This is a genomic window from Pusillimonas sp. T2 (assembly GCF_002236805.1).
Classification (GTDB): domain Bacteria; phylum Pseudomonadota; class Gammaproteobacteria; order Burkholderiales; family Burkholderiaceae_B; genus Neopusillimonas.
In genome coordinates, this window is record NZ_NIQA01000003.1 from 455,694 (window position 1) to 513,364 (window position 57,671).

Annotated in this window: 55 protein-coding genes, 1 pseudogene and 1 riboswitch (2 of these 57 cut by a window edge); of the genes and pseudogenes, 21 read left to right on the top strand and 35 right to left on the bottom strand. The window is 54.2% G+C overall.

From position 1 onward, the window contains the following. The 6 genes in view from flgG to flgB are tightly spaced (at most 51 nt apart) and all read right to left on the bottom strand, a layout consistent with a single transcriptional unit that may run on beyond the window. Nucleotides 1–706 carry the 5' portion of a flagellar basal-body rod protein FlgG gene (flgG, locus tag PuT2_RS07945; protein ID WP_093970468.1) on the bottom strand. Its footprint begins 80 nt before the window's first position, so the window shows 706 of its 786 coding nt (coding positions 1–706); the start codon lies at nt 704–706; its stop codon lies off the left edge, out of view. A gap of 42 nt (nt 707–748) precedes the next feature. Then, nucleotides 749–1,507: a flagellar basal body rod protein FlgF gene (locus PuT2_RS07950; RefSeq protein ID WP_093970469.1), complete on the bottom strand. Its 759-nt coding sequence runs from the start codon at nt 1,505–1,507 to the stop codon at nt 749–751. 12 nt (nt 1,508–1,519) lie between these two features. Further along, on the bottom strand, nt 1,520–2,992 hold the full coding sequence (locus tag PuT2_RS07955; RefSeq protein ID WP_093970470.1) for a flagellar hook protein FlgE: 1,473 nt from the start codon (nt 2,990–2,992) through the stop codon (nt 1,520–1,522). A gap of 38 nt (nt 2,993–3,030) precedes the next feature. After that, nucleotides 3,031–3,729 carry a flagellar hook capping FlgD N-terminal domain-containing protein gene (locus PuT2_RS07960; RefSeq protein WP_093970471.1) on the bottom strand — a complete coding sequence of 233 codons (699 nt, stop codon included), beginning with the start codon at nt 3,727–3,729 and terminating at the stop codon, nt 3,031–3,033. A gap of 51 nt (nt 3,730–3,780) precedes the next feature. Next, complete coding sequence (gene flgC, locus PuT2_RS07965) at nt 3,781–4,203, bottom strand: flagellar basal body rod protein FlgC (protein ID WP_093970472.1); 423 nt, start codon at nt 4,201–4,203, stop codon at nt 3,781–3,783. Between the two features lie 16 nt (nt 4,204–4,219). Continuing rightward, nucleotides 4,220–4,630: a flagellar basal body rod protein FlgB gene (gene flgB / locus PuT2_RS07970; protein ID WP_093970473.1), complete on the bottom strand. Its 411-nt coding sequence runs from the start codon at nt 4,628–4,630 to the stop codon at nt 4,220–4,222. 215 nt (nt 4,631–4,845) lie between these two features. Between flgB and flgA the strand changes: the two genes are divergently transcribed. From flgA to PuT2_RS07985, 3 genes are all read left to right on the top strand, one after another. After that, nucleotides 4,846–5,562 carry a flagellar basal body P-ring formation chaperone FlgA gene (gene flgA / locus PuT2_RS07975; RefSeq protein WP_093970474.1) on the top strand — a complete coding sequence of 239 codons (717 nt, stop codon included), beginning with the start codon at nt 4,846–4,848 and terminating at the stop codon, nt 5,560–5,562. A gap of 90 nt (nt 5,563–5,652) precedes the next feature. Beyond that, nucleotides 5,653–5,934, top strand: a complete 282-nt coding sequence (flgM, locus tag PuT2_RS07980; protein ID WP_093970475.1) for a flagellar biosynthesis anti-sigma factor FlgM — start codon at nt 5,653–5,655, stop codon at nt 5,932–5,934. Nucleotides 5,935–5,943: 9 nt separating this feature from the next. Next, nucleotides 5,944–6,456: a flagella synthesis protein FlgN gene (locus PuT2_RS07985; RefSeq protein ID WP_093970476.1), complete on the top strand. Its 513-nt coding sequence runs from the start codon at nt 5,944–5,946 to the stop codon at nt 6,454–6,456. 114 nt (nt 6,457–6,570) lie between these two features. Here the strand turns inward: PuT2_RS07985 and flhF are convergent, their stop codons facing one another. The 13 genes from flhF to flhD form a co-directional block, all read right to left on the bottom strand. Further along, nucleotides 6,571–9,168 (bottom strand): flagellar biosynthesis protein FlhF, encoded by a 2,598-nt coding sequence (gene flhF, locus PuT2_RS07990; protein WP_093970477.1) that lies wholly within the window; start codon nt 9,166–9,168, stop codon nt 6,571–6,573. Then, on the bottom strand, nt 9,165–11,279 hold the full coding sequence (gene flhA / locus PuT2_RS07995; protein ID WP_093970478.1) for a flagellar biosynthesis protein FlhA: 2,115 nt from the start codon (nt 11,277–11,279) through the stop codon (nt 9,165–9,167). The genes flhF and flhA overlap by 4 nt, the downstream gene beginning before the upstream one ends. 17 nt (nt 11,280–11,296) lie before the next feature. Then, nucleotides 11,297–12,436 carry a flagellar biosynthesis protein FlhB gene (gene flhB, locus PuT2_RS08000; RefSeq protein WP_093970479.1) on the bottom strand — a complete coding sequence of 380 codons (1,140 nt, stop codon included), beginning with the start codon at nt 12,434–12,436 and terminating at the stop codon, nt 11,297–11,299. A gap of 114 nt (nt 12,437–12,550) precedes the next feature. Then, nucleotides 12,551–13,207: a protein phosphatase CheZ gene (cheZ, locus tag PuT2_RS08005; RefSeq protein ID WP_093970480.1), complete on the bottom strand. Its 657-nt coding sequence runs from the start codon at nt 13,205–13,207 to the stop codon at nt 12,551–12,553. 10 nt (nt 13,208–13,217) lie between these two features. Next, entirely contained in the window at nt 13,218–13,607 is a 390-nt protein-coding gene (gene cheY / locus PuT2_RS08010) for a chemotaxis response regulator CheY (protein ID WP_093970481.1), read from the bottom strand. Nucleotides 13,608–13,647: 40 nt separating this feature from the next. Next, entirely contained in the window at nt 13,648–14,703 is a 1,056-nt protein-coding gene (locus PuT2_RS08015) for a chemotaxis response regulator protein-glutamate methylesterase (protein ID WP_093970482.1), read from the bottom strand. 71 nt (nt 14,704–14,774) lie between these two features. Then, nucleotides 14,775–15,614 carry a CheR family methyltransferase gene (locus PuT2_RS08020; protein WP_254046970.1) on the bottom strand — a complete coding sequence of 280 codons (840 nt, stop codon included), beginning with the start codon at nt 15,612–15,614 and terminating at the stop codon, nt 14,775–14,777. Nucleotides 15,615–15,626: 12 nt separating this feature from the next. After that, nucleotides 15,627–16,127, bottom strand: coding sequence for a chemotaxis protein CheW (locus tag PuT2_RS08025; RefSeq protein ID WP_093970484.1), 501 nt, complete (start codon nt 16,125–16,127; stop codon nt 15,627–15,629). Next, nucleotides 16,120–18,309, bottom strand: coding sequence for a chemotaxis protein CheA (gene cheA / locus PuT2_RS08030; RefSeq protein WP_093970485.1), 2,190 nt, complete (start codon nt 18,307–18,309; stop codon nt 16,120–16,122). The genes PuT2_RS08025 and cheA overlap by 8 nt, the downstream gene beginning before the upstream one ends. Nucleotides 18,310–18,328: 19 nt before the next feature. Beyond that, a complete protein-coding gene (gene motB / locus PuT2_RS08035; protein WP_093970486.1) occupies nt 18,329–19,315 on the bottom strand; it encodes a flagellar motor protein MotB in 987 nt (328 codons plus the stop codon). 10 nt (nt 19,316–19,325) lie between these two features. Beyond that, complete coding sequence (gene motA / locus PuT2_RS08040) at nt 19,326–20,195, bottom strand: flagellar motor stator protein MotA (RefSeq protein WP_093970487.1); 870 nt, start codon at nt 20,193–20,195, stop codon at nt 19,326–19,328. Nucleotides 20,196–20,350: 155 nt separating this feature from the next. Continuing rightward, nucleotides 20,351–20,923, bottom strand: coding sequence for a flagellar transcriptional regulator FlhC (gene flhC / locus PuT2_RS08045; RefSeq protein WP_093970488.1), 573 nt, complete (start codon nt 20,921–20,923; stop codon nt 20,351–20,353). Nucleotides 20,924–20,943: 20 nt separating this feature from the next. Next, complete coding sequence (gene flhD, locus PuT2_RS08050; protein WP_093970489.1) at nt 20,944–21,267, bottom strand: flagellar transcriptional regulator FlhD; 324 nt, start codon at nt 21,265–21,267, stop codon at nt 20,944–20,946. A gap of 653 nt (nt 21,268–21,920) precedes the next feature. Between flhD and glpK the strand changes: the two genes are divergently transcribed. From glpK to PuT2_RS08075, 6 genes are all read left to right on the top strand, one after another. Beyond that, nucleotides 21,921–23,417, top strand: a complete 1,497-nt coding sequence (gene glpK / locus PuT2_RS08055) for a glycerol kinase GlpK (protein WP_093970490.1) — start codon at nt 21,921–21,923, stop codon at nt 23,415–23,417. A 19-nt stretch (nt 23,418–23,436) separates the two neighbouring features. Beyond that, nucleotides 23,437–24,516 carry a class I SAM-dependent methyltransferase gene (locus PuT2_RS08060; RefSeq protein ID WP_093970491.1) on the top strand — a complete coding sequence of 360 codons (1,080 nt, stop codon included), beginning with the start codon at nt 23,437–23,439 and terminating at the stop codon, nt 24,514–24,516. Nucleotides 24,517–24,599: 83 nt separating this feature from the next. After that, nucleotides 24,600–25,067 (top strand): TM2 domain-containing protein, encoded by a 468-nt coding sequence (locus PuT2_RS08065; protein WP_093970492.1) that lies wholly within the window; start codon nt 24,600–24,602, stop codon nt 25,065–25,067. An 87-nt stretch (nt 25,068–25,154) separates the two neighbouring features. Continuing rightward, nucleotides 25,155–25,313, top strand: a complete 159-nt coding sequence (locus tag PuT2_RS15905) for a DUF5993 family protein (RefSeq protein WP_173862522.1) — start codon at nt 25,155–25,157, stop codon at nt 25,311–25,313. Between the two features lie 9 nt (nt 25,314–25,322). Beyond that, a complete protein-coding gene (locus tag PuT2_RS08070; protein WP_093970493.1) occupies nt 25,323–25,886 on the top strand; it encodes a disulfide bond formation protein B in 564 nt (187 codons plus the stop codon). Nucleotides 25,887–25,909: 23 nt separating this feature from the next. Beyond that, nucleotides 25,910–26,098 carry a ribbon-helix-helix protein, CopG family gene (locus PuT2_RS08075; RefSeq protein ID WP_093970563.1) on the top strand — a complete coding sequence of 63 codons (189 nt, stop codon included), beginning with the start codon at nt 25,910–25,912 and terminating at the stop codon, nt 26,096–26,098. Here the strand turns inward: PuT2_RS08075 and PuT2_RS08080 are convergent. Continuing rightward, nucleotides 26,052–27,683: a SulP family inorganic anion transporter gene (locus PuT2_RS08080; RefSeq protein WP_093970494.1), complete on the bottom strand. Its 1,632-nt coding sequence runs from the start codon at nt 27,681–27,683 to the stop codon at nt 26,052–26,054. The two genes, PuT2_RS08075 and PuT2_RS08080, sit on opposite strands and share 47 nt — an antisense overlap. Before the next feature lie 201 nt (nt 27,684–27,884). On the opposite strand from PuT2_RS08080, the gene panD reads away from it, so the two are divergent. The 4 genes from panD to PuT2_RS08100 all read left to right on the top strand — a co-directional run bounded on the left by panD (nt 27,885) and on the right by PuT2_RS08100 (nt 31,421). Next, on the top strand, nt 27,885–28,298 hold the full coding sequence (gene panD / locus PuT2_RS08085) for an aspartate 1-decarboxylase (protein ID WP_093970495.1): 414 nt from the start codon (nt 27,885–27,887) through the stop codon (nt 28,296–28,298). A 33-nt stretch (nt 28,299–28,331) separates the two neighbouring features. Then, nucleotides 28,332–28,424: riboswitch (TPP riboswitch) on the top strand. A 63-nt stretch (nt 28,425–28,487) separates the two neighbouring features. After that, a complete protein-coding gene (locus PuT2_RS08090; protein ID WP_093970496.1) occupies nt 28,488–29,756 on the top strand; it encodes a cytosine permease in 1,269 nt (422 codons plus the stop codon). A 93-nt stretch (nt 29,757–29,849) separates the two neighbouring features. After that, nucleotides 29,850–30,638 carry a hypothetical protein gene (locus PuT2_RS08095; RefSeq protein WP_093970497.1) on the top strand — a complete coding sequence of 263 codons (789 nt, stop codon included), beginning with the start codon at nt 29,850–29,852 and terminating at the stop codon, nt 30,636–30,638. Between the two features lie 177 nt (nt 30,639–30,815). Further along, on the top strand, nt 30,816–31,421 hold the full coding sequence (locus PuT2_RS08100; RefSeq protein ID WP_093970498.1) for a hypothetical protein: 606 nt from the start codon (nt 30,816–30,818) through the stop codon (nt 31,419–31,421). A gap of 71 nt (nt 31,422–31,492) precedes the next feature. Here the strand turns inward: PuT2_RS08100 and PuT2_RS08105 are convergent, their stop codons facing one another. Then, nucleotides 31,493–31,957 (bottom strand): tautomerase family protein, encoded by a 465-nt coding sequence (locus PuT2_RS08105; RefSeq protein ID WP_254046971.1) that lies wholly within the window; start codon nt 31,955–31,957, stop codon nt 31,493–31,495. Between the two features lie 80 nt (nt 31,958–32,037). On the opposite strand from PuT2_RS08105, the gene PuT2_RS08110 reads away from it, so the two are divergent. Together PuT2_RS08110 and PuT2_RS08115 are read left to right on the top strand one after the other, a co-directional pair. Next, a complete protein-coding gene (locus PuT2_RS08110) occupies nt 32,038–33,954 on the top strand; it encodes an ABC transporter ATP-binding protein/permease (protein WP_093970499.1) in 1,917 nt (638 codons plus the stop codon). An 11-nt stretch (nt 33,955–33,965) separates the two neighbouring features. After that, a complete protein-coding gene (locus PuT2_RS08115; protein ID WP_371596564.1) occupies nt 33,966–34,349 on the top strand; it encodes a SirB2 family protein in 384 nt (127 codons plus the stop codon). 62 nt (nt 34,350–34,411) lie between these two features. Here the strand turns inward: PuT2_RS08115 and PuT2_RS08120 are convergent, their stop codons facing one another. The 3 genes from PuT2_RS08120 to pap are packed head-to-tail and all read right to left on the bottom strand — an operon-like array spanning nt 34,412 to nt 38,023. Further along, the gene (locus tag PuT2_RS08120; RefSeq protein WP_093970500.1) at nt 34,412–35,341 is read right to left on the bottom strand and encodes a DMT family transporter; all 930 of its coding nucleotides are present in this window, start codon (nt 35,339–35,341) and stop codon (nt 34,412–34,414) included. Nucleotides 35,342–35,379: 38 nt separating this feature from the next. Then, nucleotides 35,380–36,468 (bottom strand): hypothetical protein, encoded by a 1,089-nt coding sequence (locus PuT2_RS08125; RefSeq protein ID WP_093970501.1) that lies wholly within the window; start codon nt 36,466–36,468, stop codon nt 35,380–35,382. Beyond that, a complete protein-coding gene (gene pap, locus PuT2_RS08130) occupies nt 36,443–38,023 on the bottom strand; it encodes a polyphosphate:AMP phosphotransferase (RefSeq protein ID WP_093970502.1) in 1,581 nt (526 codons plus the stop codon). Before pap ends, PuT2_RS08125 begins: the two co-directional genes overlap by 26 nt. Nucleotides 38,024–38,201: 178 nt before the next feature. Here pap and PuT2_RS08135 point away from each other — a divergent pair, with 178 nt between their 5' ends. Further along, complete coding sequence (locus PuT2_RS08135; RefSeq protein WP_093970503.1) at nt 38,202–39,758, top strand: diguanylate cyclase domain-containing protein; 1,557 nt, start codon at nt 38,202–38,204, stop codon at nt 39,756–39,758. Here the strand turns inward: PuT2_RS08135 and PuT2_RS08140 are convergent, their stop codons facing one another. The 4 genes from PuT2_RS08140 to PuT2_RS08155 all read right to left on the bottom strand — a co-directional run bounded on the left by PuT2_RS08140 (nt 39,759) and on the right by PuT2_RS08155 (nt 45,294). Then, nucleotides 39,759–41,867, bottom strand: a complete 2,109-nt coding sequence (locus PuT2_RS08140) for a TIGR03768 family metallophosphoesterase (RefSeq protein WP_216820807.1) — start codon at nt 41,865–41,867, stop codon at nt 39,759–39,761. It lies immediately after the preceding gene. Nucleotides 41,868–41,873: 6 nt separating this feature from the next. After that, complete coding sequence (locus PuT2_RS08145; RefSeq protein WP_093970504.1) at nt 41,874–43,796, bottom strand: FUSC family protein; 1,923 nt, start codon at nt 43,794–43,796, stop codon at nt 41,874–41,876. Further along, on the bottom strand, nt 43,793–44,263 hold the full coding sequence (locus PuT2_RS08150; RefSeq protein ID WP_093970505.1) for a MarR family winged helix-turn-helix transcriptional regulator: 471 nt from the start codon (nt 44,261–44,263) through the stop codon (nt 43,793–43,795). The genes PuT2_RS08145 and PuT2_RS08150 overlap by 4 nt, the downstream gene beginning before the upstream one ends. A gap of 104 nt (nt 44,264–44,367) precedes the next feature. After that, entirely contained in the window at nt 44,368–45,294 is a 927-nt protein-coding gene (locus PuT2_RS08155) for a LysR family transcriptional regulator (protein WP_093970506.1), read from the bottom strand. A 138-nt stretch (nt 45,295–45,432) separates the two neighbouring features. On the opposite strand from PuT2_RS08155, the gene PuT2_RS08160 reads away from it, so the two are divergent. After that, nucleotides 45,433–46,071, top strand: coding sequence for an NAD(P)-dependent oxidoreductase (locus PuT2_RS08160; RefSeq protein WP_093970507.1), 639 nt, complete (start codon nt 45,433–45,435; stop codon nt 46,069–46,071). A 16-nt stretch (nt 46,072–46,087) separates the two neighbouring features. Beyond that, nucleotides 46,088–46,747: a DsbA family protein gene (locus PuT2_RS08165; RefSeq protein WP_158214025.1), complete on the top strand. Its 660-nt coding sequence runs from the start codon at nt 46,088–46,090 to the stop codon at nt 46,745–46,747. Between the two features lie 37 nt (nt 46,748–46,784). Here PuT2_RS08165 and PuT2_RS08170 read toward each other — a convergent pair whose 3' ends face one another. Further along, complete coding sequence (locus PuT2_RS08170) at nt 46,785–47,333, bottom strand: GNAT family N-acetyltransferase (RefSeq protein WP_093970509.1); 549 nt, start codon at nt 47,331–47,333, stop codon at nt 46,785–46,787. A gap of 96 nt (nt 47,334–47,429) precedes the next feature. On the opposite strand from PuT2_RS08170, the gene PuT2_RS15830 reads away from it, so the two are divergent. Beyond that, on the top strand, nt 47,430–47,570 hold the full coding sequence (locus PuT2_RS15830; protein WP_158214026.1) for a hypothetical protein: 141 nt from the start codon (nt 47,430–47,432) through the stop codon (nt 47,568–47,570). A gap of 388 nt (nt 47,571–47,958) precedes the next feature. Here PuT2_RS15830 and PuT2_RS08175 read toward each other — a convergent pair whose 3' ends face one another. Further along, on the bottom strand, nt 47,959–48,294 hold the full coding sequence (locus PuT2_RS08175; RefSeq protein WP_093970510.1) for a hypothetical protein: 336 nt from the start codon (nt 48,292–48,294) through the stop codon (nt 47,959–47,961). A gap of 495 nt (nt 48,295–48,789) precedes the next feature. On the opposite strand from PuT2_RS08175, the gene PuT2_RS08180 reads away from it, so the two are divergent. Further along, entirely contained in the window at nt 48,790–49,218 is a 429-nt protein-coding gene (locus tag PuT2_RS08180) for a DUF6693 family protein (RefSeq protein ID WP_254046972.1), read from the top strand. 934 nt (nt 49,219–50,152) lie between these two features. Further along, complete coding sequence (locus tag PuT2_RS08190) at nt 50,153–52,726, top strand: autotransporter outer membrane beta-barrel domain-containing protein (protein ID WP_158214027.1); 2,574 nt, start codon at nt 50,153–50,155, stop codon at nt 52,724–52,726. Between the two features lie 67 nt (nt 52,727–52,793). Here PuT2_RS08190 and PuT2_RS16210 read toward each other — a convergent pair whose 3' ends face one another. The 5 genes and pseudogenes from PuT2_RS16210 to PuT2_RS08210 form a co-directional block, all read right to left on the bottom strand. Beyond that, nucleotides 52,794–52,994: a hypothetical protein gene (locus PuT2_RS16210; RefSeq protein ID WP_371596570.1), complete on the bottom strand. Its 201-nt coding sequence runs from the start codon at nt 52,992–52,994 to the stop codon at nt 52,794–52,796. 80 nt (nt 52,995–53,074) lie between these two features. After that, nucleotides 53,075–53,731: pseudogene (locus PuT2_RS08195) on the bottom strand (DNA/RNA non-specific endonuclease); the annotation flags it as partial. 156 nt (nt 53,732–53,887) lie between these two features. Further along, the gene (locus tag PuT2_RS08200; protein WP_093970513.1) at nt 53,888–54,904 is read right to left on the bottom strand and encodes a hypothetical protein; all 1,017 of its coding nucleotides are present in this window, start codon (nt 54,902–54,904) and stop codon (nt 53,888–53,890) included. Nucleotides 54,905–55,410: 506 nt separating this feature from the next. Further along, complete coding sequence (locus tag PuT2_RS08205; RefSeq protein WP_371596572.1) at nt 55,411–56,787, bottom strand: oligosaccharide flippase family protein; 1,377 nt, start codon at nt 56,785–56,787, stop codon at nt 55,411–55,413. Nucleotides 56,788–56,799: 12 nt separating this feature from the next. Beyond that, nucleotides 56,800–57,671, bottom strand: partial view of a glycoside hydrolase family 44 protein gene (locus PuT2_RS08210; protein ID WP_254046974.1) — the 3' portion only. It continues 790 nt past the right edge of the window; 872 of the gene's 1,662 nt are visible here — the last part of the coding sequence; its start codon lies beyond the right edge, outside the window; it ends in the stop codon at nt 56,800–56,802.

Sequence of the window (57,671 nt, forward strand, 5' to 3'; positions counted from 1 at the left end):
TAATCATGTTCACGAGCTCTTCGGCTACGTTGACGTTCGACGTTTCAACATAGTTTTGCATCAGCAAACCCGCACCATCCAGGCCAGGCTGAGCGAAGTTGCCCGGGCCAGAGGCATCGGTTTCGGCGTAGAGGTTTTCGCCCAAGCTTTGCAAGCCAGTGGGGTTGATGAACGTCGTCAGCTGAATTTGACCGACTTCGACGCTGGCACCGACGGCACCAGGCTGCGTGATGGAAACGGTACCATCGCGGGCAATACTGACGCTCAGCGCATTGTCGGGAATGTTGATGGGCGGCTGCACCGGGTAGCCGCCCGCCGTCACTAACTGACCGTTCTGATCAACTTGCAAGCTACCGTCACGCGTGTAGGCAAATGTACCGTCAGGCATTTCGACCTGCAAAAAGCCACGACCCTGAATAGCCACATCGAGCTGGTTACCGGTTTCGCGCATATTGCCTTGCGAATGGATGCGCTCGGTGGCAACGGTACGCACACCGGTGCCCAACTGCATACCCGAAGGCAGCTGGTTGGCGGCACCCACCTGCGCGCCCGGCTGACGAATGGTTTGGTACATCAGGTCTTCGAACACCGCGCGGCTGCGCTTAAAACCAGAGGTGTTGACGTTGGCCAGGTTGTTTGAAATGACATCGAGATTGGTCTGTTGAGCTTCAAGACCTGTCTTGGCAATCCATAACGAACGAATCATTGTTTTTCCTTTGGGGCGAGATTTGCGTCGCCCTGCTTTACATTAACCGTTGCTCGACAAAATGCTGTTAGCGCGCTCGGCGTTACGATCAGCATCTTGAATAATCTGCATCTGCATCTCGAACATGCGGCCGTTACGAATCAGGCCGATCATGGTTTCGGCAGCGCTGACGTTGCTTTTCTCGACAAAGCCAGACACCATGCGCACCGCAGGGTCTGCCGGTGCAGCCGCGGGGCCATTGCCCTGGTCGAAGCGGAACAGGCCGTCGTCGCCGCGCTGCATAGCCTGCGCTGGTGGGTTGACCAACTTGAGCTGACCAATAACTTGAATGTCTGCGGGGTTGTCACCCGCACCCAGCGCGGTGATTGAGCCATCAGACGTAAACGTAATGCTGCCGCGCTCGGGCACCTCGATGGGCGCGCCGTCGTTAGACAACATCACATGACCGGCTTGGTTAACCAATTGGTTGTTTTGGTTGACCGCAAGATCACCGGCACGCGTGTAGGCCTCTTGACCATTAGGGCCCCGCACAGCAAACCAGCCGTCTCCCATAACCGCCACATCAAGCGCATGACCCGTTTCGGTCATGGCGCCTTGCCCAAAATTACTGCCCGGAGTTGACGCAATGGTCGCGACCCGGGTGGGCGAGGTGTTTTCGGCATTGATGGGAACAGCGCGGTAATTAACGAGCTGTTCACGAAAGCCGGAGGTAGCCACGTTGGCCATGTTGTTGCTGAGCACCGACTGCTGCTCAAGCACCTTGGCCGCCCCACCCGCTGCGATATACGCAATACGATCCATAACTTAAGCCGATTAGCGCATCGAGATCAGATTCTGGACGATCTGATCCTGGGTTTTGATGGTTTGTGCGTTAGCTTGATAGAAGCGCTGGGCAATAATCATGCGCACCAATTCCTGGCTGAGATCGACGTTGGAGTCTTCGACCGCCTGCCCTTTGATGCTTGCCAGACCATTAGTACCAGGACGGCCCACGATAGGCTGACCTGACGCGCCGGTTTCTACCCAGGCGTTGTCGCCCGAAGGTTTAAGACCATTCAAATTATTGAAGTTTGCCAGGGCCACGTAGCCAGTGGTGCGCATTTCACCGTTGGTGTAGCTGGCAATTACCGCGCCGTCTGTACCAATGGAGATGCCGGCATATTCGCCCGTAGGGTAACCACTGGGGGTAAACGTATAGGAGAACGCGCCGCTGAACGATGTGGATTTGTCGTAATCAAAGGCGAGTTCCAAATCGGCAGCAGGCGCTGTAAGCCCGCCAACATTGGTAATGTTGAGCGTGTTCTGCTGGCCAGACACCAACTGACCGCTTTCCGAGAAGCGCATCTGGTGCGGTGCGGTGGGGTTGATGACATTACCGTCCATGGCATAGTAGACGTCCCAGGCGGTTTGGCCCGCATCCGATTCGCGCTTGACGAAATACTGAATGAACTGGTGGGAATTACCCAGCGAGTCGTAAGCCGTTAACGGCAACGAGTGGGTATAGCTGTTGGCGTCGGTAGTGCTGAACGGACGGGCAACGATGCCGTCGGTTTCGCCGACCGATTTAATTGCTGCGGTGTCAGCAGGTGCAACTGCGTTACCAGCCACTGTGAACGGACCTACCGACCCTGTACCGGAGGCATCATTTGCAAAATTATAATTACCATCGGCAAGCGTCGCTGGCGAACCGTCCGCATTGCTCCATGACAAGATAGCGCCAGAGGCACTATCCATACGATAACGGTATTGATTCCAAGTCGTCCCCCCATCGCTACTGGCATACACCAGCCCGATGGTATCGCCTTGTTCGTACACAATGTTGGCGTTTGCGTTCAGGTTGGTCATCGTCGCAATATCGGTGGTTGCAGACGGAGGCAAGTTACCCAGGGGTACCTGAAGCGGCGCCATATCATCGCCAATCAGGCCAAAACCGGTAAGACGCTGGCCTTGTGCATTGACAATAAAGTTCTTTTCGTCGGCAAAGAACTGACCGTTACGGGTATACAGAATATTGCCGTTGGGGTCCTCGACACGGAACAAGCCCTTCATGCCGTCGATGGCCAGGTCGAGCTGGTTACCCGTGTTTGTGATGGAACCCACCGTAAAACGCTGGTTGACAGCGGCCAGCTTGACCCCCAGACCGACCTGCGAATTGGCGTAGACGTCGGAGAACACCACCGACGACGACTTGAAGCCGACTGTGCCCGCGTTGGCAATGTTGTTGCCAATGACGTCGAGCTCTTGTGCAGCAGCATTCAGACCGCTTAAACCTTGACCGAAACCCATGATTCTTCCTTGTCCTGACCGTTAACTTAACGAATGAATTACATAATTTTGCGAATGTCGAACAGCGAGCGTGACCCCACAAGACCGAGGTCGAGCCGCACGCCGTCGGAGGCATACGCAACACTTGAAACCTTGCCGTACGTGAGTGCTTCACTGCTGACCGCTACGCCTTCGGCGCCTGTGGCGGCAACCTGCACCGAATAGGCGCCATCGGCCACCGGCTGACCGGCGTCGTCCAGGCCGTCCCACTCCATGGAGAGCACGCCTGAGGGTGTGGCACCCAGTTCGATAGTGCGCACGGCACGGCCGCTGCCGTCTTGAATGGTGACAACAACCTTTTGAGCGGACGAAATAAGATCGACCCCGAACGGTGTCGCCACTTTGACCGTTTCGCCATCGACCTGCGAGCTGCCCAAGGAAATCTTATTGCCCGTGACCAGGACGCCCTTGCCAATCAGACTGGCAGCCTGCATGGACTGGGTCATGTCGAGCTGACCAGACAACGCCAGCAACGTATTGTTCAGCTGTGTAATGCCGTTTACCGTCTCGAGCTGCGCCAATTGCGAAGTGAACTGCGCATTGTCCATTGGGCTTAAAGGATCTTGGTTACGCAACTGCGTCACCAACAAGGTCATGAACTGATTCTTGGCGTCTTCGGCCCGCTTGTTTGCTGCCGCATTTGCTGCAAACATAGAGGCCGAATCAACGGCATTACTGGTAGGATTCACTGTAGCCACGGTTCAATCTCCGTATCGAGGCCAGGCATCACCGCCCGGCCATTAAAACTGTTACTGACCAATCGACAACGTACGATTCATCAGGCTTTTGGCCGTATTGATGACTTCGACGTTGGCCTGGTAAGAGCGCGACGCTGAAAGCATATTGACGGTTTCTGCAACGACATCAACATTAGGCAAAGTGACGTAACCGTCGGCGTTGGCCAATGGGTTTTTGGGGTCGTATTGCATGCGCGGGGGTGCGTTGCTTTCGATGACACGAGACACCTGCACACCACCCACCGCTGCCGCACGGCCGGCATTTTGGCCGCCCTGCGGCACCATTTCGAAGACAACCTGACGGGCCTTGTAGGGCTGGCCGTCGGGGCCAGCGACGCTGTCGGCGTTGGCCAAATTACTGGCCGAAACGTTCATGCGTTGCGACTGGGCGGTAAGCGCCGAGCCGGCAATTTGAAAAAGACTTAACGAAGACATGACTTAATAACCCTGATTACTGCTGCAACGCGGCCATCAGACCCTTGATGCGCTGGGAAATGATGGTGAGGTCGGTTTGATATTTGGTGGTGTTCTCGGCAAACTGCACGCGCTCGACATCCATATCGACGGTGTTGCCATCAAGACTGGGCTGCAAAGGCTGACGGTAAAGCAAATTGGCACCCGCGGGTGATTGCGCCAAACCTGGAATGTGCCGCGCCGATGTCGTTGCCAGCGCTGTGTCGGGCAAACGCTGGTGGCCATTGCCCATTGCTTCTTTCAGGGCACTGCCAAAATCAAAGTCGCGGGCCTTGTAATTAGGCGTGTCGGCATTGGCAATATTTGCAGCCAGCACTTCTTGACGCTGCTGACGCAGCCTGATGGCGTCCTGGAAAAACTTGAAATCTTCGCCGATACGATCAACCATGATCCAACCTGTACAATTCAAAACGCAAATTTTTGATTACCGGCCTAAAGGTTTTACCTATGCAGCCGTTAATTGTCAGGTTCTATAGTAGACGCCGGCCTCGCAAGACAAACTTCGAAATAAGGTGCAATTTGTCGGCCAATTCCCCAGTTGAATTGCAGTCATCGGGCGAACCGGCTATTGGCGACACTTTGAACGGGCCTTAAAATGGGGCCATGTCCACATTAAATGCCCTAGGGCTCAGCGTTCTGCTTTTCTTAGCCCCCACCTGGGCCGCAGCGCAATCAGCCCCCTCCTCTCCCGAATCCCCAGCCATCAACACCGATGCCTTGGTGTCCGATATCGAGGCATTTTTGCAAGATCTGGCCGCTTCGTGGCCTGGCGTACCCGTGATCTCGATCTCTGACCCCAACCTGCAAAGACAGCCGGCCTGCGCCGACTACGAAATTTTCTTGCCAGGCCGCCAAACGTTACGATCACGGCTTAACGTGGGCATACGATGCTTGGCACCGCAACCGTGGGTCGGCTACACCCAGGTCAATGTACGCATCGACGGCGTGTATTACGTTGCCGCACGCAGTGTTAATGCAGGCAGTGTGCTTAGCCTAGACGATATCTTGCCGCAAGAAGGCGACCTGCTTCGCCTACCCGCGGGGTCGTTGCTCGACCCGGGTCAACTCGTTGGCTACATTACCACCCAGCGCTTAGCCGCCAGGCGCCCAATCAAGGCATCTGCCTTACGCAGCCCCGACTCTATCGAACGGGGGCAACGCGTTAAAATAGAGGTTCGGGGCCTGGGGTTTGTCGCCAGCAGCGACGGCCAGGCCATGCAGGGCGGCGAACCGGGTACCCAAATCCAGGTCAAGACCGCATCAGGCCAAATCGTGACAGCCACCGTACTTAATGCCCAAACCGTCATCATCCCGATGTAAGAATCTTGTTTTAGCGGCTAAAGTTTTGTGTCGTGCGTCCGTTACCCTCTATACTTAGGGCTCAGACGCCCTGTTACACCGGAGCAACCCGTGAAAATCACACCGTCGCTGAACAAACCTGCCGTTAATCCAATTGCCCCTCAACGGGCGGGCGCAACCGCGACCCAAAATAACGCAGGCCCAACCGGCAAATCGGCTGTCGACCTCAGCAGCACAGCACGACACTTGTCCAGCCTCGAAAACAGCGACAACGACATCAACATGGAGCGCGTCCAGCAAATCCGCGATGCCATCGCTGCTGGCGAACTCAAAGTCAACCCCGAGCGCATCGCCGACTCGTTGTTGGCAAGTGCCCGCGAACTTCTCAAATAAGTAGCCATCATGTCAGACCAGCCCGAAGCACTTCAAGCCCTTATCAATTGTCTTGATACCGAAGTGCGTCTCGTCGGGCGGTTTATCGACACCCTGAAAAGCGAAGCTCAAATTCTCGAATCGGGCCGCCCCGACGAACTGGTTGCATCAAGCCAGAAAAAAGAACAACACGCCGAACAACTGGGGCAGGCGACGCAAGCCCGCGACCAAGCCCTCGAGGCCCTCGGTTTTTCTGCAGGCCATGCTGGTTTACAAGCAGCAGCAAAAGCACACCCCGAAGCCTCTACCCTAGCGGCACGGCTAACCGACCTCGCCCTGCAAGCACGCAGCCTGAACGAAACCAACGGCGCATCTATTGGCTTGCTGCAACGCCAAAACCGGCAGATGCTGGAAGTATTGCAACGCCTAGCCAATGTAGGTACAGGGGCTAGCGAAGTCTACGACGCCAGCGGAAAGTCGAAACACCTCGACACCCCCGGCGGTAGCACCCAACCACGGCTCAAGCCCGTTAAAGCCGGCTGATATCCGGCAGTCACAGGCGTATCACGTCTTGGGCAAGCTTAAACAAAGATAGGTGAAGCGGCACCCGCAGGCAGATTACGTTATACATGCCTGCGGTTACCTGGGCTTGTCAGCTCAGACGGTCATTTCTTTGAGCGTAAACAATTTCATCATGGCCGACACTGCTGCCACCTGAGTGGGTCTTGGGTTACCCGCCAGGCCCAAAAGCGCCTTACGCAACCCGACAGTCTCAACACCCGCAAGAGCATGCCACGTTGCAAGCCCTACCTGTATGGCGGTCAACGCGCGCTTTTGAGAGGCATCGGCCCATTGCCGTGGCGCAAGCATAGGCCACCAGCGCGCGGCCAGACGAAAAGCGGCTTTTTGCTCGGTGGCGACCAACAGCGCCATTGCCAGACGCTCGGGCGACGCATTGATGGTGGTGGCATGCGCAAGCCCATGCACTGTGCGCAATACAGTACCGCTGTCGCGATCGACTACGCGAGCAGCTACCAGAAGCACTGGCAGATGGCCGGCCTGCCGAGACACAAGCTCCACGGCCTGAACACCAGCCCAAACAACCAGCCGCCCACGATCTATGCTTTGAATTTCGGCCAGATCGAGCAGCTCGTTGAGCGCGCCGACGGGATGGTAGTCGACGGCCTTGGACAGCGCGCCTACCGTCGTGGCGCACCCCTGTTCGTACACTTTGGTTGTTGCGGGGCATGGCGACAGCCAAGCTGCACCCGACGCAGACACCGCATGCCAAAGCGCTTGCGTAGACTGGTCGAAAACATGCAACACAGGCACTTCGGCAAGCGACTGCGCCACCCAACTGATCTGATCCAGCAAGGCCTCGATATTGCCAGGTGCCTGAAGTGCGGAACTGCCGTCGGAGGCTCGCCAACCGTCGGCCAGCGTGAGCTGCTGATAAGGCGACGCCCAAGGTGTGCCGGATTGACTACATAATACTGTGGCGCGCAAGCGGCCTGCCGAACGGTTATCGGATTCTCGCAGCGCAATTTGATCGTGCAAGGCCAGCATGTACTGCCCCTGCTGGCCTACAAATTCGTTTTGTGCGGCCCGCAATAAATGCAAGCCCAATGCCTGGATGCCGTCGGTAATATCACCTTTAAAATAGCGGCGCCACAGCTCGTAGGTTTCAGAGGTCAGCAGGTCGTCGTCGATTTGCGCGCAAGCGCCCTCGATGTCGGCGAGCTCGACACCACTGCCCGCACTGCCGGCAACCGTCAACAAATTCGGCAATAACTGACGACGCTTTTTCTCGATATTCTGAGGTGTCTCTTCAGCCGGCTTGGCCATAGACATCAGGGCCGCAAAATCGGCCTCGGACGGCGCATACAAAGCCTGAGACTGTGGCTTGACCATGGCCCGGTCGACTAAATCAGACGCCGACAAATACGACAGGTTTTGCGGAACTTTCTGACCGTCGGATATATAGCAAACCGGCAACTGATAGCGAATGGCCGTGTCGAGTGCAGCGCCCAGGCGAGTTGCTTCGTCGACCTTGGTAATGATGCAACCGCGCAACCGGCTGCCACCATCATTGGTGTAGCTGCGGGCGACTTCATCAAGCGTATCACCGTGGCTGGAGGCATTCAGTACGAGCAAGCGCTGGATGTCGCGCCCGGCCTGGCCCAGCATGGTGGCCTGTTCAGCCACATGGCGATCGCGTTGGCTGATACCTACGTTGTCGATAAGCACGGTTTGATGCGCGCTCACACCGCCCAGGATACGGCGCAACTCAGCAGCATCTTGAACCACGTGAACCGGCACGCGCATCATTTGGCCATAAATGCGTAACTGTTCGTGGGCTCCAATACGGTAGGTGTCGGTCGTCAGCAACACCACATTTTCTGCACCCAAACGCTTGACGCAACGCGCGGCCAGCTTGGCCACCGTCGTCGTTTTACCCACACCGGTCGGCCCCACCAGCGCCACGACTGCACCAGGTTGCCAAAGCTCGTCTTCAGTTTCAAGCACGGGCAAGTGGCGCACCAATTCGTTGCGTGCCCACTGAAATGCCGCTTTGGCACCCATGTTTTCGGGCAAACGCTTAAGCATGGCCCGAAGCAGTGCCGTACTGAACCCAAAACCCAACAGGGTTTGAAAAAGTGAAATAGCCTGGGGCGCCCGACGCAGCTGGCTGCCCCATAAAAGTTCGTCGATACGGCTTTCAAGAACGCCTTGCAGAGCGCCAATGGCCCCGAGCACATCGCCGGACGATTCGGTCGGCCCGCCCATCGCTGCAGCCAAAGCTGCCGGCGCTGGGCGCAAACCTGTTGCCGGCGGCTGACGCAACCCTGAAGGAGGCAAACCGCCAGCGGACGGCATCGCACCGGTCGGACGTGATCCGCCCTCTGCAGAAGACATGTGTCCGGACAAAGCCCCGGCACGACGCGGATCACTGCCAGAGGCAGACGTGGGCGGTGTCCCAGGCATACCCGGATATGACACCGGACCCGAAGCCTGATCAGGACGTCGAAAAGCGGTACGCATTGTGACGGGCGCCTGCTTGGCTGCAGCCTCGGCTTCTTGAGCTGCAATCTGCTGCACGACATTATCGGGTAATGCGGTTTGATCGGTGGCCAGTATTTCGACGCCGCCATTAACACGGCGATTGGAAATAATCAGCGCATCAGGCCCAAGCGCCAGACGAACCTGACGCAGGGCTTCACGATTCGTCGCGCCGAAAAAACGACTAATGTTCAACTAGGACTCCCGCCAATTACTGAAGTGATACGCAGTATACGTTCTTCAGGAATTTCGAAGTTGGACAAGACACCCAGTTGCGGAAAATGATGTCGCAAGAATCGCGACAATGAAGATCGCAACACAGGCGGCACAACAAGCACGGCTGCATCACCACGCGCTTCTTGCGCATTGATGGCGCGCTGTGCGTCGTTGAGCAGAGTTTCAGCCAGACCAGGTTCGAGCGCACCACTTGTAGTGAGCGCCTGAGTCAGCACCCGCTCGAGTTTGGGATCGAGGCCAATAACGCGCAAGTCGCCATCGCCCGGAAACCACTGCTGAGTAATTGCCCTGCCCAATGCCATACGAACCTGCTGCAACAACTCGACTGGATCGGGCCCAGTACCATTGGCATTCATGGCCGAAAGTCGTGGTGCATGTTCGGCAAGGCATTCGATAATAGTGCGGACATCTCGAATGGGTACCTCTTCGTCGAGCAAGCCTCGCAATATTTTCTGCAAGGCGGTCAGGCTGATGGTCTTGGGCACCAGGTCTTCGACCAGCTTGGGCGACTCTTTTGCAATATGGTCAAGCAACTGCTGGACTTCTTGACGGCCCAGTAACTGGGCACCGTAGCGATGCATTAAATGATTTAAATGCGTCGCCACAACTGTACCCGCGTCCACCACGGTGTAGCCAGCAATCTGCGCCTGTTCACGCAACGACACATCAATCCATACAGCCGGCAAGCCAAACGCGGGGTCGGTCGTTGGAGTACCCGGCAACTTGGTTGCCACCTCGCCCGGGTCGATCGCCATCCATTGGTCAGGCATGGCCAGGCCGCGCCCGACTTCAACGCCCGACAGCAAAATACGGTATTCGTTGGGTTTGAGCTCGAGATTGTCACGAATATGCACCACGGGCGGCAAAAAGCCGACGTCTTGCGCAAACTTTTTACGTAGACTGCGAATCCGGTGCAACAACTCGCCATTTTGAGAGTGGTCGACCAAGGAAATCAACCGGTAGCCGACCTCAAGCCCCAGCGGGTCGACCAAGGCAACGTCATCCCAGGTCGCCTCGGCTGCGGCAGCTTCGGCTGCTGCCTGCTGCTGGACGGGATCCGGCGCCGCCTTCACGGCTTCTTCCTGCTGACGCTTGTAAAGCACCCAGCCCGTGCCGGCTAACGAAGCGGCCAACAACAAAAAGGCGAAATGCGGCATATTGGGAATGAGCCCCATGATGCCCAAAATAGCGGCCGTGATGAACATGACGGTGGGGTTAGCCAACAATTGCCCGACCATTTGCTGGCCGATATCTTCGTCGGTAGCCACACGCGACACCACTACACCCGCAGCAGTTGAAATAACGAGCGCCGGAATTTGCGCGACCAGACCGTCGCCAATCGCCAGAATAGTGTAGACCTCGGCGGCATCAGCGAAACTTAAGCCGTGCTGACCAACGCCCACGATCAGGCCACCAACAACGTTGATGACCATGATCAGCAAACCTGCGACGGCGTCGCCACGCACGAACTTGCTGGCGCCGTCCATCGAACCATAGAACTCCGCCTCCTGACTCACCTCGGAGCGGCGTCGGCGCGCCTCTTCTTCACCAATCAGCCCCGCATTCAGATCGGCATCAATAGCCATCTGCTTACCCGGCATGGCATCGAGCGTAAAGCGCGCGCCGACTTCGGCAATGCGCCCCGCACCCTTGGTAATGACCATGAAGTTGATGATGACCAAAATGATGAACACGATGATACCGACCGCAAAATTGCCGCCGATAAGAAAGTGACCGAAAGCTTCGATGACCTGGCCGGCTGCGTCGGGGCCTTGATGCCCGTTCATCAGCACCACGCGGGTCGAGGCGACGTTAAGCGCCAGCCTTAACAAGGTGGTAAACAGCAACACCGCCGGGAAAGCCGCAAAATCGAGCGGCTTTTTAGTAAACATGGCCACCAGCAGCACCATGATCGACATCGCGATGTTGAACGTAAAAAACAAGTCGAGGACGATGGGTGACAACGGCAAGATCATCATGGACAAAACCATGATGATCAAGACGGGACCGGCCAGCAATCGTGCGTGCTGCGAACCGTTGGCTTTAAACAGGGCGAGTAAGTTATTCATTAAATTCAGGTGCCTGGCTATTTAGCCGACAAGGGGTCGAGCTCGGGCGGTACCGGTAAATTGTCGGGCACAAGGGGTTCTGCTCCCGTGCCATTGTTCCAGCTTCGCAGCTGGAACACCCAGGCCAAGACCTCGGCCACCGCTTTATAGAGTTCGACAGGAATTTCGTGCCCCAGCTCGACATGCTCGTGCAAGGCACGAGCCAGTGGCGGCGCGCTGAACATGGGGACTTTATGTTCATCGGCAAGCATGCGTATGCGTGCGGCGGTCAGGCCGCTGCCTTTGGCCACCACGCGTGGCGCACCGGTGCCACCATCTTCGTACTTTAACGCTACCGCATAATGCGTAGGGTTGGTAACAACCACATCGGCCTTGGGAACTTCGGACATCATGCGACGCCGTGCCATGGCGCGTTGCTGCGCCCTGATGCGCCCTTTGACGTGTGGGTCGCCCTCGCTTTCTTTGTGTTCTTGCTTGACGTCCTGACGGCTCATTCGCAGCTTTTTATGATGACTGTACAACTGCCAAGGCGCATCGATGAACACAATAAGCAGCAATGCAGCAACTATAAGGGCGCTACACAAGGCCACCAGTCGCATGCCATTGACCAGCGCAGCGGTCGGCGACGCATAAGTCAGCGCCAGCATGTCGTCGCGGTAAGCCCAAATGACTGCGGCCGAGATGCCGCCGATAACCGTTGCTTTAAGCAAGGTTTTAATCAACTCGACCAAGGTTTGCGCGGAGAACATGCGCATGACACCTTTCAAGGGGTTCATGCGTTCAAACTTGGGCTCGAGTGCCTTCGTAGAAAACAACAACCCGCCAAGCGAAACCGACGAAAACACGGCCAATATGACCAATATGCCGAAAATCGGCAGCAGTACCAGCAGCGCGTTCCAGGCCGAGTTGGCCGCCTGTGCGGTCATGACTGCGGTATCTTTGGCAACCCGCAGGTCGAACCACATACCGGCACGTATCACGCCGGTCAGGGTGCGGTAGAGCTCTCCGCCCATAAACCATAAGCCGGCCACACCACCGGCCAGCAGCATGAAGGTATTGAGCTCGCGCGAACGCGCCACCTGCCCTTCTTCTCGCGCCTTTTCCAGGCGCCGGGGGGTGGCTGATTCGGTTTTTTCGAGGTCGCTATCCTCTGCCATGGGTCAAAATGCTGCCGGAAAAAATAAAAGGTAAAACCTACCTGCCCGGAGTATAAGGGCTGGCCGATTTTACCTAAGTGGCAAGCAACACCAATAAAAGCGCTTAATTCAGGCCTAAAAACCCAGGCTGGACAATAAGTCGTCGACCTGATCCTGGCTGGACACAACCTCTGGTTTGCCTTCGGGCTTAACCTGGGGGCCATTAAGCAAAGAATCCATTTCTTTTTGCTTAACCTGGCGCTGGTCTTCAGGCAAGTAGTTAATTAGTACTTGAACCAGCTCAGTCTCGATCGCGCTGATCACACCCAACATACGCATAATGACCTGACCGGTCAGGTCCTGGAAATCTTGGGCCATAATGATTTCCATGAGTTTGTCTTGCGACACCTGGGTTTTTGCCGGGATATCGCGCAACAACGCACGCGTATCGTCAACTAGCTGGCGCGCCTCGGTAAGTTCGGCAGGATGCTTGAACCACTCTTGCCAACGCGCATCGAGTCCTTCGGCTTGACGCTGCATTTCTTCTTGCAACGGACGCGCCTCTTCAGCCGCATTCAGCACCCGATTCGCAGCTTGCTCGGTCATTTGAGCAACGTAATCAAGCCGATCACGCGCATCGGGAATGGCTTCTGCGGCCTCGGTGATGGTCTGATCAAGACCCAGTTCTCGCATGCTTTCGCGCAGCATGCGTGTCACATGGGCAATGCGTTGGATAAGTTCGGGGTGCTGCTCGGGGCTGGCGTCAACCGCACCGGGGTCTTCGGTCGTCATGGCACACCCTTTACGCGTTGATCTTTTCGAAAATCTTGTTCAGCTTCTCTTCGAGAACCGCCGCAGTAAATGGCTTGACCACATAACCGCTGGCACCGGCCTTGGCGGCCGCAACAATGTTTTCTTTTTTGGCTTCAGCCGTCACCATCAGCACCGGCAAACTGGCCAGCGCCGCATCGGCACGAATATGCTGCAACATGGTCAGACCGTCCATATTGGGCATATTCCAGTCAGACACGATAAGGTCAAAATTGCCGTTACGAATTTTGTCCAAGCCCATCTGGCCGTCTTCCGCCTCATCGACATTATCAAAGCCCAAGTCTTTCAGCAGGTTTTTAATGATCCGACGCATTGTGGGAAAGTCGTCCACAACGAGGATCTTGATGTTTTTTTGAACCACTTTACTCTCCGATTGAGTTTATGACTGCCCGCGTGGCGGCTTAGACGCGATGACCGTACGCACCCGCGCTAGACAATAATTTTTCGCTAATATTTTGCAATGGAACAGCCTCATCGGCAGCGCCAATCAGTAATGCTTCGCGCGGCATGCCAAAGACCACGCAACTGGCTTCATCTTGCGCAAATGTAGCCGCGCCGGCCTGTTTCATGGCCAGCAAACCCTGGGCGCCGTCTTTTCCCATACCTGTAAGCAGTGCGCCAACCGCGTTCTTCCCGGCCACTTGTGCCACAGAATGAAACAGCACATCGACGGATGGCCGGTGACGATTAACAGGCTCGGTTTCTTCGAGGCGAACCACATAGTTTGCGCCAGAACGCGCCAGCTTCATGTGCGCTACACCACCTGGCGCCAAGTACACATGCCCAGGCAAGACGCGCTGACCGTCTTCAGCCTCGTGGACCCGAACCGCACAAAGATTGTCGAGTCGTTGCACAAATGACTTGGTAAACCCGGCCGGCATATGCTGCGTAATCATAATCGCCGGGCTGTTGGCTGGCAACGGTACCAGAACCTGCCGAATGGCTTCAGTACCGCCTGTAGAGGCCCCGATTGCAATGATTTTTTCGGTCGTTGAAAACACCGCATTCAGGCGTTGCGCCGGCGCACCAGGCACCGCTGCGGGGCGAGGCCGTGGGCGCGAGCTGGCGGCCGCACGGATTTTGTCGGCGATCAAGTCGCTATATTCCATCAGACCATCACGCAGGCCCAACTTGGGTTTGGTAACGAAATCGACAGCACCCAGCTCGAGCGCCCTAAGTGTGACTTCGGAATTGCGTTCGGTCAGTGACGACACCATCACCACAGGCATGGGCCGCAACCGCATCAGACGCTCAAGGAAATCGAGCCCGTCCATGCGCGGCATTTCAACATCCAGCGTCAGGACATCAGGATTGTGCTGCTTGATCAGCTCGCGGGCAACCAGAGGGTCGGGGGCAACAGCAACGACTTCCATGTCGGGCTGCTTATTGATGATCTCGGTCATCAATCCACGGACCAGAGCCGAGTCATCAACGCATAACACCCGGATTTTCTTCATGACTTTGGCCTTTTGTATATGTGCTACTAAAAATCTTTACCACCCGCCGGACTGGCAGCAGGCATTACTGCTTATCGGACAACTACGTAAACCGTTTGACCTTGCAGCTTGAAGGCCTTGGTCAGGTAGGTGAAGTTCTCTGAGTGACCGGCAAACAACAAGCCGTCGGGCTTGAGCATAGGGGCGAACCGGTCGAGGATTTTGGTTTGTGTTTCTTTATCGAAATAAATCATCGTGTTCCGGCAAAAAATTGCATCGAATTTTTTGTCGGTCGGCCACTTTGGCGCCAGCAAGTTCAATGGTTCGAACTTGATCATGTCTTGCAACAGGGGCTTGACCCGGACCAACCCTGACTTGGCGTCTTTGCCGCGCAAAAAATATTTACGCAACAAGGGTTCGGGCACCGTCTTAACGCGCTCAAGGGTGTAAACGCCTTTTTGAGCACGTGCAATGGCTTGGGTGTCGATATCGGTGGCCCAAATCGACGCCTGGCTGGAGGCGTTGGGCACGGACTCTTGCAAGGTCATGGCTATTGAGTAGGGCTCTTCACCAGTCGAAGAGGCGCAGCACCAGATATTTATGGGACCGCGCCGCCCTTTCACAAAATTTCGCAGCGTCTCGAAGTGGTGCTGCTCGCGAAAAAATGCCGTGTGGTTGATGGTGAATGCATTAACGAAGTCTTCCCATTCGGGGCCATCAGGGTTCTGCTGCAAAAACCCTAAATAATCGGACACCGTATTTGCGCCCAACTTGCGTGCACGCAAACTGAGGGTGCGCGTCGCCATCTCGCGCTTGTGCTCCCCTACAACAATTCCCGTGCGTTGATGCAGCAGACGCGTCGCCCGCTCAAACTCTTCGGGCGCCACGGGCAATACCGCTGGCGTCATCTGCGCAAAAACCGAGGTCGTCAATTGAATATCTTTTTAGACAATAGCTTGTTCGACCAAGGCCATTTCGCTGCTGGTCATCAGCTTTTCGATGTCGACCAAAATAAGCATGCGCTCGCCGACGGTGCCGATACCCGTGAGATATTCGGTAGAAAAAGCCGTACCGAACTGTGGTGCCGCACTGATCTGTGACGGACGCAACATCAGCACGTCGGAAACGCCATCGACCACCACGCCAACCACTCGAGTTTCGAGGTTGAGAATCACCACGACTGTCTGGCTGTTGTATTCAACATTTTCAAGGTTGAACTTCAGGCGCATGTCGACGATAGGCACGATCACGCCGCGCAGATTGGTTACACCCTTGATAAACGAAGGCACGTTGGCAATACGCGTTACGCTCTGGCTATCGTAACCACGGATTTCTTGCACTTTAAGGATATCGATACCGTACTCTTGGGCGGCCAGGGTAAAGACCAGAAACTCTTTACCGGCGTCGTCGACCTGTTGCGTCTTGTTATTTGTTTCGTTAAGCATTTTGTTCTCCGAGAACTTTCATAGCGGTAGTCTGGGTTCCTTTGCTGCATGTCATGCGCATCAGGGCAAAGACATCGACAATCAATGCAACGCTGCCATCGCCCAAAATGGTTGCTGCCGAAATACCCGGAATTTTCCGGTAGTTCGATTCGAGGTTCTTAACCACGACTTGCTGCTGACCCACGAGATGGTCGACGAGTAACGCAAAGCGGCTTTCTTCGGCCTGCAAAATAACGGCAATTGATTTTGAAATATCAGTTTGGGCGTTATCTACGCTGAAAACATCGTGCAATGCGACCAGCGGCAGATACTCGCCGCGCACATGCAATACCTGTTCGGTTTGCGAAATGCTGTGTACCTGCTCAAGCGAAGGCTGCAACGACTCGGTCACATGACTGAGCGGCAAGACGAATATTTCTTCGCCCACCTGCACCGACATACCATCCAGAATGGCCAGCGTCAGCGGCAGAAAAATACGGGTTGTCGTGCCCTGCCCCGACCGTGAAGACAACTGGATATGACCACCCATGTCTTGAATATTGCGGCGCACGACATCCATTCCAACACCACGGCCGGAAATTTCGGTCACTTTTTCGGCAGTTGAAAAGCCCGGCGCAAAAATCAGCTGCCACAACTCTTCGTCGGGCGTACTGTCGTTGACAGGGAAGCCTGAGCTAATCGCTTTTTTCAGAATGCGCTCGCGACTCAAGCCAGCACCGTCGTCGGAAACCTCGATGACAATCTGTCCACCCAGATGTTGCGCGGACAAGGTCAGCGTACCTTCGGGCTTTTTGCCTTTAGACACCCGAACTTCAGGGGTTTCGAGCCCGTGATCAATACTATTGCGCACCAGATGGGTGAGCGGGTCGATAATTCGCTCGATGAGGCTCTTGTCGAGTTCGGTTGCCTGCCCCTTTGTAATAAGGCGAATTTCTTTATTGAGCTTGAGGGCATTTTCACGCACCACCCGCGGGAAGCGGCTGAAAACGTAGTCCATTGGCATCATGCGAATTGACATGACCGCCTCTTGGAGGTCGCGGGCGTTGCGCTCCAGATGCTCGATACCATTAAGCAGGCGATCGTGCAGCACGGGATCGAGGGTGGATGCCGTTTGCACCAGCATGGCCTGCGTAATGACCAACTCGCCGACCAGGTTGATGATCTGGTCGACTTTTTCGACCCCTACGCGCAATGTGCCTGCCTCTTTGTTGGCAGCCTTGCCTGCATCGCGCTCTTTGGAAGACGACGGTGTCGAACCCGCGGCCGCAGACGGCTGCGCGGCAGCGGGGTCAGGCGTAATATTTTTTTGTTCGTTGGCTTGGGTTACCGGCGCGGCCTCTGAAACAACCCCTGATGTAGCAGGTATGGCATTGGCGACGGGTGCCGCAGCTTGCACTGCGGGTGCCGAAACATCGGCCTGAGCAGGTACAGCCTGCGCGACCACAGTAACCTGCTTGCTATCGACAACAAAACAACAGACGGCTTCAATATCGGCCGCCGATTCTGTTGTTTTGATCCAGAGATCGAGGGTTTGATCGCCCTTGACCTGATGCAGAATATCGCCCATGAGCATCATCTCTGCCTGTAAAACCTCGGCGTCTTTCTCGTTGAGGTTGATCAGGCTTACGTGCAAGGGCAAATCGCTCGCACCTTGGGCGGCAACTGGCGTTGATTCGGCCGCTACGGTCGGTTCAGGGCTTTCGACTGCCGAAGCGTTGGCAGCGGGCACCTGCGCGGCACTTGATGCCATACCCCCGGCAGGACTCGCCGGCACTTTACCGCCCTCTTGCAACGCCAACTGGCGCAATTGTTCACAAATTCGCTCGTAAGCTTCGGCATCGGGCTGCTCGCCATTGCGATAAGCAGCGACTTGATCGGAAAGCACGTCTTTAGTTTCCAGGAATAGGTCTACCATGTTTTTGCGCAGCGTCATTTCGCCCTGGCGCAAAGCATCGAGCAGGTTTTCGAGTAAGTGGGTGGTTTCGGCGAGCTGCCCGAAGCACCCGAACGTACCAGCCCCTCCTTTTATGGAGTGGGCGGCCCTGAAGATGGCATTCAACTGATCCATATCGGGCTGGCCAATATCCAGCTGGAGCAACGTCTGCTCCATATCGGCCAGCAGCTCGTCGGCTTCGTCGAAAAACATGTCATAAAACTGACTAAGGTCGACCCCTTCGCTCATTGCCTTTCCTTCTGGTTCTTTAGTTGTTATTGCCCTGCGCCGCTGCCGGCGGCGTAGTGCCGGGCACAGCGGATTTTGCGTTATCGACGGGCATGGCCTTACCAGCCCCAAGACTTTGTTCGAGTGCCTCGACGATATTGCCTTGCGCATCAACATCGAAACTGTCGGTGGCGCTTTCAAGATCCATACGACGCTCAGACCGGGCGTTAAGTACAACCAGGCTGATCCGTCTGTTAACGGCTGCATACGGGTCTTCTTTAACCAAACTGACGGTAGAGGACAGCCCAAGAATACGTTTGACCTTTTCTTCGGACATACCGCCTGCGATCAGCTCTTGGCGCGCTGCGTTGGCACGATCTGCCGAGAGCTCCCAGTTACTGTAGGCGCGTTCACCGCGCGCATACTGCGTGGCGTCGGTGTGGCCCGATATGGTCAGCGAATTCGGCAAATGATTGAACAGCGGACCCAATTCGCGCAAGATTTCGCGCATATAGGGCTGCACGATTGCGCTACCCGTTTGAAACATTGGGCGATTTTGCTGATCGACGATCTGGATACGCAAACCTTCGGAGGTCATGTCGAGCAACAATTGGGGCCTGAATTGACGCAGGACCGGATCGGTATTGATGAGTTCCTCGAGCTGGCCGCGCAAGTCTTCAAGACGCCGCGTATCACGTGTGTCGGCCTCGTCGTCGATAGGCGTTTGCCGCGACTGGATAGGATTTTTATTGGGAATGACACTCGGTGACTGGCCCGGAATGACCGAGCTGTTGTCATTCAAGGCTTTGCCCCCCGAGATCGCATCCATGAGCGGCATGCGGAAGTACTCGGCGATTTGGCCGAGATTTTCTTTGGGCACCAGTGACAACAGCCACATCACCAAGAAGAAGGCCATCATCGCCGTCACATAGTCGGCGTACGCGATCTTCCAGGCACCACCGTGATGTGCCTCGTGGCCCCGTTTCTTACGTCGGATAACAATGCGTGGGGCGTCAGTACTACTCATGTACGCCCCGTTACGCTTTCTTGACCGACTTGGTCTGGCGCACGTGCTCTTCGAGCTCGCTGAACGACGGCCGCTCGGCAGAGAACAAGACCTTACGACCGAACTCGACAGCGAGCTGCGGCGGATAACCGTTCATATAGGCCAGCAACGTGACCTTGATGCACTCAAGCACTTTGAGTGAGGCATCGTTGCGCCGCTCCATGGCGGAGGACATGGGCGAGACGAAACCGTAGGCCAACAAAATACCCAAAAAGGTACCCACCATGGCCTTGGAAATGAGGTCGGCCAGAATAGCTGGCGGCTGATCGACCGACGCGAGCGCCTTGATGACCCCCAAAACCGCCGCGACAATACCAAACGCCGGCAAGCCGTCGGCCACCATCGCCAAGGCCCGACTTGGCACGCTGGCTTCCTGGTGGTGGGCATCCAGCTCCTGATCCATCAGGGTTTCGATTTCGAAGGGGCTCATGTTGCCGCTGATCATCAGCCGCATGTAATCTGTAATGAACTCGACCAGGTGATGGTCTTTAAGAATGCGGGGGTATTCGGCAAAAATCGGACTCTTGTCCGGCTCTTCGATGTCGGCTTCGATAGTCATGAGACCATCGCGACGCGCTTTATTTAGCAGCACATACAAAAGCGCCATCAGCTCCATGTAAAGCGCCTTGTCGTAGGGCGACTTTTTCAGTACTGCCGGCAAAGCCTTAAGCAGTAGCTTGATAGAGCGCCCGTTATTGGCGGCAATGTAGGCCCCAAGGGCCCCGCCACCAATAAGCACGAGTTCGAAGGGCTGATACAAGGCACCCAGGTGCCCGCCAAGGGCCACATAACTACCAAATATACATACCGTAACAACAACGAAACCAATAAGAATCAGCACGAACGAACCTTTTTTAACTTTTAGCCGTAACCGGTATGATCGCCGGTTTTAAGCGCCATAAAAATGCCCGTTAACGGGCATTTTTGAGGCTAAATCGCCGCGCTAGCATAACGCAGTTTGATACAGCCTGACAGATTTTGAAAACCCGGGATGCATCAGGGGCTGGTGGGCGTAAGCTGCTTGGCGCGAGCGGCCCGTTGATTTCGCGTTTTGCCCGCACGCGGGGGCGGACGACAAATAGCGCAAACAAAATCGTGCTGGGGATCGTGGGCGTGCGCTACAAATAAGCCGGTACACCGCACGCAGGCAGATAGTTGCAACAAACCGCTTTCAAAAAAACGCACCAACATCCAGGCGCGGGTAAAGCTCAGCACCGGCTCGTTGGCATCATCGGGCAAACGGCCCGCCGAAGACTGTTCGATATAAAGCCGATACGCATGTATGAGCGCCTGCGACTTTTTTGCCGGCGTGAAGCGGTCGAGGTAACTGTAAATATTGTAAAAAAGGCTGGAATGAATATTGGGCAGCCAAGTCATGAACCAGTCGACCGAAAAAGGCAGCATGCCTTTTGGCGGTGAAGCCCCTTTGATTTCCCGGTACAGCCGCGCCAAACGGTCGTAGCTGAGGGAAGTTTCGGCCTGCAAAACCTGCAGGCGCGCACCCAACGCAATCATTTCGGAGGCAAGAATAATTTCTTCTGCTTCTTTAGCGACGCTTTTAGAGGCCATGACTGACGATACCAGACCGCTTAAACGGTTTGTGCTACGCGGTTGGAAAGCAAAATAGTGGCGTGCGCTTGCTGCAGCACACCATCGAGTACGTCGCGCGTTAAGGACGACAACAAGGCGTAGTCGTCGAGGCGAAAACCACACACCAACGAACTGGAACTGGCCAGCTTGACCAACTGGGCCGGAGAAAGTTCGAGCAAAATACCTGCAGCATCTTCGCCAATACCCAAACGAAACATACCTGCAGCGAGGTTCTCGCGCAGTAAACGTTGGGCCAGCATGAGGTACGACAAGTTAACTTCTTGAATATCCTGCAACAATGCAGTTGTTTCTTTCGTAGACACTGTCAAATTCCTTAAATTTGTGTCACATCTGGGCCGCAAACGCGCTGCCCAAACACAAGCTTAGCAACAGTTTATGAGCGCTGTATGACACCTACAAGGCCACACACAAACAACAAACTGTTACCAAATACCCTGCTAACGCCAGCCTTTGGCTGCATAACCAGCAAATACGGCCTACGCCAAAATTCCTAACTCGTTCTATATAACAATTAGACGTGAAGGATTATCGACTTAATCTCTTATGGTTCTGTTGACTAATGTCAAAAACGCAACAAAGTCCGTCGAAATGTTGAAAAAAAGCCGCAAATTCTTAAAGCTTGCCGAAAGCTCATATGACAAACACACGAACAACACAAAACAAGCCTCACACCCCAAAACCCACCGAGTCAGCCTAGGCCGTATTTAAGACAAAAATACGCACCACCACTCAAAAAGAATTAGCCAACTAACAACAAAAGCCCAGCAAAATATTGATAAAAAACAGATTTTCTTGACTTCATCACATAACAAAACATGCATTCAGTGACAGTTTGTTGCCTTTACCAAACAAAGTTTACATCAGCAAACAAAAAAAGGGTCTAGGAACAATAGCCTATTCCTAAACCCATACTTTTATTGATATACTGAAAAGTTATCAAAAAAATATTAAAACCATGGCCTACCTGCTAGCACTCGACCAAGGCACATCAAGTTCGCGCAGTATTATATTCGACTTGTCAGGTGGCCTCATCGCCATTGAGCAATCCGAACTACTGCCCGCAACACCCAAACCCGATCAGGTTGAACATGATCCTCAGCGCCTTTGGCAGACTCAACTTGAAACGGCCAAGAAGGTCATTGCAAAAGCAAATATCAGGCCGCAAGACATATTAGCCATCGGCATTACGAACCAACGCGAAACAGTCGTTGCGTGGGATACGCGCAACGGAACACCGCTTTGTCCCGCTATCGTTTGGCAAGACCGACGCACACAAGCCCGGTGTCAGCAACTTATTAACGCCGGATACGAAACGGCCATATCGAAAGCAACCGGCCTGCGTCTCGACGCCTATTTTTCGGCCACAAAAATGCAATGGATGCTTGAAAACATCCCCGATGCAAAACGATGCGCCGAGGCCGGGCAACTTGCACTTGGTACTGTCGACAGTTGGCTGTTGTGGCAACTTACCCGTGGCAAGTCCTTTGCAACAGATGTCAGCAATGCGTCTCGCACGCTACTGTTCAATATACATACGGGCCAATGGGACACCGACTTACTCGCCTTGTTCGGCATCAACGCCCAATCACTACCCGCTGTGCTGCCCTCCAGCGGTTTATTCGGCCACACCCACAAAGACTGGTTCGGCGCAGAAATCCCAATATTCGGGGTTGCCGGCGATCAGCAAAGCGCCCTGTTTGGCCAAGCATGCTTTTCAGACGGCATGGCCAAGAACACCTATGGCACCGGCTGCTTTGCCCTGATGCATACCGGCACAACCCCCAAGCCATCCGCCAACGGCCTAATCACGACCCGGGCTGCGCAACCCTCGGCCCAACCCATGTTCGCGCTTGAAGGCAGCGTATTTGTCGGCGGCGCCATTGTGCAGTGGCTGCGCGATGGTCTGAATGCCTTCGAGCGTAGCGCCGACATTGAAGCCTTGGCGGGTAGTGTCGACACTGCGGGCGGCGTTACCGTCGTGCCGGCTTTTTCGGGGCTGGGCGCGCCCTACTGGCAACCCGACGCCCGGGGAACAATTACCGGGCTGACGCGCGGCACGACCTTGGCGCATATTGCTCGGGCCGCCCTGGAAAGTATCGCTTTTCAAAGCACCGCGCTATTGCTGGCCATGAGCCGCGATACAGCCCAGCAAGGCGGGCTGCCTCTTTCCGAACTCAGGGTCGACGGCGGCGCCAGTGCAAATAACTTGCTGATGCAGTTTCAGGCTGACTTGCTTGGTATCCCTGTCATCAGGCCAGCCGTAACCGAAACCACGGCCCTTGGTGCGGCCTGGTTGGCCGGCCTGGGGTGTGGCGCCTACACCTCACAAAACGAACTGACCCAGCTCTGGAAACCAGAACGTGTATTCACGCCAGGCATTTCGACGTCTCAGGCGCAGGCCTTAATGCAACAATGGGAACACGCTGTTCGCCAAGCCTGCGTGCCGCAATAAACAAAAAAACTCATTACACATGCCACTGCCCGCGCCCACCGTTTTACCTAAAAAATCAAAAGTCGCCCACGATGGTTACAGCGCAGACGATGCGTTCACGTGGTTCTCACAAGGTGGCACCCTCATATGGGAGGGCGACTACCACCAGGCACGTCAGTTACTTACCGCAGTCGCCAAACGTATCGACAAAAGGCGCAAGGCCAAACCCGACGATGCCGCCCTGTCACCCAAAGACGCCTTCAATCGTTACCGGCAAGCACAATCCCGGCGCGCCGAACTGCTCAACCGCCTGCTAGTGCCGGTCGGCCCGGGCTATACCGTATCGCTAAGGCGCGCCCCCGACATCGTCGAAGCCTGCCAAGCAGCATTCGAACCGCTTTCAAACGACGCACTGATCCCCCTGAGGCAAATTCTGGGTGCGCTCAGCGCCTACGAGTGGCGTAAGAAAGGCGTCGCCATCGAGGGTCTACCCGAACCTTTGCATGTTCATTACGGGGTGTTCTCGCCCATACGGGGCGAGTACCTGGACCTGATCCGAACAACGCCTCTTCCACAGGGCGCATGCCGTGCACTTGATTTAGGCACGGGCAGCGGCGTCATCGCGCTACTTTTAGCCCAACGGGGCATCGAACACGTCGATGCCACCGACAACAATCCCGTTGCCCTGGCTTGTGCAACCGAAAACATCCAGCGCCAGGGGCTTGCAGGCCGCGTCAATGTCATCGCCAACGAAGGCTACCCCGACAACACTTACGACCTGGTTGTTTGCAACCCACCCTGGCTTCCCGGTCGGCCGACATCAGCGCTCGAAACTGCGGTCTACGATCCAGACAGCCAAATGCTCAAGTGGTTTTTACAGGGGCTGTGCCAACACCTGGCGCCAAATGGCGAGGGCTGGCTGGTTATGTCGGACCTTGCCGAGCATCTGGGCCTGCGCGCGCCCGGAGCCATTGAACAATGGGCCGCCGATGCAGGCCTTGCTGTCTCGGCACACCACGACACACGCCCTCGTCACGCCAAGGCCTTTGACGCCCACGATGCACTGCACGCGGCACGGGCCAAAGAAGTGACGCGACTTTGGCGCTTTCGGGTCGCGTAAGCGCGACACAAACCCGTTACACTAGGGCTCGCAGCCCCGGCCTGTGTGTAGGGGCCAGCCAAATTTTATGCACTGAGCCAAAAATGAAGCAAAAGATACTTGTCCCGCTCGCGGTTTTTCTGGTTGTGTTGGTCGCACTGACCTTTGGAGAAACCATAGGGCACGAACTCTTGTTATGGATCGAGGACTTAACCGGGTTAGTGCTGCATAATTTTGCCGATGTGTTTCGCGCCGTCCAACAATATATTGACCAAAACACCTCAAAAATTCTTATCGCACTGGTGGTGACCGTACCCATTAGCATTTGGCTGTTGCGCAACCATGGGCAAGCACTTGCCAAACGCACAAGCCAACGCAAAATAGCCATCGTGCTGGCGGTGTTTTTAGGCTGGCTGGGCGCCCATCGTTTTTACCTGGGCCAGATCGGCTGGGGTATTGTTTACCTGATCATTTTCTGGGTCTTCACACCATTGGTCGTCATCATTGGTCTTATCGATGCCATTCGTTATTTTTTTATGACCGAAGAAGAGTTCGCCCCGCTGCGTCAATAAACTCTGGCAAACCCCGATACATTTCTGACAACAATATCTATACAGTGTGTGTCCGTCTTGATTAAACGACACAGCAAAGGGCCAGCCATGATTATGGTTTTACCGTTCATCACACTTGCCATCACCATCTGGCTGGGCATGGCTGGTCGCCGTGCGGCTTGTATATGGGCGTGGGCCATTAGTTTTGCTATTTTTGTCGCCTGGTGCGACTTCCACATGACCGACCCGCTCGGTCTATCGTTGTAAGGCGGCCCCATGAGAGGTTATCAGGCCAGCGCCGCGTTTACGCTTCCACGGTTTCTTAACACGCTTGGGTTAGCAGGCATTTGCGCCGTGCTGGGCTTTGCCTTTGCGTGGCAGTTCGCCTACAACGAACTCCCCTGCCCGCTGTGTCTTTTACAGCGCGTTGCATTCATCCTTGTTGGCGTAGGGTTTTTGCTCAACGCCCGGTTCGGCTCGTCGCCACTGCACTATGGGGTGATTATTTTGTCGGCACTGGGTGGCGCCTTTGCTGCCGGCCGGCAAACGCTGCTGCATATCGGCCCCGGCGATGCCGGCTATGGCAGCCCGTTTTTGGGCCTGCATTTTTATACCTGGGCGTTTGTCGGCTTCGTGTTAATCATTGTTTTTTGCGCGCTGCTTTTAATGATCGACCGCGCTCAAAGCGTATTGTCCAGTAGTGCCTCGCCTAACTTTTTTGTTCGGTTGATCATGTGGGTTTTTTTGTTGCTGGTAGTGGCAAATGGCGTATCTACACTTTTAGAATGCGGCTTTGGCGCATGCCCCGACAACCCAACCCACTACTTGTGGCTTAAATGAACCCGATAACGATGAAGGTCAGCATGGAAACAAAAACTGCACGACTCACCGTACTGCTAGACCCAAGAAAAAAAGAAGCTTTCGAACAACTCTGTGCCAGCCAGGACCTGACATCGTCACAAGTTGTTCGGCAGCTCATTCGGGGTTATTTGGCCGAGCACGGTGTTAATTATCTGGCCGAAACAGATCCGCCAAAGAAGACACCACACTAACTCCTGTTAACGACTGCAAACCCATTTTTTTGATTTTTTCGCCAACACGTGCGTTGGCTTCCGCTAGCAAAACGTTTGCCCCCTCAGCCGTCATGCGGCGCACCTGACCCTCCAAGGCATGCAAGCCCGTGGCATCGATAAAGGGCACCCGCCCCAGCCGAATCACGATCGTTTCGCCCGCCACCGGCTTATGCCCCAAGAAACCGTCGGCAAAGGTATCAGAGGCGCCATAAAACAAAGGCCCCTCAACCGAATAAACGTGCACACCAGGCAGCACCCGAGACTCGGCAACCCCGAAATCGCGCGCCAATTGAGCCGACGATTGCCGCGTCACCGTTACGCTGTCGGCCATGCGTCGTAAAAAATGCAACATGGCCACCACCACACCAATATTCACTGCCACCACCAGGTCGGCAAACACCGTCAGTGCAAATGTCAGCAGCAAAATAGCCACGTCGGCCCGTGGCGCGCGCTTCACCAAACGCACAAAATGAGGCAGCTCACTCATGTTCCAGGCCACGACAAACAATATTGCCGCCAACGTGGCCAACGGTACATTTTTTGCATACGGTGCCAAAAACAAGATAATCAGCACCAGCGTGATGCAATGGACAATACCGGACAGCGGGCTGTTGCCCCCATTACGGATATTGGTTGCCGTACGAGCGATGGCCCCCGTTGCCGCAAAACCACCGAACAAAGGAGCCGCCATATTGGCCAAGCCCTGCCCGATCAATTCTTGGTTGGAGTTATGACGCGACCCGGACATCCCGTCGGCGACGACAGCAGAGAGCAAAGACTCGATGGCACCGAGCATGGCAATAGCAAACGCCGGGCCAATCAGTTCGACCATACGCAGCAATGTAATGTCGGGCCACTCAAATGTGGGTAACCCACGCGGTAGCTCTCCGAAAACACTGCCAATAGTTGGTACCCCTTGAAACTGAAACACCGACTGCAGTGCCGTCATGCCCACCAGCGCAACCAACGGACCAGGTATTTTTGAAAAGCGGGGTACCCGTGGAATGACCAACAATAAAGCCAGCGATACAACACCGAAAAGCGTTGCAACCGGACTTAAACTGGGCAGGGCCTGCAACATCTGCAACACTTTCTGGTGAAAGTGGCCCTCGGGCGTTATGGGCAAACCGAAGAAGTCTTTCCATTGGCCAACCCAAATAATGACACCGATACCTGCGGTAAAGCCAACGATAACGGGCTGTGGGATAAACCGGATGACGGCCCCCAATCGGGCGACCCCCAGCAAAAGCAAAATTACCCCGGCCATCAGGGTGGCAATCTGCAAGCCCTGAATGCCGTGAGTGGCCACAATGCCAGACAAAATAACAATGAAAGCCCCCGTCGGGCCAGCTATCTGGACGCGGCTTCCACCAAAAACAGAGACGAGCAGGCCGGCAACAATGGCCGTGTACAAGCCCTGCTCGGGTTTGACGCCACTGGCTATTGCAAACGCCATGGCCAGTGGCAAAGCCACCACACCCACAATGACGCCGGCAACAATATTGGGCAACCAGTAAGACCGGCCAAGTAGCCCTGCACGATAAGCCTCAAGCAATGCAAACATGGCCCCTCCGCCACAAAACAAGTTGAACCCAGATCCAAATTATTATAATTAGATGATAATGAAATTACCCTAAAAAGGCGGTTGAAAGGCTTTATTGCATGAAACCGTCCCATGTCTGCCACCAACCCTGCACAGATTTAACTTCATAGCGACGAAAAAAACTACAATGTTTAGCTTGTTAATTCTTAACCCGAGACAACAGTGAGAAAAGTAGTCGCCGGCAAACTGCATGGCATTCGTGTCACAGGCGCCGATCTTGAATACCACGGCTCTATTACGCTTGACCCCGACCACTGCGAAGCAGCGGGCATTTTGCCTATGGAGTTTGTAGACATCTGGAACAAGCACTCAGGTGCGCGTATCAGCACCTACGTCATTTATGGCGAACGGGGCTCGCAATGTTGCATTTTGAATGGCGCAGCGGCCCGCACCTGCCAAAAAGGTGACGAAATCATCATTTGCAATGCGGTTTACGTGACTGAGCAAGAGCTTGAACACATCAAGCCCGTCGTACTGACCTTCCACCCCGACAACTCCATCAACGAACGCCTGGGCTACGACGTCAGCCGCGACGAGCACAATCGTCTGGCATTCAACATCATCAAATTCGACTAGGCTGGCTTTTTTACGCAGAACCAGTACAATTTGGCGCTTCGCTAGGGGTGCCGCTTTTTGCGGCTGAGATAGTCCCTTTGAACCTGTTGAGATAATCCTCGCGCAGGAAAGCGACGTCATCGCTGACATCCGAAGTCCATCCGATTTTCAGTCAGCCTGTTTGTCGCCCCTGCATTTTTTGGGTCTGCCATGACAAACAGTTCTACGCCTCATAATCAGGCGCTTACACCTATACCTCAATCCGACCGCGTTTTTGGCTGGCATGAACATGCCTCGCTCTGGTTCAGCCTGGGGGTCGGGCTGCTGGTGATGCAGGTGGGTGCCTACCTTGTACCCGCTATTGGCACCAAAGATGCCGTAATGGCGATTTTGCTGGGTTCGATTGTGGGCTCGGGCTTGCTGGCTTGGGTGGCCCGAACCGGATGCAACTCGGGGCTTTCCAGCGCGGGGCTAATCCACTGCACCTACGGCAACGCGTTTGCCCGCCTGCCCGTCTTGCTCAACATCATTCAACTTCTGGGTTGGACAACATTCGAGCTCGTCATCATGCGCGAAGGCACCACCGCCATTACCCGGCAGGCCTTTGGCATTGATCTAGGCGGGTCGCTCGGCATCGTGCTGGTGACCTTGTTCTGGGGCGCTATCCTGATGGCACTGCTCGCGGGCTCGATGATTACGCTTGTTCGCAAGTTCATCAGCCGCTTCGGCCTACCCCTGGTTGTGCTGTCGCTTATCTGGTTAAGCTGGCAATTTTTGGGGCAATTGCAAACTCAGGGCTTCGAGGCCATGTGGAACCGACAAGGCAACGGTTCGATGAGCATGTTCTCTGCCATGGATCTTGTCATTGCCATGCCGGTGTCATGGCTGCCCCTGGTGGCAGACTATGCCCGCCACGGTCGCAGCGGCCGAGGCGCCATGGGCGGCACATGGCTGGGCTACACCGTTGCCAATATCTGGTGTTACGCGTTGGGTGTCGTTGTGGTCAGCGTTGCCGAACCCAACACCAGCCTGGTCAGCGCTCTGCTGCTGGCGCAAGGTGGTCTGATCGCACTCGGCCTGATCATGATCGACGAACTCGACAACGCCTACGGCGACCTATACTCGGGCTCGGTCTCCACACACAGCCTGATGCCGCGCTGGAGTATTCGCCGGTGGGGCTTGACGCTTGCCGTCGTCAGCATGGTGCTGGCCACCCTGCTGCCCATGCACACTCTCGAACCTTTCTTGCTGATGTTGAGCTCGATATTTGTGCCGTTGTACGGCGTTATTCTGGGACGCCAGGGCTTTGTAAAGTCTGAATTGCGCCCGGATGGTCGGGCCATCGACTGGACAGCCGCCGCATTGTGGCTCCTGGGAATCGCCTGCTACCACGGCATTGGCGAATGGGCACCCGGGTACGGCTCGGCGTTACCCACGCTGGCCATTACCTTTGCACTGGCTGCGCTGACCCGAAAATAGGGTAAGGCTTCGACAAACAGACCTTGCGCGACGTTAAGGCTTGCTGGAGCATACGTGGCCAGTCACGGCAATTGATAAGTGGATGAATGTAATATGTCTGAACTGCTGAACCTACTGGACGCTAACGCTTTGAAGATGCTGCTGGCCATTTTTTTCGTGCTGGCACTGTCCGCATGGGCAGGAAGCGCAGTCAGCCGCCGCCAGCGCAAGGCGGACCCTGCCAAGGACGAAGGCCTCAAGATTGTGCTGGGCGCTACGCTGTCGCTGTTTGGCCTGCTGATGGGCTTTTTGCTGTCGTTTGCCATCAGCGGCTACAACACGCGCGTGAGCGCCGAGGAAAACGAAGCCATGGCGCTGGCTAATGCCTTCCAGCGCACCACCTTGCTGCCCACGATCAGCGCCCAGCAACAGGCCGAAACTCTGCTGGAAGAGTATCTGGTCTCACGCATTGCGTTCTACCATGCAGCGGATGAAGCCCAGCGCGCTGCATTACGCATGCAGTCCATTCAGTTGCAGACCAAGATGTGGAATTTTGTGAGCGAGGCGGCCAAGAAGGCGCCGAACCCGGTGTCCGTATCACTAGTCGAAGCCTGCGGTCAGCTTTACATCACACAGCAAAAGACCATGGCAAGCTGGCGCCACCAGATTCCGATGACGGCATGGCTGATCCTGATTGTGTTTGGCGTGTGTTCCCACTTCCTGATCGGCTACCACATGCGCGCCGGCAGCCAGGCCTGGCTGCTGGTCGTACCCTTTGTGACGGCCCTGGCCTTGTTCATGATTTCAGAAATTGATGTACCCGGCAAGGGCGTCATCCATGTAACGCCGCAGAACTTGGAAGCGTTACAGGTCACCCTGTCCAAAGGTGGTCTGACGCCTTAATCTGCAAACAGTTTTTGCTTGCCTCTGCGGCCTGCAAGGCGCATCTGCCGGAGCGATACAAGATAAGAGCAACAGGCGCATTTGTAACAATACGCCATGCTTTTGCATGATTTGATGAAGAAAGATACGCCTGACAGGCATACACTGACCTTGTCCATAACAAACGGGAGGACGGTCATGAAAATGTCTTCGGTATGGCGCGGCTCTGCGGCGGCATTGGCTCTAGCCGGGTTACTGGTTACAGCCCCCGCCTCTGCCCAGGTGCCCGACTTTGTGCAAAATGGTCCCGGCGCAGAGCAAGGCAAGGGGCCGGGTAATGGCCAGGGGCGCGGTGGCCCCAATATGCAAGGCACACCCGGGCAGGGCCCTGGATCGGGTCCAAAATACGGAAATGGGCCGGGCAATGGCATGAGTCAGGGCGGCGGGCGACAAATGGGGCCTGGCCCGCGCGGTGGCGCCGACCTGTCAATACGGTTCAGTTTCAATGACGACCAGCGCCGTTACGCCCACGACTATTTTCAAGACATGTATCGGGCAGGTAACTGCCCACCGGGGCTGGCTAAGAAAAACAATGGTTGCATGCCCCCGGGCCAGGCCAAACAGTGGCGGCGTGGTTACCCCTTGGGCGCCGACATCATGTTTTACGAGCTGGATGGCCCTTTGCTGGCACGCATAGGCCCGCCCCCGGCCGGTCACCGCTATGTAAGGGTCGCATCGGATATTTTGATGCTGGCGGTGGGCACCAACATGGTGGTTGATGCCATTGAAAACCTGGGGCAGTAAACGTTCATGAAGTTAGGGTGCAAAACAATGCCAATTAGGCACTTGCCATAAGCACCAACAACACCACGCTTTTAACGGCCCGCTTGGCGGGCCGTTATGCCGCCTGCCATACCCACGTTGGTGGTTGGCATATCGATCAGCCACACACGCACATCGTCCTCCGAAATACCTGTTGCCTCATGGGCACTTTTGCTCAAGCCCGCAATCAGCGCTGCTTTTTGCTGCTCGGTGCGCCCTTCAATCATGTCGACACGGAAATTGATCGCAGGGGTATCGAGCTTGCCTTCGGCAAGGTAGTGGCCGCCTGGCAATTCATGTAACATCACGCGGACGGATTTCAGAGACGCCCCCACCGCTTCGATGACGGCATCGCTGGCTTTGTGAAGCAAGGCTTTCTTTTGCTCTTGGCTAAAGCTTTGGGTAGCGGAAATAGTGATGAATGGCATGAACAACCCTTGTAGTAGATGATGACGGGCCATTATCGCTGTCGTGATGCCAAACTGACAAGCCTCACCGCGCAGCGCCCAAAAGGTCATTTTGCAACCTGGGCAACGCCGGTATCAAAGCACAATTTGAATCTCATTAAATAACCATAACAGCAAAGCGCAGGACGTGAATGGATTGGACTTCAGAACTCATTAGTAGCGGGCTATGGATCGCCAAGACCTACGCCATTACTCTGGTTTGCTTCGCGCTGACCGTCTGGCTACTGGCAAAGCGTACCGTCTGGGGACGACAGTTCTGGCAACTGTCGGGCGCGTACTTTTCGCCCAAACGCAGTATTAGGCCCATGCTGGCCGTTGCCTTCATCCTTTTTTTAACATTGGCTGGCGTGCGCTTGCAGGTGCTGTTTTCCAACTGGTACAACACTATGTACAGCGCGTTGCAAGACCTGAACGAAGCAGGGTTCTGGCTGGCCATGTGGCTGTTTGCCGCACTCGCGACTGTGCATGTGCTGCGCTCCCTCCTCGATTTCTACGTACAACAAGCCTTTACCATCCATTGGCGAACTTGGCTGAACGAGCAAATGCTTGAGCGGTGGCTGGGTGGCGAGTCGTATTACCGCACGCAACACCTTAAAAAAGGTATCGACAACCCAGACCAGCGCATTCAGTACGACGTCACGGTCTTCGTTGAGTCGTCGTTAACCTTGTCGATGGGCGTGGTCGATGCCTTGGTCTCAACCGTCGCGTTCACGCTCATTTTGTGGGGTCTTTCCGGCCCGCTGGCCCTGTTTGGCACCGAAATTCCACGGGGCATGGTGTTTCTGGTGTTCGTTTACGTGCTGGTGGCCACCATCTTTGCAATACGCATTGGCCGCCCACTGATTTTGCTTAACTTCTTGAACGAGCGCTTTAATGCAGACTACCGTTATGCCCTGGTGCGCCTGCGCGAATACGCAGAAAGCATTGCATTTTATGCAGGGGAAAAGGTTGAGACTGCTCTGCTGAAACACCGTTTTGCTCAGGTCATCAGCAACGCCTGGGCCATTGTTTACCGCTCGCTTAAATTTCTGGGGTTCAACTTTTCGGTTACCCAGGCTGCCGTTGTTTTTCCATTCATTATTCAAGCCCAGCGCTTTTTCTCGAAGCAGATCAGCCTGGGCGACCTGATGCAAACCGCTCAAGCCTTTGGGCGCTTGCAAGACAACCTGTCGTTCTTCCGTAACGCTTACGACAACTTTGCGTCTTACCGCGCCACACTAGACCGTCTGACCGGATTCACACAAGCCATCGACGAGGCGGCCAAGCTACCCAAGCCAGAGGTCCAGTCAACAGGCCAAGCATTGAAGCTAAACAACTTAACGGTGCGAACCCCAACAGGCAAGCTACTTCTAGAAAACCTGAATACTCAGGTGCACGCCGGGCAAGCAATGTTGATTCGCGGCCCATCAGGTTCAGGCAAAACCACGTTGCTGCGCGCTATAGCAGGCTTGTGGCCCTACTGCGACGGCGCGATTACCCGACCGCAAGGCCAAATGCTGTTTTTGGCACAAAAGCCCTACCTGCCCCTAGGCAGCCTGCGCGACGCCTTGCATTACCCTAACGCGGTCAGCCGCTCAGATGATGCGGGGATCACGGACACCGAAACACTGGAAGCCGCCGCCGTTGCCAGTGCCGGTCATGCGCCCCAAAACCTCGACAAACTGGTAGACAACACGTCACGTCAGTCTACCCAAGCGGCGTCAACAACCGCCGACCAGCGCGCTCGTCAGGTACTTGACGCCGTGCAGCTTGGCCACCTGGCCGACCGCCTCGACGAAGACGCCGACTGGAGCCGGATACTATCGCTTGGCGAGCAACAGCGACTGGCTTTCGGTCGCTTGTTGCTCGCTCAACCCGCTGCTGCCTTCTTAGACGAAGCAACGTCCGCAATGGACGAAGGCCTTGAAGACGCCATGTACCGTCTAGTCGCGCAGCACCTGCCAGACACTTTACTGATCAGCGTCGGGCATCGCAGTACCTTGGTCAGACACCACCCTGTTCAACTTAACCTCAAAGGAGACGGTGGCTGGGAAATCAGCACGCATTAACCCAGTTGCCCATGCATTCTATGTCGTACCTTGCACTCAAACATCTGCACACCACAGCCGCCGCACTTAGCCTGCTGTTTTTCATCATTCGTGCGTACTGGTCGATTGTTGAGTCAGCCACATTACGAAAAAAATTGGTGAGAATTGCCCCGCACATCATCGATACCGTACTTCTGGTTTGCGGGGTGGCCATGGCCGTGCAAATCGGCTTTTTTCAAGACTGGATCATCGCCAAACTGATCGCCTTGGTGCTTTATATTGTCGTAGGCACCGTTGCCATCAAGCGCGGTAAAACGCCCGGCAGTCGAGCCATCGCGGCCATTATTGCCGTCGTGATCTTTGCGTACATCGTGGGCGTGGCCATAAAACACAGCCCCTTGTCGTGGCTGGCGTAAGCGTCAACTACCATCGCGGCTGGTCTAAACCCGGCCGGCCGCACCCGATATAACGCAAGCGCCTAGCGCGCTTTAGGGCGCTTGCCCAACACCAAAACACCTGTCAATACAAACGCCGTACCCACCAGTTGCAATGGCGTAATGGCCTCGTCCAGTATCCAGGCAGCCAAAAACAATACTGACACCGGCCCGATCAAACCCAGCTGGGCGGTAAGCGGCGCGCCAATACGAGCCACTGCCCACATGATCATGAAAGTAGGCACCACTGTATTCAAGGTGGCATGAATGAAGGACAACTGGTATACAGGCCACGGTAATGCCAGCCCTTCCCATGAATACACCCAAAAAAATTGAACCAACGTAAATGCGGTGGATACCAGCATGGCATACGCCACTAGGCGCGTCGCCCCCACCCGAGCCATGATTTCGCCCGAGCCGATCAGGTAAATGGAATAGCACAGCGCCGACGCCAGCACGAAGCCCGCACCCAAAACCACGGCATCGCCACTGAACGACAGGTCGTTAAGAAAAACACACACGACCCCGCCGTAAGACAGCGCAAGCGCCAACCATTGACGCGGCGCTATGGCGCGCTTGAAATAAAACGCAGTAATAAGCAGCACAAACGTGGGCGATAAAAACAACACCACACGTTCGAGACCGGCAGAAATGGTTTGCAAGCCCAAAAAAGCCAGAAAACTGGACAAGTAGTAGCCAATAAAGCCCAATAAAACAAGCCGAACGCTATCTTTGCGCGTTAAACGTGGAATAAGCCCCAGCTTTGCTTTACGGGCCTGAAACCAAGCCACCACCAAAAAAAACGGCGCGGCCAACAGCATACGCAAGCTGATGATAGTGATGGCATCAACGCCGGGATACCGGTAGGTTAACTTGACAACAATGCCCTTGGCCGAAAAGAAGACCGCCCCCAACAATGCAAAAGCAAACCCTGCCCAGAACGTTGCCCGGGGTAAATTCAGCGAAGACGACACGTTTAACCAAAACCTTGCAAAACAGTAAAGCCAAGCCGCTATAACAGCACCAGGCACGACACCAGCAAAACAACCACATAAAGCACCGGGTACACCAGGCGCAACCACCGATTGATTCTTTGGGCATAGCCATGATGACCATCGGTAAAGAGGGCGGCCACGGCGCACGATGCCAGCATCGCAAAACTGAGCATGATGATGGTCGTATTGAACATCACATCGGAAAGCGTCAGATAGTGCAGCACGGGCAGCTCGTTGTTGAGCGCAAACTTGAGGGCGATGGTCGTCAGAATAAGCGTCACCGTACCGGCAATACGCGGCGACGAGAAGGCCGGCTGAACCAAAAAGTTCATCCAGAGCAACCCGCACGAGGCCAGGCCAATAATCAACAACGGCAGCAATATTTTGTGAACACCATCGACAAAATCGTGCTCAACCTGGATTCGCACGTTAATTTGCGGCAGCTTACGGCTTGGCTTGTCGGGCAGCGCGACAGAGCCGGTGCTCCACTGCACCTTTAACGGGTCCCAGTTCCCATGTAAAACGGCATCGACCCTGGCCAGATCTTCGCGCGGACTGAGCTCGCCGAGCTCAAAAGCAAGCTGGGTTTCATCCATGATGACACTGGAGATCGTCAGGTCGAGATTCAGACGACCAAAAGGAAAATACTCAAGCTCGCCAGCAAACCGCGGCGATGTCGTGAACTTCTGGCGTAACGACACCAACCCATCGGGGTAGACCGACAACGAATGGATGGTATTTGCGCTTAGCCCCTTTTCGCCGCTGATATCCAATGTGGGGTGCCAGATCGTTTCGAGGTAACGTTCGGCGCGCGTGCCCATCCAAACCTTCGGCCCCTGGGCACCCTGATCTGACGAGGCAAAAGCCAAGCGGGGGTCGCGCCACTTCAATATTAATTGCGCCGTCACATTGTAGGTGCCGGTGGTTAGCTTGATGTCGTTGATATCATCGAGATAAAGATACACGCGCACGACAGTTGGCTGATCGGTGCGGGGTGGCGCGATATCGGCCAGTGACGGGCCAGACAGCCCCCACAATACGACAGCCAGCAGCCCCAAAAAGCTGCGCCATACCTTCAGATCAATGCGTATGCTTGCCAGTCCCATTGTATTTCTCCAACGCCTTTTCAAGCGCTTCGACTACAGTGCGCAACACGGTAATGCGCGCATGCTGCTTATCGTTGGCCGAAATGACATGCCATGGACAAGCCACCGTACCAGTCTCGCGAAACATATCGTTCGCAGCCGTCACATAGTCGTCCCAGCGCTCACGATTGCGCCAGTCTTCGGGTGTAATTTTGAAGCTTTTAAATGCAGACCGCTTGCGGTCGTTGAAGCGTTCGAGCTGCTCTTCTTTGGTAATGGCCAGCCAGAACTTGAGTAATACGGCGCCTTGCTCGACCAACTGATTTTCAAACTGGTTGATTTCCTCATACGCCCTGCGCCACTGAGGTTCGGCGGCGAACCCTTCAACGCGCTCGACCAGTACGCGTCCGTACCACGACCGGTCGAAGATCGCGATTCGACCGCGCTCGGGGATACGACGCCAGAAACGCCACAAATAAGGGCGTGCCAATTCTTCGTCGGAGGGCGCAGCGATAGGAATAGCGCGATACTGCCGCGCATCGAGCGCATGGGTGATACGACGAATGGCGCCCCCTTTGCCAGCCGCGTCTTGCCCTTCAAAAGCCAAAATAAGCGGTACATGCTTGAAACGCGGGTCGCGCACCAGCCTCGCCAAGCGCGCCTGCAGCTGAATCAGCAGAGGCTCGTATTCGGACTTTTTCATGCTCGCCGAATAGTCGACTTGATCAAGGGAAACAACGCGTGACGCGCCGTTGCCTTTGGTGGGCGACAGGTCGGCAATGGACAATAATGCTTCGGCGTCGGGTTCAGGCAACACCTGGTCAGGCACACGCTCGCGTCGGCGCAGCGCCGCCAGCACAGCCTGCCCCGCGTAGATGTAGCGCGTGTTTTCGTCGGCTGAAGGCACAACTACCCAGGGCGCATGCGCCTCTTGTGTCAGGGTCATCGCCAGCGCCCCCACCTTGCGCGCGCGATCAAATTTCTTGCGCACTTCGAGATCGATGGGCGTCACTTGCCAGGCGGTATCGGGGTCGGACAGCAAGGTATCGACGCGCTTTTGCTGAGCCTCTTTTGACATGTGAAACCATAACTTGACGATTTGCACACCGTTGTGCGTCAGCATGGATTCGAACTCGCGAATCTCGCGCGCAATACCCAGCGCCCTGGTTTCGTCGATGCTCTTTTCAGCAAGAACCTCGAAGAGGCGCTGATACCAAGAGCCAAACACCACACCGGTTGTGCCCTTAGGCGGCAAGTGCTGCCAATACCGCCAAAGGTACGGCATTTGCGCCGCATGAGCCGCCGGTTCGCCATAGGCGAGCGTTGTCACATGACGTGGGTCCATCCATTCGTTGAGCATATTGATACAGCCGCCCTTGCCTACACCATCAATGCCGGTAATCACCACCAAAACCGACTGTGTCGCCTTTTTCAGGTGTGCGTATTGCGCTTTCAGCAACTTGATACGCAAGTCGGCAATAAGAGCTTTTGCCTTGTCTTTTTCCAGGATCGGATCGGCCTGGGCCTCGTCAAGGACGAGTTCGAAGTGGTGTGACGCTTTGAGTATTTTTGACATGCTGTACGTAAGGGTTGGCTACGCAACAAGGCGCCGACGTTGCATTGTATTTCAGGTTATTGTCCATGAAAACGCAAAAGACTTAATGCATAAACACCGTCTGGAACCCACTAAACTATCGTTGGTGTTCTAACGATGCCGGTGTAAACTGGATTATTTGTAAGCGCCTGTTACGGCCATGCATCTACCCACGCTCCTCATCCTGAACATTGCCCTAAGCGTCGTCGTGGGTTTGACGCTTTCCTATACCGCTAATCGTCAATTCAAAGAACTATACCTGTGGGCAGGGGCCATTGGCATCCAGGCCCTGGGCTACGCCCTGAGCATGCTGCGCGGTCAAATCGACGACATGTGGTCAATTGTGTTGGGCAATTGCGCCTTCGCGATCAGTCTGGCCCTGATGGCCGAAGGTATTTATCACTTCCAAAAAAGCAAGCCCTTGCGGTGGCTGATCTGGCTACCGGTACCGCTCACATTTGTATTGTTCAGTGTGTTCATCGACGACATGCGGGCCCGTTTGCTATACGGCGGCCTGCTGCTTGCGGTGCAAATTGCTGTGGCAATCTGGTTGCTGGCACGACGACACCAACACACTGCTGGACGCGGCCAGTACGTCATGATTCTGGGGTTTACGGTGGCATTGGCTGGCCTTGGACTAAGGGTATCGCTTGCCATCAACAATACCGGGCCCGAGACCTTTATGGACCCGAACCACGCCTTCAACTTGATCTTTCTGGGCAATATGCTAAGCCTGCTACTGGTAACGGTGGGTGCAGTCATGATGGTTCAAGAACGTATTCAGCACGCCTTGGTGGCCAGCGAAAACCGGTATAAACAACTCATCGAGTCTGCCCAGGAAGGCATCTGCATCTTGATTGACGAGCGTTGCCGTTTTGCCAATGAACGCATGGCGGCCCTATTGGGTGTTTCTGTAAAGCAGTTGCTGGACAGCATGCTGGCAGACCTGGTTGACCACGATGACCAACCCTTGCAAAAGATGTATCGTCAGGCCCAGGCGCCGGGAACAACACATGTTCAGACTTACGATGTTCGGCTACGCACGGCTCACGCTGGGGTGCGTTGGTTCAGCATCAGCGGCGTGGGCTTGCAATGGCAAGATCAAGACGCAACCCTCGTTTTCCTGACCGATATCCATGAACGTAAACTAGCGGAAGAACAAGTACGTCAGTTGGCCTACCATGATGACCTGACGCGCCTGCCCAATCGCCGTCAATTCATAGACCGGCTAACGCAAGTACTTGCCCTGCATCAACAGGTTGGCGGCCACTTGGCGCTAATGTTCATCGACCTTAACAAGTTCAAGGCCTTGAATGACGAATACGGACATCATGCCGGTGATCAAGTCTTGATAGCGGTGGCACAACGCCTGCGCGAAGTAGTGCGTGCAAGCGACCTGGTCGCCCGATTGGGCGGCGACGAATTCGTCGTGTTGCTTCAGGGCCTGAGTGAAGATGCGACGTGTGCGAAAGAACAAGCCGGCCAAATCGGTAACACGCTGCATGAAATACTGGCGGAGCCTTACGAGCACATTTTTAACGACGAAACCCACCTGCCAGTCACTTGCTCGATATCAGCCAGTATTGGCATACACCTGTTCGAACGCACAAAAATATCGGCAGAAGTACTGCTGAACGCTGCAGACACCGCAATGTACCGCGCAAAAAAAGCGCCCACCCGCGGCGTGCAATTTTTCGATGCGGACGACGCCAGTTAATCAAATGAGCCTGTTCATGACCTCGATCATTTTTGGGGTGAGCTGCTTGAACAGTTCGGCGTTGTACGACGCACAATAAGGCACCCCTTCCACATCACCGTAATGAATGCTCGGATCAAGGCTGCCATCCTGCGCGCGCGTTGGGTCTACGCTGTCGACCTTGAGCTTGGTTCCGGGGAAATATTGCACATTCGGCGCGTTGCTACGCAACGGTGTCTGACAAATCTGGTGCTCGGCAATGGCATACTTGCGTGACGTTGCCGCCGGGGTTCCATCAGCGACTTCCGGGTCGACATTAATCGCACTGATAGAGACCGTGCCGTCTGAGTTGAAATAGATATCGAAGGTACGAAATTGCTGCGGAAAATGCTGCAGTGATGAGGTTTCGACCTGCCAAAAACTTTTCTCTGGCACCAATTGTCCCGCATCGCCATACGCGGGCAAAGCCTTGACCGTGTTCAGGTGACGATGCCCAGCCATCCACATCACCAGATTAGGTGTGTCTTGTAGTTTTTTGATGAGCTCGGGTAAGGTCACCGCGTTGTCGATGATGGCGTTGGGATCATTCTGTTGCGGCGTGTTTTGCCCTTTGGGATTCCACCATTCCATCAAACTACCGCTGGCAGCGACAGCAATAGGAATATGTGCCGCAATAACCATCAACTGATTATTAACTTGGCCCGCATCGAGTTCATCCTGCAACCACCGCCAACGAACCTCATCAAGAAAACCATGGCCATGAATATCGCGTGATCCGTCAGTTTCCAACTGTGTGTTATCCAACACAATAACCTTCAACGGAATTTCAGGCCGGGGCACAAAGCTATAACAGGCAAAACCGTCCTGGCTGCTACGTAAGGCTTCGGGCACTAGACCAAACCCGTGACCTTTGGGTTGCGTGGTGGTATTGAAGAATTCGTCAATCCACTCGCTTCGAAGCAAAGCGCGCCGGTTGGGATCTGCGGCGACCTTAGGGGGCGAAGCAAAATCTTCCTTCTTGCCCGCATACTTGATAGCCCCGTAGGGGCTGGAGCCATCAACCACACCCATGTAAAAGGTGTTGCCTGCAATGCCCGTAACCGGGTCGTTCAGTGTTACCGGTGAAGTACCCGCGATACTGGCCTGGATGTCATAAATGACGGGCGGCAACGCCATTGGCTTGGACTTTGCTGCGTTGGGTATCAGTACATCGCCAACCGCCCAAACCTGATCGCTAACATAGCTTTCGCGGATGCCAAGGCTCGGGTCAGCATCGACGGGCACCGAGCCAATGAAAAAGTGATCATGGTTACCTAATACCTGGTACCACGGAATCGATGGATTCAAGCCGGCTGCCTGAAAAGGCTTCTGATAGTCGACCGTATCGGCCCCCAGGTGCGCTCCCGAGCTAGGCGTAATCGACTTTCCATCGATCACGTCAATATACATACGTACTTCGTTGTAGCGCGCACTGTCGCAAACGTCACCCAACGAAATGCCGAAATCGAAGGGGCTTTGATCGTGCAAGGCATTGACGGTCTGGATGGTGGCATCGAGCATTTGCGTGGTGTACGAAATTACCGGCGAATAAATCGATGTCATCCGACTGCCGTGTACAGAGTCAGCCTGCTGAATGTAAATAAGTTGGTTAGGTGCTTCTTTATCTGTGATGTGTACGTCAGTTATGGCAAAAAAACTGGCCAGCTTGGCGCGTTTTTTGGGTGCCGTGTAGCCAGCAGCACGGCTCAGTAAATCGTAGCGCGACACCACGGGAAGGCCATTGCCCATCTGGTATTGGCCATACCCGAACATATCGTAGTCCTGCACCTGGCTTAACTCGGTTGGGTGCAGGCCGACACTCGACTTCAACGATGAAACAGGCGCCGCCTTGACGTCGAAGGCCAGCATTTGATCGGTCGTTTTCTTAACCTTGCCAGCGTCGATAGGGTAGCGTTGAAGCGAAGTATTGCCGTCACTTGCTGCAAAGGCCTTGGGGACAGCCCCAAAACAGAACCCAGCGGCAAAACCAAACGAATACTTGATGAATTGACGCCGGCTGAATCCAGCTTCGCCCGAGCCTTCATTAATGGTCGACCCCGTTGGGTTCATCTGATAGTAGGACGATTTCATCTTTGATCACTTTTGCTGAAAAAATGGCAAATTGTCTGCCAGTTGCTGACTCGCTCGTTCAAACAGAATAGCCTCATTTGGCGCCTGAGGTGACAAGACTGCAGCCGTGCGTCTCAACGCCGGCACAACGCGCTCAGGGTTCTGGCTAAGGCGAGATATCCGCTTGAGCAATGCGCGCAGACGGCGCCTAAGACGCTGTGTTGACGACGGTCGCTCAAGCATTTCATGCGCGAGAAAGATGGCATTACCAAGGGTCAGCACCGCAACGCCCCCCTCAATTGCAGGCACATTGGGGTAGCCGTTCCTAGTCCCCCATGCCACCAGGCGCATTAAACGATGATACAAACGAGCCCGCCAGATGTTGCGACGCTTAGATGCATTCGATGCCCCCGCCAGGTTCTGTAGTTCCTGCACCATCATGTGCATCAGCGTTTGCATCCGACGCCGGGCATCTGTCGGATAAACAAGCCGGTACGCTACAAACGCAAACAGCGGCGCGCACAGCACAGCGACAGCGGTCGCCAACGATAGCCGCAGGTTGTCAGCGAGCGGATAAGCAGGTTGCAACAGCAAAAGCATCACCATGTTGTAGTCAAAGCCGCTTGCCATCGTTCGACGATGTGAGATAACAAATGCCCCCAGCAAGATGAACGGCACCATCATGATGAGAAGTTGCGCCTCGCTGGTGGCGAGAGGCCACGCCAACCAGCGACAGGCCAGAGCACCAGCAACGCCCATGACCTGACCCGCGATAACCGCGTGCATGGTCCTGGCCGGATTGTCGAACGTGGAAAACAGAGTGATCATGACCGACGTGCCGAGCAACATGTAGGCCGCCTCATTCCAGCCGGTCCACCACCAGAAAACACCAATGAGCAACATAGCCCCGCCGGCGCGTAGCAATGCGTGGCGGGCGCCTACCCAGTCCCGATGCAATACAACCAGATGCGCTCGTCTTGAGGTCGTCGGGCTATCGTCCTGAACCTGACGCCCGTCTGGCAATAGGGCTGCAAGCCTTTCAATCAGCGGACGAATGTGCATCAAGAGCTGTTCAGGAGAGTCGTCAGGTGGACCGAGAGCGTCTCGGACTACCCTGAAAGCGCCACCGGTTTCCAGCGTTTGCGCTGCCTGCTCCAGGCGCAATGCCAAATCGTCGTTTGCCTTTAATTCCTGCGTCGCTTTAAGCCAGAGCAGTACGGATACATGGCTGGAGAGAAGCGCGCGAAAGGCATGTATCGAGCGCTTCGAGCGCCACGAGCCCGCACCTTGCATGTCAAGCGACTCTTCGACCATCGCGACCTCTGCAAGCAATGTATGTTCATCGGTGGTACTTGAGCCTGAACTACCGCGTAAGCGAGACGCAACGTGTCGAAGCAATCGCCCGGAGAGTTGACGCAGGCTATCGGCCAACAGGTCTTCGGAAGAACGGCGAGCAAAGAACCAACCGGCAAGCAAGGCAACCGCTACGCCTGTCAGTACTGTCAGCATCCGATCCGCGCCCAGTGCAATGATGCTTTCCGGATGTGGAGAGCCCAGCAACGCCACCATGGCAGCGGAATAACCCGCGAGTATCGTTCCATAAGACACGAAGCCGCGCTGCACATTACCAATGCCGACGCACACTGCGCTCCACATAGCCAAACCAGCGACCAGGATCAATACCTGACCATTAGCCAGAGCCACCAGCGCCATACCGACCAGGGCGCCGATTATCGTGCCGGCAACGCGAAACAGGCCCTTCTCGATCAGATGCCCGCGCGTCGATTGTGAAGCAACCCAAACCGTCATGCCTGACCATTGAGGATGCTCCAGGCCCAGCATCCAGGCAATGAACACAGCCAGGCAGCAAGCCACCGCAGTACGCAAATAAAAGCCCAGCCGCGATAGGTCAAAGCCCCACCGGGCCATGGCGTTGGTCAGCCCGCTCACCTTGGCTCCTGTTGCGCGTCCAGAACGCTCTGAACACGCACACTGATTTTTGCGAAGGCATCGCTGAGTATTGCAATATCAGCGTCACTGACGTCGGCCAACATTTCCAGCTCGATTTTCGTCAGCACCCGCTGGATATCGCGGATTGCCCGACGACCGTCAGGCGTGAGGAAAATGCGCTTGGCACGACGGTCATGGGGGTCTTCTCGTCTTTCGATCAGCCCCTGGGTGCAGAGGATATCGAGCAGCCGAACCAGGCTCGAACCGTCGAGGCCAACCCGGACAGCAAGCTCTTTCTGCTGAATGCCATCGCCGGATTCGTGCAGGTGCATCAGCGGCGCCCAGGTCGCATCGGTCAGACCGGCCTGTGCCAGCCTGGAGTCGAGCGCGCGCCGCCAGCGTCTTGCGAGTTCGACAAATTGGAAACCAAAGCGTTTGCGCGAAGAGGAAGAGGAAGAGGACGTCATCTGATAATTCTATGCCCAATTAGTTTGCAATACAAATTATTTTGCATAAAATCTAATTCAGCTTAATGACGATTTCTAGCCCGCTTTCTACATTGCGTATCTGGCTAAATAGACTTTGGCGTGGGCTTTAGCTCGTTCAGGTATTGCCGATAAAAGTCGATAAAGCTGCGGACTTTTGCCGATACCTGTCGCCCCGGGGGATACACCGCATAAATGCCTCCAGACGGCAAAGACCATTCCGGAAGCAGACGAACCAACCGATTCGAGCCAATGCCCTCCTGCGCATTGAACTGGTCCAGTACCGAAACACCAACATGCTGCTGGAGTAGCGAACGCAGTGCGCCAGGCGAGTCGACTCGGAAGCGCGACTTGATGTGGATGGTTTTCGCTTCACCCGTGTTGCCATAGAACTTCCACGTAAAAGGCGTTGGAAGCAGCGTCAGTGCCACCCAATCGAAACTCAACAGATCCTCCGGCGTATTCGGGGGCTTGACACGCTGCAGGTAGGCCGGCGACGCGACAACATACTGCTCAAACTCACCAAGTTTCACTGCGCGAAACGAGGAGTCCGCAAGCCAGCCAAGACGAATAGCGACGTCTATCCCCTCCTCGATCAAATCGGTAACGCGGTCGCTCGTGCGCAGGTCAATGGTGAGATGAGGATGGCGATGTGCAAATAGCGCTAAGGCAGGTGCCAGTATCAACGCCGTATGATCGACTGTGCTGCTGATTCGAAGCGTGCCCGAAAGATCCTCTTTTCTGGATCCGGCGCGCTCAATGGCTTCTATCAGCTCATGCAGTAATGGCCGGCACTCTTCGTACAGTGTCTGCCCAGCGTCGGTCAAGGCCACCTTTCGGGTAGTGCGGCTAAAGAGTGCAACGCCTAATTTGGATTCAAGCCGCCCGATTTCAACGCTGACTTTAGCCGTCGCAACGCCAAGGCGCGCGGCAGCGGCGGTGAATCCACCCGTCTGCGCTACAGCCTCGAACACTAACAGGTCATTCAGATCAATTTTTCCCGGGAGCGCCATAAATCACCTGATTTTTAAGAAATCTATAAAAGTAAATTATGAATTGATCCGTGTTTCTATTCAATGGATTATGTGATGATGCTTCACATCGGCAGGCTGAATCGCCGCCATCCCTGATTATTAAGACGGAGAAACATGATGAAAATTGCAATTATTGGTGCTACCGGTTTTGTCGGCTCGGCGTTGCTACAGGAAGCAGTCACACGCGGCCACGAAATTACCGCGCTCGTGTCGACCCCGAGTAAAGTCCCCGCCTCCGACAAAGTGACTGCATCGCAGGTTGATGTCATGATGCAAGACAGCTTGACCGATAAACTTAAGGGCCACGATGCCGTTATCAGCGCATTCAGCGGCCATGCGCAAACTGATGTGCTCGGCTATTACGTCAAGGGTATGCATTCCATCATTTCAGCGGCCAAGGCAGCGGGTGTTCCCCGACTATTGGTCGTCGGTGGCGCGGGCGGTCTGGAAGTTGCGCCAGGTGTCCAGCTTATCGACACACCAGAATTTCCAGTCCAATGGAAAGGGACCGCAGAGGGGGCGCGCCAGGCGCTGAACCTGCTACGCGCTGAGGACGAGCTAGACTGGACTGTATTGGCGCCATCGGCTCACATCGAGCCTGGTGAGCGCACCGGCAAGTTCCGCCTCGGCAAAGACCAGTTACTAACCGATGAGAGCGGCAAGAGCCATATTTCCCTTGCAGACTACGCCGTTGCAATGATGGATGAACTGGAACAGCCAGCGCATTCACGCAGCCGTTTCACGGTGGGTTACTAAACCACAGAGACTAACAATGAAAAAAGTACTTCATTACATTTATGACCCCCTTTGCGGGTGGTGCTACGCCGCAGAAGCGTTGGTGGAAGCGGCAGCCAGTCGCGCAGCCGGCCAATTTGAAATCGAGCTACACGCAGGCGGGCTGTTCGCCAGGACTCACCTACCCGTCGCCACGCGTGACCACATCCGGATCGCTGATGCCCGTATTGGAGAAATGACCGGTCAAGTATTTGGTCAAGCCTATCTGAATGGTCTGCTGAACGACCCAGAGACGATATACGACTCAGCCCTGCCGATTCGCGGTGTATTGGCGGCCAATGCCATCAAGCCAGGTAGCAGTCTGCCGATGCTAAAAGCACTACAGCGAGCCCACTACCGCGACGGCATGCGCATCGTAGAAATACCGACAATCGCCCGGGTAGCCGAATCCATTGGTCTGGACACGGCACGGTTTACCGCGGCGTTTGAAGAGACGAATAAGGGCGCGCTGGCCAAACATCTGGAAAGCACGCACAGACTGATGCACGACGTCGGCGCGCGCGGCTATCCGACATTCGTTGCGCAAGTTGATCAGGGTTTCGAACGATTGCCCCACGAACGCTTTTACGGCAATGCGGAAGGCTTCGCAGAAATGGTGTCGGGCGTTCTGGGCAACGGCGTTTCCCCACAAAGCTAGGTGACTTAGGCCGCGTCCCACGTGTTCGGGCGCGGCTTCAGCAAGTTTGTCTTGGTGCCGTTCGCAGCATGTAAATCGCGTCAGGGCCGTAAGTAGCCAAGTTAGCTTGCTGCCTTGGGTCGTTCAACGCGTACGGCTGAAAACCCAAGCGCTGCCAATAGCCTTGCGAGCCCTGCACCGAAACAAGCGCCGCTTGCGCAATGCCACGAGCACTTGCTTGCGCCAGAAGAGTCTCGATCAGATAGCGCGCGACGCCCTGCCCGGATAGCAACGGCAGTACAGACACATCGTGCAAATAAAGCAATTGTTCAGTGTGCTCCGGCTCGGTAAAGTCGCCGTTCAGCGGCGTGACCTTTTCTAAGGCAGACCAGTAAGCGACTGCATAGGCATGCAGCCCGACATCGCCATCTCGCACCAAACCGATCGAGCACTGATATGCAACAGACAGGCGACGCGCGAAAACTTCACGGCTTTCAATAAACTCGTCGCCGTAACACACAGCTTGCACTTGCTGCACGCCGGGCACGTCGGTAGCCGTAAGGGCACGCACTCGCCAAGGTAGAGAAATTGCTGGTTGCAAGGTCATACAGCCATTTTACGTCGCGCAAGGCACAGGCGCCGATACGCCCTTCAAACAAGGAACTTATCCACACAAGCTGTGAATAACCTAATGGATAACCCTATGAAAACCAGAAAAGATGCTAGCGACACGGCGAATTACGTTGGCGTGGTCGATATGGGCTCATTTCTGCCGGTCAAAAACGCAGCGCCACCAAGCAGGCAAACCTCGATAAAGACACCAGAGAAGCAACTACCCGCCTGAAGGCTCACCTGCCTCGCGCGGCACCCCGGCCCGCGGTCTTTCGATCGTGCCCTGACTTCGCACTCTTAATACCACCACCAGTCCCCTGCCCGGGCCAACGAGCCTGTTTCAGAGCAGGTTTCGCGGCGACTGGCTTCGCTTTCTCGGGTGCTTTGTCTTTCGTATCCATTTCAATACCTCATGATCATGCGGCGAATGCACATTTGCCCTCGCCAACCCACCAGCATAGGCCATATCGACGAATAAAGCCCGTCTTAGTTTTGAACCAACACAAATCAAAGTTTTGGCGCCGTGTTTCGACGACTCACAGCAAGGCATATGGTGCTTTTGATCTGGACAATAAAAAACCGCCCGGAGGCGGTACGTTGCACTGCAACGAAGACAACGCTTACTCTGTAAACGTTAACTCGCCTACCTTGCAAACGTTCAAATCTGCGCGAATTGTCTCGGTTCCATCCTTGAACTCAGCCTTTACATCGAACATGCACTTGCCGCTACCATCGTCCATATTGATTTCCACGGACTCGCCAGGACCCAACACGTCCTCACCCAGAATATCTTCTTCCCAAGTAGAGGCGCCAACGGTGGAAGCATAAATCGCCACCATCGTCGTTTTTGTGCCGTTGACGATTGTCACGTTTTTGTCTGCAGCGATTGCTGACCCTGAAGCGAAAGCAGCGATTCCTACGAAAGCTGAAAATACAAACGCACGAACTTTATGCATAAATTACTCACATTATTAGAAAGATTATTTGCGGCATCAAATGGCCGGGCGAAATGTAACATAACGTTGGATAACTTACTTGCAAAATATTGCATCGTTGTCACGTTGTTACCACCACCCGGCCCCGCGCGGTGACTCACGTAGGCATCACGAATTCGAGAAATTTCATAAGTGGATATAGAACGATTCGCTTAACGAATATAAGCATTTCGCTTCTTAAAAAGTTAAGCACTTTGCTTTGTAATGGCCGAATATGAAATCTGCTACCGACGCCCGCCTAGAAAACTTTGAAACGCTAATTCTCACCCTAAACGTAATGAAAATTAAATTTTATTAGGGGATGATATAAGATTGATCGACAAGCAAAGCATCACCGGGCGTAAATTTGCCGCTCAGGCCACCGCGATCGTCATAGGACTGGTGCTTTAGATTATGTGCCTGCGGGATTAATTAACCCAGGGATAACCCATTACCACCACCTCAGCAGGAGCATACGTGTCACAACAGGAACTCAGCCAGCCTCAATCCGAAGCGTCGACAAACCAGTCACGCCAAACCTTCTTCGGAAATGCGTCACCAACATTCCAAAACCTTCAGCTGAAATCCGAGCTGGGTGCCTTTGACGTTCTGGGCCACCTGATTATTTGGCTATTACTGACATTCGTCACTTTTGGGCTAGCGCTGTTCGTCTTCCCCTACTACATGCAGCGTTTCATTATCAGCAAGACCTATGCGTTTGACGGGGAAGGCAGAAAGGTTGGTCGGCTCGTCTGCACGATTGATCTGGCCAGCATCATCGGCAACATCATCCTTTGGGCCATTATCAGCATCCTGACGCTGGGCATTGGCTACCTGGTGTTCTTGTACAAGATCACGGCGCATTGCATGACGCACACGAAGGTAGTCAGCGTGAATACTCTTTAACTGCGTACGCTGACGCAGCCATTTTGGCCGCACTACGGCACCTTACCCCGAAGTCACATGGAAGAGCCGTAGCTCAGTGCGCAATATAAACTCGTCATAACTGATCGGCCGACCTGCTATGGCATCCGGCCCATTCTCCTGCCAATGCACCCATGACCGCTTCGTCGTCGCGTCATAGACGACCTTGAACAGGTGCGTTGGCACGGCAACCTGCCCCACCACCATCCTCAGCGCTTTACAGCGTACACCCACGCTTTGAGCACATAAATGCAACCCTTGGCTCACACGATGTGCTTGCGCGTGCTTTTAATCAAACGCCAAACTTAGGCTCGCGAGAGCTCATTGCCTCTGCTTAACAGCAGCTTATACCGCTTAAAGCCCTAAAGAATATTTAATGTAGGCAGCCTGAAATCATACATCACATAAATACAAATAGATATTAGTAAATTCTATTACGACTCATATCGTGCATTTTTGGTACAAATTACAAAGCAAACGCCACAGGGAGAAAGTAGCAATCGTGCACCTGGCGGCGCGGGCGAAGCAGAAAAATGATCGAATTCCTAGCTTGGAGCGGCAATGATAAGTAATTGCGACACACCGGTTGTATTAACAAAAAAAAACCAATAACCCAAAAACACATCGAAAACTATTTGGGCTTAAAAATTTTAAATCGAGTCGTTTTCTACTCTCCCTGGGAGGGATGTTGTGCTCCCCTGCGGGATTTGCGGCCTGCGATCTCTCTAGCGCTCCGGCGAGCGGCTCAACTTTAATCTGCGAAGGCACGCGATCCACTCTTTCCAGTTATGACTTTAATAATAGGCAAAATGTCACCATCATAAATAACGGTGACTGGTCGACATCCGGTTCAACCCTAGGCGTTATCCATGCGTTCGGTGACCTTAGTGGCCTATCGATCACAAACAATGGCACCATGAGTTGGTACAACGCAGTTTATGGAGGTGGAGGCGTTGGCCTACGAAACATCATCAACGCATATACCGCACCAAATAACAGCACCTCTCTCTCCGTGACAAATAATGGAAAATTATTTTTATCAGTCACAGACAATCTCGGGAATGACCGCAATTTTGGAGGAATGGGCCTGTACACGACAAATATAAATGCCAAGTCTTACTGGGTAAACACAAAAGAAATTGATATCCAATCCACCGCTAATAAACTGGGCGCTATTGGCGCAATTATCGGGGGCGTGATTTCGTCTGCAGAGTCCCATGCCAGCAACACAGGAACCATCAAGATCCGAGGCTCTGGAGCAGTTAGCCTGTTCGGCCTTTATATTTCTTCTACTAGAGCACAAAGCGGAACCAACTCTACTTTCACAAACTCTGGACTTATTGAATTAGACAACCAAAATCCAAACGCTGAAACAGTAGGCGTAGCACTTGAGATTGCAGGTACCAACGTGGATGCAACAGCCTCAAGCACTACGTTTGAAAATTCTGGCACGGTAAAAATAAACAACTCATCAAGCCAAGCCAAAAACATTTCCCTTGATGGGCAGCAAAGAAACAGTCGATTTAACCTAAAAAACTCAGGGAAAATATTAGCTGCCACACAAGATGATACTAGTATTTATGCAAGCGCTAATGCAGTTTTAAATAATAGTGTTCTAGTTAATATCGAAAACACTAACGAGATCTTCGGCAAAATAATTGCTGAGAACACCACTGACGCACTCAAGCAAACATCCGGAAGTATTCGTGGCGACATATCATTAGGCAGCGGCAATGACACCCTCGAAGCCACAGGGGGGTTATTAACCGGGAAAATTTTGATGGGTGATGGAGATGATGAGGTAAAACTTGGAGACACAATCAACATCAGCGCTGTTCCTCAGATAGACGGTGGCTTAGGAACTGATACCCTAAACGTCACGAACATGACGATCCGCGGTTTCACCGCTGCAAGTAATGATGGTACCGGAAATCTAAATGAAACAAATAATATCAACGTTACTGGCTGGGAAAAAATCAATCTTAACAACAGCAGATTTACCCTAACTGGCAATGCCTTCGCCAGTACAAACACGGGTGTTTTGACGCTATCTAACGATGCCGTGCTGGGCATAGATAGCAGTAAGACCTCCCCTACCACGATCTATGGTGAAACCTCCAGTACAAACAGCACGATTACGCTAAACACTAATAGATTAGGTGACGTACTTACGTTAGATGGAAATTATTCCGCCACTAACGGAAAACTACTGGTCGAAACAGAAATGGGTGGTGACAATAGCGCCACCGATAAGCTTATTATTAGCGGTAGAGCAACTGGAAAAACTCAACTTGTCGTTAAAAATATTAACGGGCGAGGCGCAGCTACTGACCAAGGCATTCAGGTTATTCAGACCGGACAATCCGAGGCAAATGACACTTTCTTCTTGGCAGGGAATTATGTTTCAGCAGGCGCTTATGACTACTCACTAAATTTGCGCCAAAAAAATACGGCAAAAAACAACAGCAATTTCGACAATTGGTATCTAGAAAGTCGCCTCAGCCAAACCAACCCAACAGCTCAACCCACTCAACCCACTCAACGAGTCTATTCTCCAAACGTTGGCTCATATATCGCCAATGAGCTAGCAGGAAATTTTTTGTTTAACACCAGGCTGGAAGATCGCGAAGGCGCCAGCCGTTATCAAGATCTTGAAAAGAAACAGAATAATGTCTGGATGCGAGCTTACGGCAGCCATCAAAAATTCGATAGCGTATCTGATCAATTGAATACAAAAGGCAATAGCTTCGTCTATCAACTTGGGATCGGTTTAATTAAGCCCAGCCCCAATAACCAATTCAATATCGGCCTGATGGGGGGATACGGAACATATAAGGGCGACACCTACTCCAACCTGACCGACCGCAAATCCTCCTCAAAGGTTAGTGGTTACAGCATTGGCGTATATGGCACCTGGTATGCTAACCCCGATGATCAACGAGGCGCGTACATTGATAGTTGGATTTTATGGAATCATTTTAAAAATAAAGTGACGACTGCGGACAAAGACCAGCTGAACTATAATTCATCAGGCATAACGGCCTCTATAGAGGTGGGAAATAATTATCTATTCAATGACTACGGCAATAAAACCTTGTGGATTCAACCCCAAGCGCAATTAACTTATCAAGGTGTACACGCGCATAACTTCAAGGATAGTCAAGCGGTTCCAATAAAGCATGGCGATAGCAACATTCAAGCTCGACTGGGGGTAAAAACTTACCTTGAAATACCGACAGACTCAAACCGGTTGACTAGCTACAGACCATACATTGCCCTAAACTATATTCATAACTTCAAACCACACTCCATTCGAATAAATGATGTCAATTATGAAGCTGAGGGCAACAAAAACTTAGGTGAAGTTAAACTTGGTCTTGAGGGAAAAATCACCAAAAATAGCCAAATCTGGATTAATGCCGGCTATCTTTTTGGAAAATCTTCATATCAATCATATCAGGGTAATATAGGCTGGCAGTACAATTTTTAATTAGGCTGATTGCAGTCCCCAGCACTTTTATCCGGTCAACATAAAGCCACCTGCAGGTGGCTTTATGTTACTGTTTCGACAACAACCTTAAAGCAACCTTCGCAGTAAACGCCTCGTATTCTATCGGCAGTCCCACCTCAGCATCCGGCCCATTCTCCTGCCAATGCACCCATGACCGCTTCGTCGTCGCGTCATAGACGACCTTGAACAGGTGCGTTGGCACGGCCACCTGCCCTGCTCCGATCCGCTGTGAATTGTTGGCATACACCGGCCCGGTAAATACATAANCACCTGCCCTGCTCCGATCCGCTGTGAATTGTTGGCATACACCGGCCCGGTAAATACATAAACGTCACCCTTGGCCCGCATGATGTATTTACGGGTGTCTTCCTCGATCTTGTTCCACGGCCCGCTGTTTTGACGCTGGTCTTGCGGCACTATATTGGCCAGGCTGAAACTTTGCGCCATGGCGTCGGGCGTGTGCATATCAGCCGCCGGTGCCATGTGGCCACGGGCGTAGCCGGAGCCCCTGTAATCATCCAGCTTGGCCCGCTCCGTCGCCGGCAAGCGCCCTTCCTCATAGAACCGATCCTGTCGCTCAACGCTTTTCGCCTGTTCCAGCATCTTACGATTCAGACGCTGGGCGACAAACACAGGCGTCTTAGTCTGGCCACTGTGTAAGATCGCGAACGACGAAAAACACAGCTCACGCAGCCCAGTAGCAGCCGGTACTGCCGGCGGTTTACCCGGAAAGAACTGCGGGCAGTTTTTGAACGAGGTTTGAATAAACCCGGATTTTGTCGCAACTGGCGGCTGGCGGGCTACGGTCGTGGCCACTCGGCCAATGTCAAAATGCTCGAGCCCGACCAGATGGGCCAGCTCCGGATTGAAAAGCGTGGTGAAAAATGCGAATGACGCTGCCGTCGAGGTCAGAAGTAAACGGAAGGATTTACGATTGGACGGCTTTCTGGAGGTCTTGCGTTTGCTGCTTCTACGTGTTGCCATGCGGCGAGATTATAGATGCCCCCAAAGAAATATCTTGATGGCGCAACACAACACGTGATCTTAGTTTTGATGCATTGCAGCCATAAGCGGATGGCTTTCTTAGGTGTGAAAGCCATCCGCCCGGTTGCAAGGCAGGGCCGCACAACCGGTTGGGTCTCAACGGATCTCAGAGCCCACATTAAAATATTTGTCTGACCTTAGCTCTTGCGCAAGCTCAGCGATCGGCAAAGTGTTTTCTTTGGAATGCACGCGGGCAGAGATAGCCGCAAGGTTTACCAAGGCTTCCTTGCACTCGCATCGCGTCAACTGCAGCTCTTTGCTGACCAGCATCAAAACCGTCGCGATCAACTGGTTTGGAGATTTCAAAAGCGTGCCTATGAAGTTCGATAAAACAGAACCAACAAGGGCCTTAGTTGAGTCATCGAGCTCAGAAAATCGCGTCACGCCTGATTCAATCAGTCGCCTAAAATCCTCTTCTCGACCAGAGGGAACGCAGGTTTCAATAAACGCGAAATAGTCTCCATCAAAGACTATAGAATCAACAGCAGACTCATTCTGTTCGTAAAAGGCTGCGCCATTTTCCTCAGGGTTTCCGCCGTTCTTCTTGAGCTCCAGCACTTTAATAGCTAATGGCCGCAGCTCGGATAATAGAGCTACATAACCACCGGCAATCCGATTGTGAGCAGCCATAATGTCTTGGAAGTCACGCTTGAGACTCTGAATGGCATCCCCACCTTCAGGCAAGGAATAAAGCGATGGGATCAACAAGTAGCGAGACGACGCCGCAGATTCGTAGAAATTGGAAATCCGTTCGCGGAATGTCACTAACCTTTCTTGGATATCGTCCAAACTAATTAGACCAGAGTCCAAATAACGAATCAGCGCATCTCTGCCACCTACCGCATATGCCCGATCTATGCGATTCTCGATATAAGTCCCGTCGGTCACAATCTGGTTGAAGCTGCCAGCCAAGTTAGAAATTACGCTATTAATGCTCTGCGCCACGACGGCACGAGCAGCGTCATTGATACCCCTCTGCCTTTCCTGTTCGCGCCGCAGCGCTTCATCTTTTCTGACCTTGCGTTGGTTTAAGAGCCACGATAAAAGAGCTCCGATAATAGTAAGGCTGGTCGCGATGTCAACGCCAAATTGAATGTTTCTAAAAACTTCCATTTTCTTCTAAGCACAAATTAAGGAAGACGAAATTTAGAACAAAAATCATCAAATGAAATGCCAGAGGTGAACCATATATATCAGCCATATCGAACCTTCAGCATCTGACGGGATCGCCTTCAGTTCGTAGGCGGCAATCCCCCATTTTTAACGATCGTTACAAATGGGGAATTACTGCGGAGCCGGCGGGATTCTGCGCAATTGTGTAACGATGCAGCTATGCAAAGAAACATAATCCAGTACACGCGTCGCACGGGTTTGTTCATCGCATCCCGTCTGAACTTCTTCTGGTAGCTGATGCCAGTTTTTCCGGATCAACTCGTAAGCGTGACGCTGACTCGCAAGACATTGCATCATCGCCTCGCGCGAAAATCCGTCTGCGACATTCGCGCGTTTTTGACAAAGAACGTTGTAATCGTAGCGAGGTGGATCTAAAGCCCCCTGACTCCAAGACAGAGGGCTGAACGCGCAGAGGGCTAAAATCAGAAGTGAGCGTGGCAGAAATTTCATGGCATATCTCGATCTCGATTGACACGATGAGCATCTTGAGCACTGACCATGGCGTCGGTTTTTGATCGCAAGAGACGGCATCCGATGGTGTGCCAGAGCCGCTGATGCGGCCGAACGCCCAGCAACCGTTGAACTTGCCAGGTTGCGATAGCCCCGTTAAGGAGAACCGCAAGCGCAATGGCCAAGGCGGCGCCACGAGCACTATCTAAAGGCACCAATATTGCCAGACCAACGAGCATCACGGTGACTGTCACGGCATTCAACCTGCTCAGTTCGCCCATATGCGATGTCATACCTAACAACTCTGGTAACGCAGTGAAGCAAACCGCAGCGATCTGGCCAATAGCCAGAATCCTCAAGATCGTGGCACCGTCGCCATAACCTTCCCCAAACAATGACAGCAGCGTTTGCGGAAAAATCAGCATACAGATCGTAATAGGCAACGCGATACACAGGACAATCCCAATGGCCTGGGCAGCATTTTGCTCCATACCATCACGATCACCTTTTGCATGCAGCGCCGCGAACCTCGGAACAGCCATCGCTGTAACAGCACTGATCAACAGGTTGACAATGAGTGCGATACGCCAGGCTAGCGCAAAAAGACCAACATCATGTGCGGTCGCATAAATACCCAGAACAATTGCGGGTGCCGTTGCAAGCAAGAGTTTATTAATTTCCAGGGTAAAGAGCGAAAGCCCTGGCCTTAAGAGGGCCGGTGGCGACTGTCCTGGCTGCGCTGTTGACGGCTGTTTTGACAGAACGTGCCAAAGCAGCAAGCCTCCGGTGACCGCTGCCAACATAAAACTCACCGCGATCAAGATCAGTGTCATGTTCACCGTGAGCGTTCCGGTAATGACTGCGGGCAAGGTGATCAGACAAAATATGGCAGGCCAGAGCCATGAGTAAATAGCCTGGCTAAATCCGACACGATGCAAACCGGCCAGCGCCCCGGCAAAAACCGCCCCGACATTCTGGGGAATCAATGTAAGCGCACCGAGTATCAAAGGAAATGCCAGATCGGGTTTGTTCAGTATTTCGCTCGCAAGGTAGCTGGCGCCCACAGCTAGCAAAAGCGCAGCTACACTTGACGCAAGCAGCACCAGACGCAGGGCATGCCAGATGCTGACTCGCGTGGTCTCATGTCGATCACAGGCGATGTCCATTGCCAGCTGCCTTGTCAACGCCTGATCAACACCGAGTCGCCCAAATCCGGCGAGTGCGGTCATAAAACTAAAGACGATGTAAAACCGCCCGGTATCAGTGACAGCCAGGGATGCTGCAATCAGCAGGTGAAACCCATAGCGAAACGGCAGATCAAGCATTCGTATGCTTAAACTGATCAGAGATCCCCGAGCCATGGACTGTTTCATATAGGAGTCGACCTACTGCTGCGCATGCAAAACGAAAAGCGTAACCGTCTGGGGGGGTAAGGTTGCTTGCAAGCGACTGTCCGTGTAGGACGTATCTTCCAGACGAGCCAGTTGATTATCGCGAAGTTGCCAGACTTCCACGCGACCGTGAGGCGTGTAGTTAAGAATTTCAAGCGTCGCATCAGCTTCTCGCTGGAGTTGCTTGTTGATGACCATGACCGTCATCGCATCATCCTGTTCACGCAAGGCCGCGAAGGCCGATACTTGGTCGGGATCGGGCGTTGTAGCGCCAATACTCAGGGAACCAAATTCGCCCCCTTGATCATCGTAATTGCGATATAACTTCATCGCCTTGTAAACGGGGGTGTCCGGGGCGGGCGCAGCCCAGCGCGTTGCGATATCAAGGCGTTCACGACCAAAAATACCCAAGAGATCTGCCTGGGCAGTCGCCCCGTTCATGAGTGTGTCACCGCCCCAGTTGTACTCTGTAAGTGCGATCGGTGTCCCAGGATGGTAGTACGTGTCAACCCATTGACGCATCCTGGGAATCAGGGCCACCACGTCGTTAATCCATGTCGGATCGCGATAGTTCAGATCCCATAGGTTGCGAGTCGAGCGATTACGGGCGAGCGCAACGTCTGTGGAGTCCGTGATTTCGGATTCGCTGTATTCACCGCTTTGTGGGTAAAAATGCAGACTGAATACGTCTACCGGTTTACCGGCACGTTTCCATTGAGTCAGCATCCAGGGAACATAGTCCATTCCGCCAGTCTGATTCGTGCGATCCGGGGTGTGATCCAATCCGTGAACAGATGAGTACTGCTGGTCAAAACCGCTGTAGTTGTAACCAAACCAACCCCACTCTTCCGGCGCCACGACCAAAG

What these genes read in the sequence shown, in the direction of transcription:
- PuT2_RS07950 (WP_093970469.1), bottom strand. Translation starts at nt 1,507, where the DNA reads ATGGATCGTATTGCGTATATCGCAGCGGGTGGGGCGGCCAAGGTGCTT.
- PuT2_RS07955 (WP_093970470.1), bottom strand. Translation starts at nt 2,992, where the DNA reads ATGGGTTTCGGTCAAGGTTTAAGCGGTCTGAATGCTGCTGCACAAGAG.
- flgC (WP_093970472.1), bottom strand. Translation starts at nt 4,203, where the DNA reads ATGTCTTCGTTAAGTCTTTTTCAAATTGCCGGCTCGGCGCTTACCGCC.
- flgB (WP_093970473.1), bottom strand. Translation starts at nt 4,630, where the DNA reads ATGGTTGATCGTATCGGCGAAGATTTCAAGTTTTTCCAGGACGCCATC.
- flgA (WP_093970474.1), top strand. Translation starts at nt 4,846, where the DNA reads ATGTCCACATTAAATGCCCTAGGGCTCAGCGTTCTGCTTTTCTTAGCC.
- PuT2_RS07985 (WP_093970476.1), top strand. Translation starts at nt 5,944, where the DNA reads ATGTCAGACCAGCCCGAAGCACTTCAAGCCCTTATCAATTGTCTTGAT.
- flhA (WP_093970478.1), bottom strand. Translation starts at nt 11,279, where the DNA reads ATGAATAACTTACTCGCCCTGTTTAAAGCCAACGGTTCGCAGCACGCA.
- flhB (WP_093970479.1), bottom strand. Translation starts at nt 12,436, where the DNA reads ATGGCAGAGGATAGCGACCTCGAAAAAACCGAATCAGCCACCCCCCGG.
- cheZ (WP_093970480.1), bottom strand. Translation starts at nt 13,207, where the DNA reads ATGACGACCGAAGACCCCGGTGCGGTTGACGCCAGCCCCGAGCAGCAC.
- PuT2_RS08015 (WP_093970482.1), bottom strand. Translation starts at nt 14,703, where the DNA reads ATGAAGAAAATCCGGGTGTTATGCGTTGATGACTCGGCTCTGGTCCGT.
- PuT2_RS08025 (WP_093970484.1), bottom strand. Translation starts at nt 16,127, where the DNA reads ATGCTTAACGAAACAAATAACAAGACGCAACAGGTCGACGACGCCGGT.
- cheA (WP_093970485.1), bottom strand. Translation starts at nt 18,309, where the DNA reads ATGAGCGAAGGGGTCGACCTTAGTCAGTTTTATGACATGTTTTTCGAC.
- motB (WP_093970486.1), bottom strand. Translation starts at nt 19,315, where the DNA reads ATGAGTAGTACTGACGCCCCACGCATTGTTATCCGACGTAAGAAACGG.
- flhC (WP_093970488.1), bottom strand. Translation starts at nt 20,923, where the DNA reads ATGGCCTCTAAAAGCGTCGCTAAAGAAGCAGAAGAAATTATTCTTGCC.
- glpK (WP_093970490.1), top strand. Translation starts at nt 21,921, where the DNA reads ATGGCCTACCTGCTAGCACTCGACCAAGGCACATCAAGTTCGCGCAGT.
- PuT2_RS08060 (WP_093970491.1), top strand. Translation starts at nt 23,437, where the DNA reads ATGCCACTGCCCGCGCCCACCGTTTTACCTAAAAAATCAAAAGTCGCC.
- PuT2_RS08065 (WP_093970492.1), top strand. Translation starts at nt 24,600, where the DNA reads ATGAAGCAAAAGATACTTGTCCCGCTCGCGGTTTTTCTGGTTGTGTTG.
- PuT2_RS15905 (WP_173862522.1), top strand. Translation starts at nt 25,155, where the DNA reads ATGATTATGGTTTTACCGTTCATCACACTTGCCATCACCATCTGGCTG.
- PuT2_RS08070 (WP_093970493.1), top strand. Translation starts at nt 25,323, where the DNA reads ATGAGAGGTTATCAGGCCAGCGCCGCGTTTACGCTTCCACGGTTTCTT.
- PuT2_RS08075 (WP_093970563.1), top strand. Translation starts at nt 25,910, where the DNA reads ATGGAAACAAAAACTGCACGACTCACCGTACTGCTAGACCCAAGAAAA.
- PuT2_RS08080 (WP_093970494.1), bottom strand. Translation starts at nt 27,683, where the DNA reads ATGTTTGCATTGCTTGAGGCTTATCGTGCAGGGCTACTTGGCCGGTCT.
- PuT2_RS08090 (WP_093970496.1), top strand. Translation starts at nt 28,488, where the DNA reads ATGACAAACAGTTCTACGCCTCATAATCAGGCGCTTACACCTATACCT.
- PuT2_RS08095 (WP_093970497.1), top strand. Translation starts at nt 29,850, where the DNA reads ATGTCTGAACTGCTGAACCTACTGGACGCTAACGCTTTGAAGATGCTG.
- PuT2_RS08100 (WP_093970498.1), top strand. Translation starts at nt 30,816, where the DNA reads ATGAAAATGTCTTCGGTATGGCGCGGCTCTGCGGCGGCATTGGCTCTA.
- PuT2_RS08105 (WP_254046971.1), bottom strand. Translation starts at nt 31,957, where the DNA reads ATGACCTTTTGGGCGCTGCGCGGTGAGGCTTGTCAGTTTGGCATCACG.
- PuT2_RS08110 (WP_093970499.1), top strand. Translation starts at nt 32,038, where the DNA reads ATGGATTGGACTTCAGAACTCATTAGTAGCGGGCTATGGATCGCCAAG.
- PuT2_RS08115 (WP_371596564.1), top strand. Translation starts at nt 33,966, where the DNA reads ATGCATTCTATGTCGTACCTTGCACTCAAACATCTGCACACCACAGCC.
- PuT2_RS08125 (WP_093970501.1), bottom strand. Translation starts at nt 36,468, where the DNA reads ATGGGACTGGCAAGCATACGCATTGATCTGAAGGTATGGCGCAGCTTT.
- pap (WP_093970502.1), bottom strand. Translation starts at nt 38,023, where the DNA reads ATGTCAAAAATACTCAAAGCGTCACACCACTTCGAACTCGTCCTTGAC.
- PuT2_RS08135 (WP_093970503.1), top strand. Translation starts at nt 38,202, where the DNA reads ATGCATCTACCCACGCTCCTCATCCTGAACATTGCCCTAAGCGTCGTC.
- PuT2_RS08140 (WP_216820807.1), bottom strand. Translation starts at nt 41,867, where the DNA reads ATGAAATCGTCCTACTATCAGATGAACCCAACGGGGTCGACCATTAAT.
- PuT2_RS08150 (WP_093970505.1), bottom strand. Translation starts at nt 44,263, where the DNA reads ATGACGTCCTCTTCCTCTTCCTCTTCGCGCAAACGCTTTGGTTTCCAA.
- PuT2_RS08155 (WP_093970506.1), bottom strand. Translation starts at nt 45,294, where the DNA reads ATGGCGCTCCCGGGAAAAATTGATCTGAATGACCTGTTAGTGTTCGAG.
- PuT2_RS08160 (WP_093970507.1), top strand. Translation starts at nt 45,433, where the DNA reads ATGAAAATTGCAATTATTGGTGCTACCGGTTTTGTCGGCTCGGCGTTG.
- PuT2_RS08165 (WP_158214025.1), top strand. Translation starts at nt 46,088, where the DNA reads ATGAAAAAAGTACTTCATTACATTTATGACCCCCTTTGCGGGTGGTGC.
- PuT2_RS08170 (WP_093970509.1), bottom strand. Translation starts at nt 47,333, where the DNA reads ATGACCTTGCAACCAGCAATTTCTCTACCTTGGCGAGTGCGTGCCCTT.
- PuT2_RS15830 (WP_158214026.1), top strand. Translation starts at nt 47,430, where the DNA reads ATGAAAACCAGAAAAGATGCTAGCGACACGGCGAATTACGTTGGCGTG.
- PuT2_RS08175 (WP_093970510.1), bottom strand. Translation starts at nt 48,294, where the DNA reads ATGCATAAAGTTCGTGCGTTTGTATTTTCAGCTTTCGTAGGAATCGCT.
- PuT2_RS08190 (WP_158214027.1), top strand. Translation starts at nt 50,153, where the DNA reads ATGAGTTGGTACAACGCAGTTTATGGAGGTGGAGGCGTTGGCCTACGA.
- PuT2_RS08200 (WP_093970513.1), bottom strand. Translation starts at nt 54,904, where the DNA reads ATGGAAGTTTTTAGAAACATTCAATTTGGCGTTGACATCGCGACCAGC.
- PuT2_RS08205 (WP_371596572.1), bottom strand. Translation starts at nt 56,787, where the DNA reads ATGAAACAGTCCATGGCTCGGGGATCTCTGATCAGTTTAAGCATACGA.